Origin of the sequence: Candidatus Pelagibacter sp. HIMB1505 (assembly GCF_052047915.1) — a bacterium.
Classification (GTDB): Bacteria; Pseudomonadota; Alphaproteobacteria; order Pelagibacterales; family Pelagibacteraceae; genus Pelagibacter; species Pelagibacter communis_A.
In genome coordinates, this window is sequence record NZ_JBNAIR010000001.1 from 1 (window position 1) to 52,500 (window position 52,500).

The following is a 52,500-nucleotide window of genomic DNA, read 5'->3' on the forward strand; positions in this document are numbered from 1 at the left end:
ATGTTTTAATAACATTCACATTAATTTTTTTTTACTTAATACCATTTATTATTTCAAAAATTATAAGTATTGAGAAAATACTAAATTATAAAAATATACTAGCTTCCTTTTTGATTTTTATCATTTTAGCCGTCAATTTTGATTATCAATATAATTTAAGTGGAGGTGGGATTTTTTTTAAAATTTCTAATTATTTATTTGATAATAACTACTTTTTTTTTATCTTTTCATTAATTTCAATAATTTATATTTTGCCAATTTTAATTAGAAATAAATTAAATTTATTGATTTTTTTATTAATAATTATAAATAACCCTCAATATACAATGTATCATAAATACTTTGATCCATTTTTAATTATATCATTTTTCTCAATTTTCATACTAAAGAAAAATCTTGATTTAATTTTATCATTAAAAAATTTATTTTATATCTACTCTTTTTTTCTTTCATTTTTAATTTTGAGTGTTTACAAATAATTAACTAAATAAATTATGGAAGATATTACTCTTGTAATACCAGCAAAAAATGAAAAGGAGTCCTTACCCTCCGTGCTTGATGAGTTGAGCAAATATAATCTAAAAAAAATTGTAGTTCTTGAAAAATCAGATGTACAAACAATTGATGCAATAAAACATTATGATTTAAGAATTCTATTTCAAATTAAAAAAGGTTATGGAGCTGCTTTGATTGAGGGTATCGAAAGTGTTAAAACTAAATATTTTGTTATATTTAATGCAGACGGATCTTTTAACCCTAATGAGCTCAAATTGATGTTTGAAAAAGTAACAAATAATAATGCTGATTTGGTATTTGGAACTAGGTATGAAGTTGGATGTGGAAGCGATGATGATAATTTTATTACTTTAGTTGGAAATTTTATTTTTACAAAAATAGGTAAAATTTTTTTTAAATTAAATCTTACAGATATTTTATACACTTTTGTTTTGGGAAAAACAAAACTTGTAAATAATTTAAAAATTAAAAATTATGATTTTTCATACTGTATTGCTTTACCAATAATTGCTAAAAAAAATAATTTAAAGCTTTGTAATTCAAAATCTTTTGAACGTAAAAGAATAGGTGGCAAAAAAAAAGTTAATGCATTCAAAGATGGTATGCTCATACTTTTGTCAATGATTAAACTTTTTTTCAAAAATTAATCTTTGAAGTAACAAGTAAAAACCAAAATAGAATAATACATTCAAAATCAGAAGATTTATCTGGATATATGTTTGATTTAGATTTTTCGAAGCTACAAAAAATATAATTAAATTATATAAATTAATCGATAAACTTGAAAATATATTTGAATAGATATCTTTTAACTTAAGTTTTCTTTGGAAATAAATAAATAAATATTGGTGAAGATGTTTGTTGTCTGGTTCTAATGGATTATTATTGGTGATTAATTTTCTTATTATAGAAAATAGGGTTTCAAAGCATGGATACCACAATAATAATATTATAAAATAAGGTGTGACAAAGTTGTTAGAGTTATAAATATAAATTAAAATGTATCCGATAAAAAAACTTAAACTATAAGCTCCGTTATCTCCTAAAAATAATTGGTTTGTAAAATTTAAAAATAAAATAAATAAAAACAAAACAAGAAAGTATTGAATATTTTCTACTGATAATCCTAAACTCATTATTAAATTTGATTTATAAAGAACAACTAAAATTAAACTGAAATATCCAAGTAAAAGACCATTCAAACCATCAATAAAATTTGATCCATTTATTAAAATCATTAAACAGAAAACAGTGAAAAGATAACTTAAATAAGTGTTCTTAAAATTTTTATCAATAAAATCAATTCTTGATGGTAAAACCTCTAGTTTACTAATGAATACAAATAATGAAATTACAATTAATTGTAAAAAAAATCTTTTTTTCGCAGAAGATAAAATGTTTGAATCTGATAATAATCCAATTACAGATAAACAAAAAAATGTAGTCAAAAATAAAATAAAATCATTGTTGAAAATTAATGTAATAGGTAAAATTAAGAATATTCCCCCAGTAAGAGGTATAGATGTATTTGTTAATTTTTGATGATCAGATCCGTTATAACTTTGTAGATATTTTTTTTTTTTTATAAATAAATTTAAAAAAAAAATTATAACTACATAAATTAATACATCAAACATTAGCTTTACTTTTGTAAGATTTAACTAAAAAATTAATAGATAGTAAAAAAAGATAAAACAGAGATTTAATATGTCCATAATTTAAATAAAATCTATAAACTACATATCCATCTTTTAATTTTTGAAAATTAGATGAAGACAAAGAGTCTTCAAGACTTCTCCAATTCGTTAATGGCATGTCTAAACCATGTATTGGTATACCTTTTTTAATAATTTTTAACCATAAAATAAAATCCTCTTTTGTTTTGGTTTTAGAAAATTTTATATTTTTACTGATTATTGATTTTTTTATCATAACTGTTGATAGACCAACATCACAGGAAGTAACTAAATCTTTCAAATTAAAAAAATTTTTTGCCTTTCTAATTTGCGTTATTTCATTCTTCTTATTAAAAATATTGTAGGATGTATGTGAGACTAAATAATTATTTTTTTTCATAAAATTTAATTGATGTTTTAATTTATTTTTTTTCCAAACATCATCTGCATCAATGAAACATATATAATTACCCCTTGAAAATTTTAGCCCTTTATTTCTCGAAAGACCCGCACCTATATTTTTATTATTTTTAATTAGTTTAATTCTGGGGTCAATTTTAATTAAATTTTTTAAAAATTCCAAATCCTCTATAGAGGAATCATCATAGATGATTAGTATTTCAAACTTTCTGTAAGATTGATTTAAAATTGAAATTAAAGTCGATTTAATATATTTTCTTTTTTTATAATAAGGAATTATAATACTAATTAAATCCATTAATTGTAAAATTATACTAACATAAATTACTTATAATAAAAAAAAGATCTAAAATTAGGCCAGAAATATGTTTTTGCTTGATCCTTTATTAATTTTTCTAATATACTCATCTATGGAAATAATTTTTTTAAAATTACTATCATAAAAATCATATCCGTAGTACTTGATAATTTTTAAAAGATCATAAGCTGTATATCCGTATTCCTTATAAAGATAAGGTGCAAGCTCCATAACTATTTTTGGTTTGAATTTTTTTAAATAATTAACTCCACTCTCAAATACAAATAATTCATTTCCATCTACGTCACACTTAATAAGAGATTCCTTTATTTCATATTTTTCTGTAAGGTCATCTAACGAAAATATATTTGCATTTGTTGTAAATTTTTTAATACCTTTGTGCTGCGAATGTTTTTGATTATCAGTATTTAATTCCCAACTACTATAAACTTGGTTTGGTATCACATTTTTACTAGAAATAAATGCCTGGATAGGAATTATGTTTTTTTTTAAATCTGGATTTAATTCAATATTTTCTATTAATTTATCATATCCATATTTAGTAGGTTCAATTGCAAAAATCCTCGAAAATTTATGTTCATTTGCAAAATTAAGTGTGTGGCTTCCACAGTTTGCACCAATATCAATTATATCAATATTTTTTGTCTCATTTTTTAAAATATTTTTAACAATTTTTTGTATTGATGGTTCAAAACTTCCAAAAAGAAAAATGCTTAAGTCTATTGCTTCATTTAAATCAAGTTTCCAATTAATTTTTTTTCTTTTAGTAATTTTGGAAGAATTAGACAAAACATAAATAAGGATCTTAGATAAATACTTTGCAATAAGAATTTTAAAACTTGTTTTCATTGGATAAAATAATAATAATAATATTAATTAATGTTAAAAAACTTATCTAAAATTATTAAAAATAATCAAATTATTTTTATACTTTTAGTAATAAATTTTACAATATTTACTATCAGTTCCAATTTTCAAATCAATAAGTTTAAAGAAATTCCATCTGACTCAGAAAAATTACCAAAGCTTTTATCATCTCCAGTCGAAATAAATTTATGGAAAAAAGGCTATGACTTTAAAAACAAAAATTTACTTTCAAATATTCAAGATCATGAGTTTAGACATCATTTTTTACCACCAAAATTATTGGGATTATTTGGAAAATTATCTGGGCTAAAATTTTACGATAATAATAAAATAAATTTTGATGGTATATATTATTTTTTTTTATTTCAGACAATATTATATTATTTATCTATAATTTATTTTTATAAAACCTTAAAAAATCTAAAACTAAATAATTTTATAATCTATTCATCAATTATATTCCTTTTATTTGAACCAACAATAAATCAATATAAATATACAATTTTTGGTGAAACAATTTTTTTTACTATTTTAATATTTATTTTTTCTTTTTTAATTAATTTACCAAGAAAAAACCTCACCTATATATTTATCGGCTTATTATTTGGAATTTGTTATCTTCAAAGATCTGTTGCGATGTTTTTAATTATAGTCCCTATATTAATTCTAATATTTGAATTTAGATCCAATTCAATATCTAAGATTTTAAATTTAGGAATATCATTTAGTTTAATTTTGTTAATGTTAGGATATTTAAATTTCAATCGAGTGAATATATTTTATGTTCTACCAACCCAAACTATAGATAATCTCTATAATTACTTCCTACCAAGTGTAGAAATGAAAAGACTTAGTTTGAAATCAATTGAAGATGCAAAGCTAAAGTTAAAAAATGAAAAAATTAATTTTGCACAAGAAAAAATGCTCAATCTAGAAAAAGAAGTTGACAGAATAACTTTTTATCAATGGCAAAGAAATAAGGCTGTTAACACTTTATTAAATAATAAAATAATAACATTTCAGACTGCACTAAAATCCTCACTTCATTCAACTTTATTAAATCCAACAGAAATAATTTTTGGAAGAATAGTTGGATCGGGCTATTATAAAAGCGAATTACATCAAAAAACAATTAAATTTAGAATTCTTTATTCTTTAAGTATCTATATTTTGATTTTTTTTGGTTTCATTTATACAATTAAACATAAAATATATTTTCCGCATGTGCTTCTAATGGTATCTTTATATTTTTTTACTATCTCATCTTGGGTAGGTTATACAAGATATTTTGTTCCTTCATATTTATCTTTGAATTTATATTTTGGATACGGAACATATTATTTGTATTCTATTTTAGAAAAAAATAAATTTAGATGAAAAAAAATATAATTATTTTCATGCCGTCAATTGAAAAAGGTGGTGTAGAAAAAAATTTTTTTATTGTAAGTAATTTTTTATCTAAAAAATTCAATAAAATTTCTGTAATTTCTATTTCAAAAAAATATAAAGGTAAATTTAACAAATCGATAAATTTAATAAGCTTGAATTCAAATTGCTGGGATAAATGTAGTAGAAGAATAAAATTTTTGCTATCTTTATTTTTATTAATTAAAGAAATATTAAAAAATAGAAATACTTTAGTTTTTTCATTTCAAGCAAATATTTATACAATTTTTATATGTAAAATTTTTTCAATAAAAAATATTGTCAGATGTAATTCATCACCTACTGGATGGTCAAAAAATTTCTTTAAACAATTTCTTTATAAATTTTATCTTAATAAAGCAGATAAAGTTATGGTTAACAGTAAAGAATTTAAAAGAGAATTAAAAAAAAAGTTTAATGTGAATTCTATTTGTATTTATAATCCATTAGATACTAAAGAAATAATTAACAAATCTAAAATTTCATCAAGAAAAATTTTTAAAAATAAAAAACTTAAAATCTTAAATATTGGTAGATGCACTGAACAAAAAGACCAAATTACCTTTTTAAGATCTCTTACAAAGATTAAAAACAAAATTTCCTTTCATGCAGTGATTATTGGAGAAGGACTACTCAGGAAAAAATTAGAAAATTTTGTTTATGAAAATAATTTAAAAAACCATGTAACAATTGAAAATTTTAAAAGTAACCCCTATCCATTTATAAAACAATCTGATTTGTTTATACTTTCGTCCAAATATGAGGGTCTTCCAAATGTAATCTTAGAAGCAATTGTTTTAAAAAAATTTGTAATTTCTAGTGCCTGTCCGACAGGACCTAAAGAAATTTTGCTTAACGGAAAAGGTGGTTTCTTATTTAAAGTAGGAAACTATGAACAACTAACAAAAAAAATAATTTTTTTCAAAAATAATAAGTCTAAATGCAAATTAATGACTAAAAAATTATTTAAAAGTTTGAAAAGATTTGATTATAATAAAAATTTAAATAAATATTTTGATTTAGTAAACAAATACATTTAATTTTACTCAATAATTTCGGTCAATGTCTTATAATGTCTGAATTTAGTGTATTTTAAAGAAGATTTTTTTGCTTTTACTTTTTTTTTAAATTTATCCTTTTCATTTACAAAATCTATAAAACTTTTGAAAAGAGAATTTTTATTATTTGTTTTAAATAATATACCATTTCGACCATAATCTAAAAATTCTGATGGGCCATTAGGACAGTCGCTAGAAATTACAAATAAATTTGAAATTGCAGCCTCTACAATTACAAAACCAACCTCTTCCCACAAAGATGATAAAACAAATACATCGGATTTTTTCATATATTTATAGACATTTTTCACATGACCAAGTAAGTGAACTTTTGACTCGAGTTTATTAATTTTAATAAAATTTTGTAACTTATTTTTTTCTTCACCATCACCCAAAATAATCAAAATAAAATTGTCGTTTAAATTTGAAAATTTCATAAACTCTTGAATTAGATAAGTAAAATTTTTTTGCTTTGTTAATCTTCCCGCTGCTAAGATAATTTTTTTTTCTCCATCACTTGGTAATTTTATTCTTTGATTGTGAGTCTGAGATTGAAATTTAGTTATATCAATTATCGCATCTGGTAAAAAGAATACTTTTTTTTTATAAAAAACCTTGTTCTTTACTAAGCTGAGTTTCAATTCATTTGTGGGACATGTAATTTTATAAATTTTTTTAGAAACTAATTTCCAAAAAAAATTTCTCAAATAATTCAATTTCGGATATCCAGAAATTCTTAAAATTAATTTTGTTTTTAGATCAAAGAAATAAAATAAACACATTGGTAAAGATGTGATTAAATGGATTATTAAAACATCTGGTTTATATTTTTTAAGTAATCTCAATAAAGGCAAAAATGAAAATATAAAAATTATTAAATACGAAAGTCTGCTTTTTATTAATCCTGTTTTAGGTAGAAATTTATAATAATTAAAATTTAAATCTATTACTTCCACTGAACCTGATTTAAATTCATCTTTATAATCATTCCATTCTCCACAAGCATTAATAATTTTAACATCACTATTTTTATCAAATTTTGACAATGATAATGCTGAGTTCATAGTTGACTTTACTGTGCCTACAGGATTTAAACATGGTGACCAATAATAAATTTTTTTTTTCATTATTTAATACTTTACAATTATTAACTTAATTTATAAGTAATTTTTATCAAATGATATTAATAACTGGAAGTGCTGGATACATAGGATCGCATATATGTTGTTATCTGGATAAAAAAAAAATAAATTATATAGGCATAGATAATCTAAGCTATTCTTACTCCAAAAATATAACAAATAAAAAAAAATTTGCTAGAGTTGATATTTCAAACTTGAAAGAATTAAAAAAAATTATTTCAAAAAATAAAATTAAAACTGTAATACATGCTGCTGCTTTTTCTTACGTAGTAGAGGGAGAAATTTTAAAAAAAAAATATTATACTAATAACATAGTTAAGACAAAAAAATTTATAGATTGTTGTAAAAATAACAACATAGAAAATTTTATTTTTTTATCATCATCAAATGTATATAAAGAAAAAAAAAATAACTCTGCCTATAAAGAAAATAATTTTTTAAAACCTAAAAATTTCTATGGAAAAAACAAACTTATTATTGAGAAATATTTGAATAAAAAATTTAATAAAAAAATAATTTTAAGATTGTTCAATGTGATTGGTATATTTAATAAAAACTTTATTATTTTTAAATTTAAAAAAAATAATTATCAGAGGCTTATATTTAAATTAATACAAAATATTCAATTAAATAAATCTACAAATATAAATTTCTTTAAAATAAATAATAAAGTTGTTTATCCTGCTAGAGATTTTGTTGACGTGAAAGACGTTGTAAAAATAATTGAAAAAATGCTTTACATGATCCGTTCTAAAAAAAAAATTTCGGAAATAATTAATGTTGGAAGTGGAAAAAGTATACATATTAATAAAATCGTTAATTTACTTAACAAAGTTAGAAGCAATAGATGTAATATCAATCTTAAGGAAATATCAAAAAAAGAGCTTTTTTATACTAGATCAAATATTACCAAATTATCAAAAATAATTGGAAAAAAACCTAAGCTAAACCTAAATAGTATTATAAAATCACATTTCAAAAAATTATGAATAATTTCATAAGTACTTTTCAAAAAAAGTCACGCCATCATTTTAAATTATCTAAATTTATTTACCCTGAATTGATTAAATTAAATAATGATAACATTTTAGAATTTGGAGTGAGTGAGCAAGCAATGTCAACAGATTTGTTTTTGAATTATTCGAAAGACAAAGGTTGTAAGTTATTCTCAATAGATAATGTAGATTATTCCTATAAGTTTAAAGATAAAAATTGGAAATTCATCCATTCTAGAGATGACAACTATGATTTTGTAAAAAAAAATATTCCTAATTATTTTTCGCTTATATTACTTGATACTTTACATGAAGCAAAACATGTTCAAAAGATAATTTATAACTATTTTAATATGCTTGAACTAAATTGTTGTTTCTTCATTGATGATATAAGTTGGATACCATACGTTAAAGATAGTGATAAAAATCGATTTTATGGAGAAATAAATAATCTAGAAACATTCAATTTGCTTCTAGAAATTTATTACAATAATAGAGATAACATAGATATTGAATTTAGTTTTCAAGGAACTGGTATGTGCAAAATTACAAAAATTAAAAATGTTGCACTTAATAATCCTAGAAAAATACAAACAAGACAAAATACAATTAAAAATTTCATTAGAAAAATCATAAGGTAATTGCAATACATGAGGGAATTAATTATGTTTTTGCCTTCTGTAAATAAAGGTGGAAATGAAAAAAATTTTTTTTCTACTGCAAATCAATTAAATAAAAATAAAATTAAAATTCATGTAATCTCATGTGATATTAATGAAATTCAAAAAAATTTAAATTTTAAAAATCAGATTTATTCTAAAAATTATGAAAGATTGAATTTAAAAATAAAATATTTAATTTGTTTTTTTATACTTATTTTTAATAATAAAAAAAAATTCCCAATATTATCTTTTCAAGGTAATATCACGGCAATTGTAGCTGCAAAAATTATTGGTTGTAAAGTTTTTATTAGATTTAATTCATCGCCAGACAATTTTATTAATAATTACTTTCAAAAATTTTTTTTTAAATTTTTTTATAGCAAAGCTGATGGAATATTTGTTAATTCAAAAGAAATGAAACTTAGATTAAAAAAAATATTCGGATTAGATTCAAATATAGTTTATAACAATCTTAATGTAAAAAAAATAAAATTATTATCAAAAAAAAAAATAAAATTAGTTCGTTTTAAAAATTCTAATTTAAAAAAAATTATAATAGTAGGAAGGCTAGATAAAAATAAAAATCATAAATTTTTAGTTGAAACATTAAATAGAATATCAAAAAGGTTAAAATTTAACTTGTTAATTTTAGGATCAGGACCAGAAAAAAATAATTTGAAACAACTGATATATAGCTATGGTTTAAATGACAAAATAAAAATTATTAGCTATAAAAAAAATCCTTATCCATACATTAAAGCTTGTGATTTTTTGATCTTGTCATCATTTTATGAAGGATATCCAAATGTTTTAATTGAAGCCGGTTGTCTTAATAAATTAATAATAAGTTCGAGTTGTAAAACTGGCCCAAAAGAGATTATTAATAATAATAAAAATGGTTACTTATATGAAAGTAATAATTACAAAAGCTTATCAACCACTCTTGAAAAAGTTAACTCAAATAAAGAAAAAAATAAAAAAAAAATTATAAATTTAAATCGCTATATAACTAAGTTTCATAATATTGATAATTCAAAAAAATATTTAGATTTCATTTTTGTAAAATGAAATAAATTTTTTTGCTCTAAGTTTTGTGTTATTTTTTTTTGAAAAGTTTATAGAATTTAAAATTATATTTCTGTTGATATTTTGGTTTGAAAGAACTTGATGAAATTTTAACTTCCATGCAAAATTATTTAAATAATTTTTTACAAATACACAATTATAATTATTTCTTAATATTTCCTTTAAAACTTTTATTTCAGAGGAAATTATAATTTTACCAGCTGCCAAATAATCAAACATTTTAAGTGGTGAAGTATAATTAAATATATCCCCAACATCTCCAGCAACAGTAATTTTGTTAGTATAGGGTAATAAAAGAATATCCATCTCATTTATTTTTTGCTCTAATTTTTTTTGATCGATATAAGAATGAAAAAAAATATTTTTTTCAGAATATTTTTGTCTTAATTTGTGAACATCATTACCATCACCACCATAAATGAAAAAATTGAGATGTTTAAAAGCTCTTGATAAAAATAATATTTTTTCAATACCTCTAGATTTGTATATAGACCCAAAATAACCAACATTTTTAATTTTTTTTTTGATATTTAAATTTATATTTTTTAAATCTGAACTATTAGATAAAACATATATTTTATCAGGTTTTATATTGTAAGTTTTTATATAATGATCTTTCAAAGTTTGTGTAGTTGTAACAATTTTAATTACATATTTTGAATTGAAAATATTTAGATGTTTAAAAATTAATTTTACAAGTCTACCTTCAATACTCATATCATTATGAATTTCAATTATATGTTTTTTCTGCAAAATACATAAAAAAAAAGAGGCTATGAAAATTCTAGTAATATAAAAATTTGGTTTAAATTTAAATGACTTTAATATTGATATCATTGAGAACAAATAGTAATTCAATCCTACTGGAAAAGAAGTAAAATTTTTTAACCTAAAGATTTTAAAATTATTTTTAAGATTATAAAATTTTTTAATTGAAGTATTTTTCATTCCAGTATTGGGAAGAAATATAATTAAATTTGATAACATAGAAAATGCATCAGCCATTTTTGCAGTTTGCAAAGAACTAGCATTTTTTGATGGCATAGCTGATGGAAATATATAACAAATATTTAAATTTTTATTATCTTGGGTCATATAAATATTTATTTATTTCTTCTTGAAGAGAAATATTTCTATTTTGTTTTGGGACTAATTTGGCCATTCTACCAATTAAAGTAATACTATAATATTTATCTAAAACTTTATAATGAGATCTTCTTTTGTAATCATCTAATAAAATACAAGTTTTATTTAAAGATATTTTTTTTTTATATTTTAGTAATTTTAATAAAAATAAAACCCTGTATCTTCCATCAACAAGAATAAAATCAGGAAATTTTTTAAATTTAAAAAATTTTTCTATATACTTAATATAATTTATTGCTGTTTTTTTGTTTATAAAAATTGGGTAAGAAAAATCTCCGACAAAACCTAAATTAAAAAATTTTAAATTATTTTTTTTATGAATTTTACTTAGCATGAAGTTATAAAAACTCTTACTTGTTTCAATTGAAAAAAAAAATTTATTTTTTTTTTCAGCTAAAAGTGTTGAATTTCCTGACCCTATTTCAAAATAATAATTTGAAATTGAAATTTTTTTAAAAAAAAAATTATTAGCTTTTTTAGATCCAAAATTTATTAATCCATCAATTTCATAATTTTTAAAAATAATTCTTTTAAAATAATTTATATTTAATCTATTTAAATTCCTTATGATCATTTATTGATATTTTTTTTATATATATTTATGTCGTTCTTATTATCAAATTCAAACCACAATCCTCTTATTTTTACATAACTAAGTAAAAAACCAACATTTATTAAATTCATAAGTAAGCTAGTCATATCTAATTTTAAAAATTTTTTATTTTTATTTTTTATTTTTTTTTCATAAAACTTAATAAAAAAATTTACTACTTTCTTATTAAATTTAGTTGCACCAATGTACCTGCCATCAATATCATCTAATTTTTTTGTTTTTTTTCCAATATTTATTATTTTTTTTTGTTTAATCTTTAATGTTTCCAGATCATCTTCCATTCTATCTGTTAATTCCCATGCTTTCTTCCAATTAATATCTACAGCTGTAGTAATTTCATTTTTTGCTTTTATGATCTTGTGTATTATTTCATCAGAATACATAATGTCCCCATACAAAATCACAATATCATCATTAAAATTGTTTTTGAGACAATTATATAGTGAATAAACCATATTAGTTTTTTTAAAATTTCTTATTAAAGAATACTTATATTTTTTTTTTGTGTGCTTAAGAATTTTTTTATATTGATATCCTAAAGCTAAATATATTTGATTTTGCTTAATTTTATTTTTTTTCAATAATTTAAGCGTAATATCTATGAGAGCACTACCATTTATTTTAATCAAGCACTTTGGTTTATTGATGTTAATTCTTCTTCCAAATCCTGCACATAAAATTATTACTTTCATTTAATAAATTTTATTAAATTATTTATTTTTTTATAATTAGTCTCTCTTTCTGGATGCCACATAGTTCCATAAATTTTATATTTGTAATGTTTAAATTCCTCAATTGTATTGTCTGTTGCGAAGGCTATTATTTCTAAATTTGTTCCTAAACTTTTTTTATCGATTCCAAAATTATGGAAACTATTTACTTTTAAACTTTGTTTTTTTAAAAAATTATTTTTATTTTGATATTTTATCTCATGAAATGTACGCATATGATTTTTTACTTTTATTAATTTTCCACCAAAAAATAAATTTAGTACTTGCATCCCCCTACAGATTCCAAGTATTGGGAGTTTATTTCTAATTGAAAAATTAATTACATAATTTTCAATAGTATATCTATTTTTGATTATTTTATTTCTTGTATATATATCATTTCCTCCTTGTAATATTACTAGGTCAATTTTTTTTTTAAATTCTTTTAATATAGATTTGGTTGCAATTTGAGAGTTGGGAAGAATGATAAATTTAATTTTTTTTTTTTCAAAAAAATTAATCCAATAATAATCAACAAAATCACAATAATTTTTATGATGTTTTTTAATATTAGATGTTAAAGCAACAAGCATATCAATTTAAAACATTTATTTTATTAAATTTACAATTTAGATTCAATTCATTGCTCTGCTCAATTAATTTAAAATTAGCCTCACCTATTCCTATAGCGGCAGGTATATTTAATTCTTGGCATCTAATTGCCATATGAGAATTTACACCTCCATTTTTTGTAATTAGACCGGAGATATTCTTTGAAAAAATCCAGTCATAACCTGGGTCTGCGTTTTCAATTAAAACAATTTTATTGGTAATTTTTTTTTTTAGAATATTTTTTTTACCTAAATTTATAATTTTTCTACTAATATTTCTATTTGTAATAAAATTTGGTTTTACCTGTTGAATTGAGCAAATAAATAAATCATTAATTTCTGTAATTAAATAAGGTAACTGAATATTTTTATCATATGTTATATTTGATTTATCTTTTTTGAAAAATTTTTTTTTTGATGAAATTATTTCATTAATATCAAAATTTGATAATTGTTTTCTACTTAAATGATTTTTTCTACCATATAAATATATAATTTCCAATAAATCACTTAAAGTTCTGGTGAACATAAACTTTGAGTTTTCTCTTAATTTCATTGCTAGAATTGAATATTTTAAAAACTTAGTTGCTTGAACATCAAATTTATTTTTATCAAAAAATTTGTTTATTCTATTAATAGTTTTTTTTGATAAAATCTCATTAACTTCTAAGTTTAAAATTTTATTTAAATTTATAATTTCATATGAAGCTAATTTTGACTGATATCTTTTATTTTCGATGTCATATGTTCCTGCTCTCAAATGAAAAAATAAATTATCAAACTCTTTTTGTTTCAATTTCTTACTTTTTAATTTTTTTTCATATTCAGTATAGATTGATGTAATAGTATTTAATGAATTAAATACTTTATTATATTCTTTTTCAGAAATTATTTTATTTTCTAAAATACTATTTAATAATTTTTTTCCAATAAAAGCATGTCTAGCAAATTTCGAAAATGGAATAATTCCGTTCACTTTTAAGTAATTTATTGTGTTTTTTAATATTTGAGAATAATTTAAATTTTTTTTTGATTTGATATTATTAATTAATTCTACCCTATATTTTTCAAGTTTCTTAAGTTGGATGAAATAATCTAAAAAATTTTTTTCAAAATTATTTATTATTTTTGTAGTATGAATTTTAATTGACTGAAAATATATTTTTTTTTGTGAATTCGTTAGAAAAAAATATTGATCAAATATTTTTTTTTTTAATGAAAAATCAAAACATGAATCAGCAACTTCAAATTCAATTTTGTCATGAAAAATTGGATTTCTTTTCAATTTTCTACACCAAAAATTTACAACTTTTCTTGTAACACTAGGCTTTATTGTATTAGGGAGAAATGAAAAAAAACTTAATCTTGTGTCAATATATGGTCTGCTAGAAAAATTATACATCAATTTAGATCTTACTTTCTTATAACCCATTTCCTCTCTAGCTTTAGACCATGAATTATTAGTGATTAATTTTGAATATAATGAATAGGACAAATTACTTGGAAAATTACCAATCATTTCAACAGGATTCCAATCTGGCATTAAGCCAAAAATTGCTATATCTCCATATAATTTATTTTTAATTTTGATTTTTAAATATTGTTTTTTTAATTTTAATAATTCTAAATTAAATTTATTTTGATCTATAATTTTCCAGTTTTTTCTTGTTGATATATGTCTTACTTGTAAAATATTTACAATTTTTTTAGAATTGACTGCAAATTCTATATCAATTGGTAATTTATTAACTTTTTTTTCTATTTCTTTTATTGCGTCAACTAAAGGCTTAAACCTATTAGACTTAACTTTTTCCAAACTATCTTTATGAGCAAATAAAACTCTATATCCAGACTTACCTCCTGAAGTAACAGAGTTAGTTAAATTAGTCTCATTATCGTAATTAATTACATAGTAAGGGGTTCCATCATGTAGATTAAAGTTAGTTACTACCCCGCTTAATATTGAGTCATCAATATAATTTTGAACAAAAATTTTACTTTTATTTAGATTTTTTTTATCAAACTTACTGTATTGTAAAATTAGTTTTCTTACATATTTTTCAATTATAAATTTATTGTTATTAATATTAATGTAACTATCAAATTTACCTGCTAAGGAGCTATTTTTATTATCTTCCAAAGCAAAGGCAGATCTAATACAAATTTTGCTTTTTAAGTTATTGTTAATTTTTTTTATAATTTTTATTCTATGGCCGTTAAGCCAATCTTTAACAGTGAAACCTATAAAGTTAGGAACTATTGATTTTTTTAATTTAAATTTAATTAATATTTTTAAATTGTCAGATTTATTTTTAAACATTAAGCGTAATTAAAATATGAAATAAAGAAATTTATATATATAAATATATAATAAATACAGTTTATGCATAATAAAATTATTGTTATTGGCTCTGGAAATAGTGGATCAGGAGCAATATTTGATTATCTATCTGGTCAAGAACAAAATTTATCGTTTTTAAATGGTAAAGAATTTAGATTAATACATGATCCTGATGGATTGAATGATTTGCACATAAATAATTATAAAAATTTTTCAATTAATAACTCTGCTAGCTCATTTATGAGATTTCAAAATATTTTCACCAAATTTGCACTTAAGCAAAAATCAAATAAGAAATTAATAAAATTATTAAATATGTATTTGAGCAATGTGATCGAACTTAGATATAATGCTTTACCAGAATTCTATAAAAATAGATTAAACCTTAACGATAAACTTAATTTTTATATTAATAGAATAATTTTTAAAAAAAAAATTCATAAAATTAAATTATTAAATATGACATTGCCAATTAAAGAAGAAAAATTTATTAAGATAACTAAAATATTTATTAATAATATTATTAAAACAATTCACCCTAATATTAAAAAATATAAAAATGTAATCTTAAACCAAGGCGGAAACTATTGGAATTTGGATCAATCTACTAAATATTTTGACAATTATAAAATTATAATAGTAGATAGAGATCCAAGAAGTATTTACTGGAGTATGAAAAGAACTGGTGCATTTTCTTATCCAGGTCACGATGTTGATATATTTATTAAGTGGTATAAAAAAACTCAAAAAATTTTTGAAAATAATTTCAAAAAAAACAAAAAGATTTTAAAAATAAATTACGAAAGGTTTTTGAATAATTATAATAATCAAAAAAAAGTGATAAATAAGTTTATTGGTTTTAATACAAAAGTAGAGAGTAATTTTGATTATAAAAAATCATGCTTAAATTTATATAAAGCAAAATATAAACTTGGAAAAACAGAACTTAATAAAATAGAAAAAAATCTAAAAAATTATCTTAAGTGGTAATGTTAAATTTAAATTATATTGCAGATTTATCAGTTCCAAACAAATCAGCCTATGCTGTGCATGTACTTAAGATATGTGATAATTTTTCTAAAATTGGATATAATGTAAATATTTATCTGTATTCAAATAAAAAGAAAATTAATCGTAATCAAATTAAGTCAGATTTTAATTTAAAGGATAAACCTAATTTAAATTATTGTTTTGATAAAAAAGTTAAAAGAAATTTATTGAATAACTTAGTTTTTGCATTTTGGTGTAAGAAAAAAATTAAAAAAAATTCTTTAATAATCTCAAGGTCAATTATTTCGGCTCTAATTTTAATTATTTTTAATTTCAAAGTTATTTTAGAAATTCACCATGAAATGTCAGGACTCACAAAAATAATTTATAATGTTTTATCAAAATTGAAATTAACAAAAAATTTAAGATTTATATTTATACACAAATATCTTCAAAAAAAATTTAATATACCAAGAAAAAAAAGTATCATTTTAGACGATGGTGTAGATCTTGATGATTTCTTAATAGATGTAAATCCTAAAAAAAACTGTGTGTATACTGGAAGTTTTGCAAAAGGAAAAGGTATTGAATTAATATCCAAAATTGCAATCAGAAATCCATCTTTAAAAATTTATGCATATGGAAACTTAGATACATTAGAAAATAAAGAAAAATATTTATCAATTAAAAATTTAATTTTCCTTGATTATGTAAAATATTATAAAATACCAAAAATACTAAAACAGAGTTTAATATTATTAATGCCTTATCAAAAAAAAATTGGAATACTGGCAAAAAATATTTATGTAGAAAAATATATATCACCACTTAAACTTTTTGAATATTTGGCATCTTCAAATATAATTATTGCATCTAAATTACCTGTGTATTCACATATACTGAAGAATAAATTTAATTGTATACTTTGTAATCATGACTCTACTTCGGAATGGAGTAATAATATTAAGAATATAATTAAATCACCAATGAAATACTCTAAAATAAGAAAAAATGCTTTTTTAACCGCAAAACAATTTACATGGTCTGTAAGGGCTAAAAAAATAATTCAATTTTCTCAAAAACAAAGTTTGATATGAGAGTTATAATTTTATTTTATAATATTCTTTATACCATTTAATGAATTTTTTAATTCCAATTTCTGGATTAGTCTTTGGATTATAGCCCAACTTTTTAAAATTGTTAACGTGCGAAAGAGTTTCTTGAATATCTCCCTTTTGCAAAGGTAAATATTTTTTTATTGCTTTTATTTTCAATTCCTTTTCAATAATTTTAATATATTTCATCAATTCAGTTTGCTTTCCACTTCCAATATTTAAAATTCTAAATTTAGATATACCATGATCAGGAGTCAAATTAACTTTAGTTTTTAATTTTTTTTTAAAAATTTTTTTTGAGAAAGTTGCCAAAACAAGACCATTAATTATGTCATCTATATAAGTAAAGTCTCTTACATGTTTTCCAAAATTAAATATTTCTATTGGTTTCTTCTGAATGATATTTTTAACAAATTTAAATAATGCCATATCAGGTCTGCCCCATGGGCCATATACTGTAAAAAATCTTAAACCTACAGTCTCAATTCCATACAACGAGCTATAAGCATGAGCGATAAGTTCATTAGATCTTTTGGTTGCAGCATAAAATTGAATGGGATGATCTGCTGTATGACTTTCTTTAAAAGGAATTTCTATATTGTTTCCATAAACACTGCTAGTACTAGCGAATACTAATCTCTTAACATTAAATTCTTTGCAAACTTCAATTAAGTTAAAAAAACCTATGATATTACTATTTAAGTATTCTCGGGGTTTTTTTAAAGAGTATCTCACGCCTGCTTGTGCTGCAAGATTAATAACCAATTTAATTTTTTTTTTAAGAAAAATAGAATTAAGTTCCCTTTTGTTTTTTAAGTCTTTTTTATAAAAAACAAATTTTTCTCTGTAATGTTTTTTTAGATATTTAATTCTATCATTTTTAAGTTTTTGATCATAAAAATTATTTAAATTATCTATGCCTATTATATTATTATTTTTTTTTAATAATTTTTCTGCTGTGTGAAATCCAATAAATCCAGCAACACCTGTAATAAGAATATTCATTATAATCTGAAAAAAGTAAGTTTTTTACTAAATATAGATTTTAAATCAAATATTTTACCATCTAAGGTTAAATGCTTGCTTATTTTTTTAATTCCCATTTTTTTAAAATAGTTATGAGCTAATGCAATGACTATAATATCAAATTTCCCAATTATTTTTCTACTAAAAAATTTAGATTTAAATTTTTTATTATTTATCAAATTATTTGAATAATAAGGGTCAAATACTTTAAAATTTATTTTGTTTAGATATAATTTTTCCATAATATCAAAAACTTTTGAATTCCTAAAATCAGGACAATTTTCTTTAAAGGTAGCTCCTAATATTAACACTTTTGATTTGTTAAGTTTTTTTTTTGAATTAATTAATTCTTTTTTAATATTGTTAAATACATATGTAGGGATATAATTATTTACCTTTCTGCCCGCTAGAGTTAAATGTGAAGTTAATCCTAAAATTTTTGCTTTATAGGATAAATAGTAAGGATCAACACCTATACAGTGGCCACCAACTAAACCTGGATAATATTTATTAAAATTCCATTTGGTGGCGGCAGCTTTAAGCACCTCATTAGTGTCTATTTTAATTTTATTAAAAAGAATAGAAAGCTCATTTATAAAGGCTATATTTATATCTCTTTGAGTATTCTCAATTACTTTTGCTGCCTCTGCTACTTTTATACTTGGGGCTAAATGAGTGCCTGCTGGAATAATTTTTTTATAAATATTATCCACAAACCTTGAAATTTTTGAATTTGATCCGCTAGTAACTTTAACAATTTTATTTATTTTATAATTTGTTTTGCCAGGATTAATCCTTTCAGGGCTATATCCTAAAAAAAAATCTTTGTTTAATTTAAAATTAGAATATTTTTCTAAAATCGGGCCACAATAATCTTCTGTGCATCCAGGGTAAACAGTGGATTCAAAAATTATAACAGAATTTTTCTTCATCACACTTGCTACTAATTTGCATGCTTTATTTAAAGGATTTAAATCTGGTGAATTATTTTTTTTTACTGGGGTAGGAACTGCTACAACATAGACATTGTAATTTTTACAATCAAAAATATTAGATGTAAATTTAATTCTTTTAAAAATTTTATTAATTTTTATTTCTTGTGTAAGATCTCTTCCTCTCTTTAATTGATTAATTCTAGTTTTATTAATATCAAATCCAGTTACCCTAAATTTTTTTGACAGAGCAATAGTTAATGGTAAACCAACATAACCTAGACCTACCACGCAGATATTTAATTTTTTATTCTTTGTCAATTTAATTTATTTTTAAAAACATGAATTTAATTTATTTTGCATATAAATATATGTAATCAAAATAAAATCTATGATAATATATAATTGAATGTTTGGAAAATTATTCTTCTACTTAAATCAGAATTTAGGAAAAGTTTTTTTTGGGAACCCAAATAGCTTATACTACAATATTTTTAGCAAGTACCATCAAAATTTAATATCAAAAACAGATAGATGTGATGATCAGGTCAAAAAATATGTGAATGATGGTTATTTTAGAACAAATGTAAACTCACATGAACTTTGTAATGATATTACTAAAAGTTTATATAAGCAGAAAATAGATTATAATAGATCTCAGTTTCAATTCGAAATTGATGATGACCTGAAACATAAAATTAGAAGTCATATAAATATTGAATTCAAGGATACTTTAAATAAAATTGAAAATTTCTATAATTCAAAAGTAGCTGTAGCAAAAGTAAGGATTGCTAGGAATTTTCATATTAATAATATAGGGGACGAGGTTTATAGCAATAACTACCATGTTGATCACTATATTTACAATCATTTTAAATTATTTATTAATTTAATGGATGTAGATATATGCCATGGTCCGCTTCATTTGTACTCAAAAAATAGTACAAAAAAGTTTTTAAAAAAAAACAAATACAAAAGTCGATCTAACTATAATAATGAGGAATTAGAAAATGATTTAGTCACAAATACTGGAAAAAAAGGTCAATCAATGATTGTGAATACCACACAATGTCTACATAAAGCAGGTTTTGTAGAAAAGGGTTTTTATAGAGACATCCTCTTTGTGACTTTTATTACAATCCCTGAAAAAGTTTCTACTGATAATTTTTTTTACTACGAAAAATTTTTTAAAAATACTATATGGAATACATATGATACCAGTGAAATATTAAAAATCGCAAAACCAAAATCACTAAAAAAAACTATATCGCTTTTTTTTAAATATTATAAAAATAGAATTAATTAATTTGAATTAAATTAACTTTTCTTTCCACGTGTTTGGAGTAATTTCTGTCTGAATTTCAAGAGGTAAATTATATTTGAATTCTCTAGTTCCATTTTTTCTAATGTATTCAGCTGTCATCTTTATTGCAGTTTCAAGTTTTGTAGTTGTTTTGTAATTTAAAATTTCTCTAGCTTTATCTGCACTACACAATGCATTCTTAACTTCTCTTGGTCTATCCTTTACGTGAATTGGCTCAAGATTACATCCGGTTTCATTAGCTACCAATTTTGCAAGATGATTAATTGTACAACTCTCTTCATCAGGTCCAATATTAACTACTTGATTATTAATTTTATTATCTAGGGCTAATTTTTCTAGACAACTTATACAATCATCAACATAACTAAAGCATCTTTTTTGTTCTCCATCACCATAAATGATAGCAGGCTTATTTTGCAAATTTCTATTTAAAAAAATTGATAAAACATTTCTGTACGGATCATCATATTTTTGATTTGGACCAATTATATTATGTGGAACTGCAATATTCCATTCCATCTTATGGGTTTCAGCTAATAATTTAAGTGTATCTTCTGCAGCTACTTTCGCTATTCCGTATGGATCTTCTGGCTTAGTTAACATAGACTCTTTGAAGGGTGTTTTTTGGGATCCGTATCTTGCCATTGAAGAACAAAAAACAAACCTTTTAACTTTATTAACAATTGCGGCTGTAATTACAGAAACACTTGCTTGATAAATATTCTTGGTAATAAAATTTGGTGAAAACACTGATAAGCCCTCGTGAGCAGTCGCTGCACAATGATATACTATATCAATTCCTTTTAAGTTCTTTAACATGCTCTCAAAATCACAACAATCATTTTCATGAAATTTAATATTTTTTGGTAAATTTATTTTTTCACCTAAAACTAAGTTATCATTGCCTACGACTTGATGACCTAATAAAATCATTTTTTTTGCTAAATGACTCCCCAAAAAACCAGCTACACCTGTAATATAGATTTTCATAAAAAATTATTTATTGTATTATCTATTTTTTATTTAATTGAAAAGAAATTTTTTACTAACTTATATGATTAACAACCAACAAAAAGCATTAATTCTTTGTAATGAAACAAGCGGTGCAGAAAGAATTATAAGATATTTTTATTTCTGTGAATTTGTATGGAAGTTTAGTGAGGTGAAAATTTCAGATAAATTTGATGAAAATTACTCAAAACTAATAATTATTGACAGAAATTTTATTAAAAATTTTGAAATTAAAAATAATTACAAAAATTTCAAATTTTTAATTTGTCTCTGGAATGGAATGTTTGATTTTGAACAAGAAGAAATTCAATTATTTGCCAAACAACTTGAAAATTTGAAAATTGAATTTAATTTTTTTTTAATTGGCTATAATCCAAATTATGAAAAAAATAATATATTCTTATATCCTGGTAATGAAATTTTGAAAAATGACAAAGTAATAATCAAAAGTAAATTAAAGTATAAAATAATGTATAAATACTCAAACATTTATTATTTAATTAGATCTTTTAAACATCCTTTTAAATTTTTTATTAATATTTTCCAAAAAAAGATAATTTTTGTTGGTGGTGGTTTATTAACTGATAATTATATCAATAAATTAATGAGATCGAATTATCACAATAAAGTTAATAAAGTTCTTAAACGATTTTTTATTTTTTCAAAAAAAAGTAATTTAAAAGATAACTTACTTTTTATAAAAGAATTGATAAATACAGAGGAATTTTCAAATTTAATGTCACACGAAAAACTTTTTTTAATTCACAGAATTTATAGACATATTTTATTTTCTTTGTTAAATGAGTTTAAAAATTTCAAATTTTATTTAAGAGAATATAAATTGGGAATTGTCAGATCAGATTTGTTTAGAAAAAATTATTTTTTAGATTTAGGTTCAACTGTTGGTTTGGGATTATATGATAGAACTATACAATTATATAAACATCATAAAAATAAAACTATTAAATTAGAATTTTTTAATAAAGATTTAAATTACGAGGAATCAATTGTAAAATTTGAAAAAAAAGCAAAATCACTTTATTTTTATAAAGATAAAAATATATCTGCAGAAAAATTAAAAACTTTGGTTTTAAATGACTAAAATGTTAATTAGTTAAATTTTATTAAAAACAATTATCACAAAGTTTTAGATTGGGATAGGAAACCCTTGACGTTTGGGAAAAAAAATCAAAAGTAAGTTCATATTTTTCAATAAACAAATATAGCTTTAGAGGAAAAAGAATTTATAAAAAAGATACTTTAATTTTTTTTTCACATAGTTCCTCAAAATTTTCTGACAATTTTTTTTGATCTATAAGCAATACATGATCATTCTCTGTAATTTCATTCGGGTTATTAATAAAATAGATATTTTTAAAATTAAACACATGACCACAGTATGCAAATAAGTTTCTACTCTATTTTTGGGCCCTTAAACCTGAACGTTTTCTATATTCAAAAAAAAATTTTCATATAAAAAATTTTTTATTTTTTCTATTTTGAATCTTAATTTTATAATTGACTATTTTTATCAGAAAATACTTTGCTATCAATCTAAGTATTTTTATTTTATATAAAAAACTGAAACTTTTTCTTAAATTACGAACTGTTCTTTGATTACCATGCCTAAGGTCTTCCACTCCTAAAATTTTTTTATTATTGGATATATCTTCATTAGTCAAACATTTTGAAGTATCAATTTTAAAACAAACTGCGCTTTCAAAAAATTCTATAGAATATACATATTTATTAATTGAATTTTTTAATTTTCCAATGTTCGGATATCTGTAATTAATATCATCAATTTTTTTTTTTGTATAATTTATAAACGAATATTTGTTTGGATTTGCAAATTTATTCATGTAACTTGTAAACGTATCCTCTATAACAAGCATCCCACCATCATTTATATTTTTAACGGTGTTTTCTACTGTAATTATTTGTTGAGTATTTGTATGACCCCCATCATCTAAAACAATATCTACCTTGCCAACTTTTTCAAAAAAATTTTTCCAAAAAATATTGTCTGCTTGATCACCTATAAATATTTCAACACCATATTTTTCTAATTCATTTGCTTTTATATTAATGTCTATACCAATTATTCTTGACTTATTTGAAAAAAATTTCTTCCACATTAGAAGTGACCCACCATCTTTAGTCCCAATTTCAACAAAAGTAATTTTTTTATCCCTATAACGTTTGAATAAATTTTCATAGATAGGGAAATAATTTTTATATTTTGATGAATTAAGTTCTTGGGAATGAAATAAATCTAACAATGACATTGCAAAATAATATTTATTTAATTATAAGAAATTCGATAAAAATGCAATTATATTCAATTTTTTTTAATTTGTAATAAAAATAGTATCTATAGTTTATAATTCTTAATATTAAAAATAATATTCAAAAGATATCTTGAAAGTTTATGTCTCATCAGTTTTTTTAAAAAAACCTTTAAGGTTACTTAACTATTGTAAAAAAATATTTTATCAAAAGTATTGATAGATTATAACAGATCTGCATACTTTAATAAAAATGGATCATATTTTATACTCTTTTGATAAGGACATAAAAGCATGTGTTTCTCAGAATATTTTTAATGAAAATTGGAAAAAATGTATTCCTGGTAATGAAATACTAGCAGTGAAGTTTGATTTTATTATACCACCTTGGTTTCTTAGGATTAATCAAAGTTATGAACTTAAAAGGGTTTCCGTATCTAAATTTGTTTTAGGATCAGAATATACTAATTTAGCACATAATTAAGATGGAATATGATCTATAAAAACAACAATTTAAAAGTTAAATAAATAATATGCTAACAAATTTAATATTATTTTTTATTATTATAGAAATTATAATTTATTTTTTGTTTATTAATTTTAAAAAAAATTTTCAATGGTTGATTGGAAATGAGGATTTAAATCCAAAATTTTCAAAACAAAGATATTCTAATTTTATTAAAAATAGTTATCATGAGGTTTTGGGTTGGGACAGAAAACCATCTACATCTGGAAAAGAAAAATCTCAAAGAAATTCATATTTTGTAATTAACAAATATGGCTTTAGAGGGGAAAGAAGTTTCAAAAAAGATACTATCGCTGTTTTTGGAGATTCATTTGCTTTTTGCAGATATGTGAATGACAACGAAACATGGGAAGAGCTTTTGTCACAAAAAATTAAATCGAATGTTTTAAATTTTGGTGTTGGTAATTACGGGATAGATCAAGCATATATTAAATATAAGATTATCAAAAATAAAATAAAAACTAAACATATAATATTTTGTGTTGTTCCGGAGACAATTGCTAGAATTCATTCTCACTGGAAGCATTACAGAGAGTTTGGAAATATTTTTGGTTTTAAGCCTCTTATAAATTTTAAAAATAACAAGATGAAAATAATTAATATACCTAAAATAAAAATACAGAAAAATAATGTTAAAAATCAACTAAAATTTAATCAAAAATTAATTAATCACTTTCAAAACCATGATATATTTTACGAGAAAAAATTTAAGAGTAACATTTTAAAATTTCCATATTTTTTTTATTTTGTAAAAAATTTTAATATAAACGCACCTATATTTTTTTTTTTAATTTTACATTCATTGACAAAAAAATTTAACGAAAAAAATACTAAATTTTATGATTATGCAAAAAAAGTACTGCTTAAAAAAAATATCATCGACTCACATAATTTGTATGAAAATTACAATTACTGTAAAAATTTGACAAAAATATTTCAAAACATAGAATTATTTTGCAAAAAAAAAAGATTGGAATTTAGTATAGTTATTATTCCTCAGTATTTAGATATAAAATTAAATAAAACAAATAATAAATATATCAATTTTTATAAAAATTTAGGTAATAAAAATATCTTTGAAATAACTAATGATATAATAAAAAAAAAAAATTGGGAAAGTTATTATTTTAATGACAAATATGGTGGTCATCTTAATTCAAAAGGAAATAGATTAGTATCCAAAATCATTTTGAATAAAATAAAAAATAAATATTAGTAAAAATATGAATAAAAATAAAATTTTGTGGATATCTGGTATTTCAGGTGTTGGGAAAACAACAATTGCTCAGGTTCTAAAAAAAAAATTAAAAGACTATATTTGGATAGATGGAGATAAATTTAGAAAAATGTTTAACAATGATATTGGTTATACACTGGTAGAAAGAAATAAAAATGCTGAAAGAATTATCAATTTTGTAAGCTTTTTAAATAAAGAAAAGAAAAATATTTTAATTTCTGCGAATCTTACATCTCTAAAATATAAAAAAAAAGTAAAAAGAAAATTTAAAAACCTTGTTCATATTAATATTGTTTCAACTATGAACGTTTTAAAAAATCGTGATAATAAAAAGATTTATAAAAAAAAATTAAATGTGGTGGGTAAGGATATAAAGCATGTTAAATATGAGAAATATGACCTTGAAATATTAAACAATGGTTCTTTAAAAAGTTTTTTAAAAAACCAGAAAAAAATACTTAAATTACTGAATAAGTAATTTAGTCATTGGAAATAAAATCTAATGCTTCCTCAGAATTAATAATTTTAAAATTTTTCTTATATTGTAAATAATCATCAAATCCTTGTGATAGTAGTTCTGGCATTTTTTTATATTCAAATTCATCTTGCAGTTTTAAAATGCCTACACCATGGTCGATATTACAAATTTTAAAATCCATATTCTTAGAATTAAATAATTCAACAGCAACTTTCCAAACGTCACCTGTCCAAGCGGTGTGTCTATGTTCTGCACTTTGCTCAAATTCTGATCTTGGCAACAAGTCATGTAACATAATAATTCCACCTTTTTTGAGTTGTTTGATTGAGTTAATGCAATCTTTTTGACATTGAGTGTATGTATGAAGTCCATCAATAAATATGACATCAAACTGTATTTCATTATTTTTTTCAAAAAATTCATCTGATGTCATTTTAAAATTACCACCATTAAACGGATCGACACCAAATTTATTTTTCATTTTTAAAGGTATAGAATTAAAAAGAGTTTCTGTGCCAGTACCTATCTCTAAATAATTACAATTTTTATATTTAGAGATTGCCTTATTTACAAAGGCAATTCTTGAATAAAAATTTTTCTCAAATTTAAATTTGTGGGTTATTTTGCTCTTGTAAAATAGAATATTTAAATATTTTTTAACATTCTGTTTATAAAAAATAGGTGGAATAAAGTAAGTAAATTTCATTAACAATGGATAAATGTTAAATTATATATAGATTATAAATAAAAAATCAAATTAAATTACATTTCTAATAAAGTGAAAAATAAAATAAGATTTAATAAAACTGTTTACCTCTATTGTCCTGATCATAGAACTTACAATTACTTTCTTCATGCTGATTACGTATTTGGAATAAATAAACTAATTCTAATTAAAAACTTGGATATTATTAATGATGAAAATTGTCAGATTTTATTAGATCAAAATTACTTAGAAGATTTTTTATCATATCAATTTAAAAGTTATAAGAAAGAAATTTACGTAATACTCTGGAATGATTTATTTGACAAAAAAATTCACGAAGAAACTATACAGAAGATAAATGAAAAATTTGAATATTTAAATATTTTTTTTCAATCAAATTTTTATCCAGAATATAAAAATTATTTTTTTTTAAATGATTATAATATTTACAATAAAAAAACTTTAAAAAAAATATCTGGAGCAAAATTTCGAGCCAAAATGAAATATTTTTTTCCAATATTTTACTCTATTTATAATTTTTTAAAATATTTCACATATGCAAAAAATTTGATTTTAGGTAAAAAACTGGTGTTTGTTGGAAGAGCTGATGAGGAGGATATTTTAAATGCTTTTAAAAAATATTATAATGTTAAATTTAAATATATTAAAAACCTAATAAATAATTATGAAAATTATAGTTCAAAAGAAAAAATAGATTATTTTTTTTTGATATTTAATGAAGAAAAATTTAAAAATTTAGAATTTCAAAAAAAGTATTATTTAGCAAATGTAGTTATAAGATTTATATTTATTAATCACCTTAAAAAATTTAATTTTTTTTATCATAAAAAAAATTCTAAATTACCATTAGATTTATTATTTTCTAATGTTTATAAAAATATATGTATGATAGATTTAGGATCAAAAGTTGGAAATTCAGAAATTTATACAAGAAGTTTACTAATTAATAAATTTTATAAAAAATCTAAATTGAAAGTTAGCTTTTTCTTAAATGATTTAAATTATAATAAAGATGTTTTGTTCAACGAGAGAACCATTATAATAAAGAAATATCTCTATGATTTAATTAATTTCATTGAATTTGATTGTTCTTTTGAAAATCTTAAAATGGAAATTTTAAAATTAAACAAACTACTAAAATAGTTCTAATTTACTCTACTTAATTCAACTATTTGATCACAATTTGTTAGATCTTCCAGTAAATGTGAGATAACAATGATTGTTTTAAATTTTCTAATATTATTTATCTCATTTAATATTGTACTCTTTGTCATCTTATCTAACGAATTAAATGACTCGTCAAATATTAAAATTTGAGGATCTTTATACAAAGCTCTGGCAATACTAATTCTCTGTTTTTCACCACCAGAAATTTTATATCCAAATTCACCTACTTTTGAGTCTATTCCATTTTCCAACTGTTCAATAAAAGGATCTAAACCAGATTTATTTATTGCATCATATAATTTTTCTATATTTATTTTGTCTTTATTTTTTTCAAATGTAATATTTGTATAAACGGTATCGTTAAATAAATTCACTGTTTGTGATACATATCCAAATAAATTTTTCCATTTCGCACTGTTTAAATCTGCATATTTATCATTGATTTTTATATTTCCAGAATCAGCCTTTAATAATCCTGTAAGTAAATCAATCAATGTAGATTTGCCACATCCAGAAGGACCAACAATCCCCAGATAAGATCCTTTTTTAATTTCAAAGTTAAAATTTTCAAAAATATATTTATTATCAGTTGAATATCTAAAATAAATTTTCTCTAAATTAATCTTATTAAATTCATAAACACCAATAAAATTTGAATTGTTATCTTGATTTTTATTTTCTACTAAATTTGTCTTTAACTCATCAATTATTTCATAATTTGATTTCTGATATTGATTAATTTTTTGTGCAGATGAAATTAGACGACTTATAGATGGGATCATTCTAATTAAAATTATAGCCAAAAGAGCAGTCTTTGGCAAAATTTCATCAAATGATTCTCCCATGGTTAAAAATTTAATATTAATAAATGACAAAACTCCAAAAATAAAAATTAGTTCAAAAAATGCTCTAGGGTAGCTTCGAATAATATATGCTTTTCTTTGAAATTCCTGAAATAATTTTTCCTCTAAGTAAAAAAACTTAATAAAATAATTCTCTTTTTGAAACAATTTTATTTCTTTAATCATATTAAATGATTGTATTAATTTTTTTAAAGATTCACCCTCGTGTTCAAAAGAAAATTTTCCATATTTTATAAGTAATCTTTTAAAAAAAAGAAAATAAATAACAGTTAATGCTATTAATGATAATGATGAATAAAAAACTAATACAGGATTTATAGAAGACAAAAATAAAAATAATACTACAAATAAACACGAGTCATTAATAAAAAGCATAGAACTTCTCAAAGTCTGCATTACAGTACTTGTTGAAGTATTTATATTTCTAACTAATTTTGCAGAATCTTTATTAACATGAAAAGTATAGCTTTTATATAGATATGAAGTAAGAAGATGTTTTTTTAGCCTAACCTTAACATTCCTCTCAAATGTTTGAGTCCAATGAACTAGAAAAATTAAAAAAGTATTTTTTATTATGAAAACTATAACAATTAAAAAAGATACAAGTAAAATTTGATTTTCGAAATTTATATATTTTTCCAGATAGCTTAACGAAAATAAATCATTGTCTAAGAGATTTTCATTTTTTCCGAAAAGTCCTAGAATAAGTGGATATAATGAACCAATACTAATTGCCTCTAAAAAAACTTGTAAAAATGTGAAAAATAAAAAAATTATAGATTTTGTTTTTTCTTTTTTTGACAATATCGTCCAAAGAATTTTAAAATTATTTAATAAATTATGTTTTTTTGACATTTATTTTTTAAAGATATATACCCAAAAATGATTATTAACCAAATTTTTATAGACATTTTAAGATAAGTTTTTTAACTAATTAACAATCTGACCTCAAATTAATGAAAAAGGCAATTTACTTAATAATAGAAATGCAAAAACGAGAATTAGATGCAAAAATATTATTGGGAATGAAGGCTGTCAGTAAAGGATATGAAGTTGCAATTTGTAAAAAAAGTAGATTGTATGAGAAGATACATCTTATCAAACCAGGAATTTTTTTTTTAAAAAGTTTTGGAAAAAATTATGAAAAAATTTTAGATAAGATTAATTTATATGGTCACAAAATTACCGGAATCGATGAAGAGGGGCTTCAAATTTTTGATAATTCTTGGATTGTTGGAAAAAGATTTTCAAAAAAGATTCTAAGTTATATTAAATTAATATTTTCATGGGGATTAGAAAGTAAATCAATATATGAGACTTTTTTTAAAAAAAAGAAAAAAGATTTGAAAATTATTTCAACTGGTCATCCAAAAATGGAATTGTTGAATAAAAATATATTAAAATATTATAATGGGGATGTAAATAAAATCAAAAAAAATTTTGGAAACTTCATTTTAGTAGCCACACAATTTCCAAGATTTAACACTGATGGTGTTAATATTTTTAAAAAATCCTACACATTTAAAAACACATTTAAAAATATAAAATCACATCATAAAAGATTAAATAAAAAATGTAATTATCAGCAAGAACGAAATTTTTATGAATTTAATAACATGTACAGTTATTTAAGCAAAGAATTTCCAAAAAAAAATATTTTAATAAGAGTACACCCTGCAGAAAATCACGATACTTATAAAAGAATAATTAAAGATAGTTATTCAAATATTAAGGTTTTAAAATCTGATGATAATATTATTCCTTATATTATAGCATCAGATGTATTAATTGGATGTAACTGCACCACTTCAATTGAATCATTTTTAATAAATAAAACAAGTATTAATTATATTCCATATAAGGATTCTCAATTTGAGTTCACTCTTACAAATTTGGTTTCCATAAATGTAAGAAATTTGAAAATACTAAAAAAAATTTTAAAAAATAAAATCTATAAAAAAAAAAATATAATTCCTAAAACTAATTTAAATAAAGCAAAGAAAATACTTGGCAATTTAATTGATAAAAATTGTTCAGATAATATAATTAAAAATATTAAATTAATTAATGTAAATTCTACAAATCAAGATAATAAAAGACAAAATATAATAAACTATATTTATTTTTGGTTGTTGGTTAAATTAAAAAATTTATACTATTTTTTATTTTTAAGAAGTTCAATAAATTATAGAATTCAGGTAAATAAAAGAAAAAGTTTAAATAGAATGGTAATACAAAAAAAAGTAGATAATTTTTCAAAAGTATTGTTTGGGGGTAAAAAGTTTATTGTTAAAGAAAAATACTACGGTTTGTTTTATATAGAAAGTTTATAATTTAAATAAAAATAAGTATTAAATGTTTAAAATTGGAAAATTATTAGTTTCTAAAAACTCCAAACCAATTATTATTGCTGAGGTTGGTCAATCTCACTTGGGAAGTTTTAAAAAAGCAAAAACAATTGTGAAAAAAATATCTAAAACTGGAGTAGATATAATCAAATTTCAAACACATCTAGCAAAATTTGAGTCTACTTTAAATGAACCGTTTAGGATAAAAAATGAAAACTTTAAAAATAGAATTCAATATTGGCAAAAAATGGAATTTTCTATTAAGGAATGGAAATTGATTAAAAAAGAGTGTGAAAAAAATAAATTAATATTTTTAAGTTCACCCTTTTCAAATGAAGCGGTAGAAATACTCCAAAAATTAAATGTTAAAGCTTGGAAAATTGGATCCGGAGAATTTTTTTCAAATGATATGATCGATAAAATTATAAAAACTAAGAAACCCATAATAATTAGTACAGGACTTTCTAAATTAAACGAAATAGGAATAATGACAGCAAAATTAAAAAAAAATAAATCAAAATTTGTTTTAATGCAATGTACTAGTCAATATCCATTAAAACTAAAAGAGGTCGGAATAAATATTTTAGATACTTATAAAAAAAAATATAAATGTTTTTTTGGTTTATCTGATCACACAGGTTCTATTTATCCATCAATCTATGCTATGTGTAAGGGGGCATCAATTGTAGAAGTGCATGTGGGTGACAAAAATGAAGACAAAAATCCTGACAGTTCATCTTCAATAAGTTTTGAGGAATTAAAGCAATTATGTAAAGCAAGAAATGAGATTCACATCATGAAAAGCTCTAGTGTCAATAAAAAGATTTTGCCAAAAAAATTAGTAAAAATAAAATCAATATTTACAAAAAGCTGTACAGTTAAAAATTTTATGAGAAAAGGACAGATAATTAAAAAATCAGATATAATTTTTAAAAAACCTGGAACCGGTATACCTGAAAAAAAAATAAATCAAATTATTGGTAAAAAATTGATCAAAGATGTTTTTTCTCATAATTTGCTAAAACTTACTGATTTAGAGAAGTGAAGAAAAAAATTATTATTGCTGTAGTTATTAATAATAGGGCCAATTATGCAAGGATAAGATCTTTTTTAATTGAGTCAAAAAAAAGTAAAAAAGTAAAAATTGAATTAATTCTTGCTGCATCTGCTTTAGTTGAAAAATTTGGTGAACTAGAAAAAATAATTAGAGAGGACAATTTAACTATTTCGAAAAAATTATTTACAATTGTTGAAGGTGATAGACCTATAGCTATGGCAAAATCAACTGCAATTGAAATAAGTGAGCTTGCAAATGTATTTGAAAATTCAAAACCTGATTATGTATTTGCTATAGCTGATAGATTTGAAACTTTGTCAGTTGCTATAGCTTCAAGCTATATGAATATACCCTTAATACATCTACAGGGTGGAGAGATAACTGGATCTATAGATGAAAGTGTGAGGCATGCAATTTCAAAATTTGCAAACATTCATTTCCCCTCAACAGATTTAGCTAAAAAAAACCTCATAAGAATGGGAGAAGACCCTAAAACAATATTTAATTTTGGATGTCCATCTATAGACCTAGCAAAAAAAATCAAAAATAAAAAAATTAAATTACATAAAATCTTGAGTAAATATAATTTCTCAAATCAAGACAACTTTAATTTGAAGAATATTCATAAATATATTGTTGTTGTTCAGCATTCTGTAACAACTGAGTATGAAAATACAAAAAACGACGTTATTGAAACTATAAAAGCAATATCTAAATTGAATATGAATTGTGTTTGGCTTTGGCCAAATGTAGATTCTGGTTCTGATATAATTTCAAAACAACTTAGAATTTACAGAGAACGAAAGCTGTTAAATAAAGTTCTTTTTATAAAGAATATTAAACCTGAGGATTTTTTAAATCTAATCCAAAATTGTCAATGTATAGTAGGGAATTCAAGTGTAGGAATAAGAGAAGCGTCATATTTGGGTGTGCCAACTGTTAATATAGGTTCAAGACAAAATGGAAGAGAGAAAGCTAAAAATGTTTTAAATGCTAAACACAATAATTATGACATAATTAATAAAATTAAAATTCAGTTAAAAAAAGCTTATTATAAAAGTTCATCATTGTATGGAAAAGGTAATGCTGGAAAAAAAATTTTAAATAAAATATTAAATTATAAAATTAAAAATACACAAAAAAAACTTAATTATGACAATTAAAAAATTGAAATTACATGATAAAACATTAAAAGAAGAAGTTTTCTTTACAAAAACAAAATGGCCACATTTTGATATTTTATTCAAAGATATTAACAAATTTTCAAAAAATAAAAGTTTAAAAAACATCTTATCACTTGAAAGAGGCTCGTTATACGGAAACATAAGTATTTTAGCACCGTATTTTAAAAAAAAAAATTTTATTTCAGTTGACTGTAGTGAAAAAAAAATTTTATCAAGAGGATCATATAATAAAAAATTTGTAGATAATAATAATATTATTAAAATTCCAGTAACTTCACAAAAAAATTATAAAAACTTAAATTTAAAAAAAAATTTTTATGATTTAATTGTCATACCAAACTTAATGCATCATATTTACGATCATAAACATTTAATTAAATCTTGTAAGAAATATCTTAAAAAGAATGGGTTAATTTATGTTTTTGAGCCTACACTAAGAGAAATACATCAATTACCAGAGGATTATTATCGATTTACACCCTATGGAATGAAGCAGTTATTAAATGATCTTAATTTTAGATCTATTAATTTTAAACTATCTGGTGGTCCTTTTACTGCAGCGGCTTATTGCCTTGATCAAGCCTCGCAATTTTTACCCAAACAAAGAAGACAAAATTTTAAAAAAGAATTTAAACTAAATAAAATAAATTTTTTTCAAAAATTAGATAAAAAACACAGACAAAACTTATTCAGGAAATATACAATTTTCCCAATGAGTTTTTCTATAACTGCAAAAAAATAAATTGTATAAAAAAAAAAAAATTCTTCTAGTTGTTCTGGCAAGATCTGGGAGTGTGGGTATTAAAAATAAAAATATTAGAAAAATTAAAAATGTACCTCTAGTTGGAAGAGTTGGAGACATAGCTAATAAAATTAAATTTTTTGATAAAAAAATTGTATCAACAGATAGTACAAAAATAGGAAAAATAGCTTTAAGGTATGGTTTAGAATTTAATTTTTTAAGACCAAAAAAAATTTCAGGACCTAAAATAGGTGACTTAGAGGTCTTAAAACATGCATTAAAAAAGAGTGAAAAAAAAAATAATAAATTCGATATTGTAGTTTCAATGCCTCCTACCTCACCACTGAGAAAAATTAACGATGTAAAAAATTGTATTAGAAAAATTATCGATGAAAAACTAGATGCTGTTTGGACAATTTCAAAAACTGATACAAAATATCATCCACTAAAAGCACTAGAAATATCAAAAAAAAGATTAAAATATTATTCGAAATATGGAAATAAAATTAAATATCGTCAACAACTTAAAAACACATATTTCAGAAACGGAGCTTGTTATGCATTTTCTAGAAAAGCTATTTTAGAAAAATCAATATTACCAAAAAAAAGTGGTTATGTTATAAGTCTATCTGATCAGATTTCTATTGATACTTACTCAGATCTTATTTTAGTAAAAAAAGTATTTAAAAATTAAATTTTTAATTAAATTTGTCGAAAATTTCTTTCATCTTTAGGTTTGGATTACAAAATTTCTTAAAATAGAAAATATTTAATAATTTCCAATAGTTATCTCGATCTAAAGGTAGGAATAATTTTACTTTTTTTATCAATTTTTTAAACTCTATTTTTCTTGAATTACTTAAATAATCAAAGCTCTCATTCGGAAATCCAGAGAAACCTTGTTTTTTAAAAACTAGCTTTTTTTCAAAATTCTTAACAAATACACGTTTTAAAATATGTTTAAGTGCAAAATTATTTTTATACTTTTTATTAATTTTATACTTAATAGGTAAATTTATAACTTCTTTTATTACACTTTTATTTATAAAAAGATTTCTTACTTCGACTGAATTTTCACCAGCTAATAAATGCCAACTTATATTATGAACTCCTACTGCCTGGACAAAATAATCTGTAAAAAGACTCGCTTGTATTTTGGCCTCTCGAATATTCATAAATAATTTATATTTTTTAAAAGCTTTTAACCATAATTTGTCTGATTGAATTTTATAATCAGTATTGATATTTTTTGAATATTTTCCTGAATAGCTTGAGTATGGTGATAAGTTGATTTTGTCTTGATTCCAATCTGTTTCTTTATAAAGTTTATATCCACCAAATAATTCATCAACACCTCCTGCGTTAAAAACAATTTTACATTTTTTTCTTTTAACAAATTCAAAACATTTATTAATTCCAACTAAATCATGTGTAAGAAAAGGTAAATTAAGAGATTGATATACTTTTTTTAAATCTAAAGAATATTTTTTTTTATTTAAGTTAATTTTATAAATTTTTGATGATAAATATTTATTAAATAAATTTATTTTATTAGATATAGGGTCTTTTTTTTCATGATCAACAAATAATAAACCTTTTAAATTATTTGAGTTATCAAGCAATTTAGATTGTAGGCTGCTATCTATTCCTCCACTAAATAACGAAAAAAAATTTTTATTTGGTAACATTTTATTTTTTGATTGAATTATAATATTCTCAAAATAATCAGTAATATCTTTAATATTTAAATTATTAAATTTTTTATACTTTTTTTCACTAATCCAATTAACTGGATCATCATACGTATTTGATGTTACTTTATTTTTTATTATATTATATGAATATGATTTACCTGGTAGCAAGTATTCAATATTTTGATACACCGTTTTGTTATAAAGAATAAAATGTCTTGTATCAAAGTACTCAGTAAACTTATTAGTATCTATGTGAAGATTCTTTAGAAATTCTACTATGGCATTAATATTTGAGGAACATATAAAATAATTATCATCATTGTATAAAAATAATTTTCTTTCACCCTGGACATCTGTAGCAAAATATATATTTTTTGTTTTACTATCAAAAACACAGTATGCAAACATACCGTCTAAGAATTTTGGTATTTTATTATGTTTGTAATGTTGAAATAAATTAATAAGAACTTCCGTATCATTAGTAAATTTTTTTTTTGTACTAGTTTTTTTTTTTAATTTTTCATAATTATAAATTTCACCATTATAAGCAATTTTAAATTGTTTATTTGAAGATTGATATAGTTCACTTCCGGACTTCTTTTTTCCTACTATAGATAAAATACTATTCCCTATAAATAATTTTTTTTTTAAAAAAAATTGTTTTAAATATTTATCAGGACCTCTATTTTTAATTGCATCAAATGCAGATTTACAATCTTTTTTATTTAATTTATTTTTCTTTGAATATATTAAAATAATTCCACACATAGAACTATATTCATTTTTGCAAAATATAAAGCAAACTTGTAGAAACTTTATATTTTTCTAAGTTATCATTTGTCATATTAATTAACCTTTCACCGAAAATTTTGTCATATGATTTTACTCTTTTTCTTGTCTTAAAATATTTTATTAGATGATTAAAATCATATTCTTGTAATCCTGTTTTTAAAAAAATTTTTAATTTAAGCTTTTTAAATAAAAAGTCTGCACTTTTTTCAGTAAAGTAAAAATTATGTGATAACCTATAATCATATTTCAAAAAATCTTTATCTAAGAGAAATTTATAAATATTATTAAAGTTTGGAATTCTAAATATTAAAAAACCTTTATTTTCTAATTTACTTTTAAGTAATTTAACAAAACTTAGAACATCATACTTATGTTCAATCTCACCTAGAGACAAAATAATGTCAAACTTTATTTTATCTTTTTTTAGCTCACGATAAGAGCTATAAAATAAGTGCTTTTTATTTACGTGTTCTCTGTAAATTTCACTATCAAATCCAGCTGTAATTTTTGAATTTTTTTTTAAATTATCTAGGTTGGTGGCTGCACCACAATTACTTTCGAGAATTTTTTTATTTTTAAAACTTAGGTATTTTTTGATTTTATCTAATTTTAATTTTTCTCTAGGTTTATTAAAGCTATTATATTTACTAATGCTATTAGATCCGTCAAATAACTTTCTAAATATCTTATTATCCTGCAAAGATTTTCTTCTTTTTTCCAAGAAAACTAAGTCACAATTGTCACATTGATATATTTTATTTTTATTTTTTGTCCAAGTATTTTTCCCAGACCTTAATTTATCATTCCATATCAAAAAAGTATTTTTTTTTTTACAGAGATAACATATCATTATTGTAAATTAGGATTAAATTGATTTAATTTTATCTTATTATTAAAAAGCATAATAATATATTTGATTAATATTTACAATTAAATTAACCTCGGAATAAAAAATTCTCATTTTATAATGGAACATAATAAAGTCTTTGTATCAACTGGATATTACAAAAATCAAAAGTCAATTAAAACAATTAAAAGATTTTTAAAAAATAAAATAAAAAATATAGAATTATCTGGTGGTAAATTCATGACACGAAGAGATTTAATATATTTGGAAAAATTAGGAAAAAGTAAAAATTTAAGGGTTCATAACTATTATCCTCCACCAAAAGAAAAATTTGTAATTAATTTGGCTAGTCAAAATAAATCAATTATAAAAAAAAGTTTAAATCAGTTAAAAAAAAGTATTACTTTATCAAAAAAACTTAATAGTAAATTTTTCTCTTTTCATGGAGGTTTTAGAATTGACCCACAACCTAGAAAACTTGGCAAACAATTTGATAAATATGAGATCTTAAGTAAAAAAAAAGCTGAAACCATTTTTCTAAAAAATATTAAAATCCTGAATAAGTTTGCAAAGAAAAAAAAAGTTAAAATATTGATAGAAAATAATGTTATTAATAAAAAAAATTTAAAAGTTTTTGGAGAAAATCCCTTATTATTAACAAATCCAATTGATATTCTAAGATTTTTTAAAAAAACACCTAAAGAAGTTGGACTTCTTTTGGATTTAGGACATTTAAAAGTAAGTGCAAAAACTGAAAAATTTAACTTAAGATCTGCTTTAAAAAAATTAAACAATATTATTGAAGGCTATCATTTAAGTGAAAATAATAGTTTGGAAGATCAAAATAAATCCTTTGATAAAAATGTATGGTTTTTAAATTATTTGAAGAAAAACTTAGAATATTATACACTTGAAATTTATACAGACGATCTAAATAAAATTAAAAAAACTGAAAAGATTGTAGAAAAATATCTAGAAAATTAAATTATTTTTTATGAAAAAAAAAATTCATATAATTATATTGGGAGGAAGTGGTTTAATTGGATCAAAATTGATAAATAAATTTTTAAAAAAAAATAAGAAAATATTAAACTTAGATATAAAAAATATTAATATTAAATCAAGAAATTATAATTATGAAAAGTTTGATATGACTTCAAAAGTTTTAGAAAATAATATTAAATCAATTTTAACAAAATATACTGTTCCTGAAATTTACATAGATTGCAGTTATATTGATAGAAATTCTTTCAAAGATGTTAATTTTAAAAATCTAAAAAAATCAAAACTTAATATTGTTTTAAACGATTGGCTTTCTTCTAGTGTTACAATATGTTCATATATATTGTCTAAGATGAAAGCGATTAAAAAAAGCTCAAGTGTTATTTTAACTAGCTCAATTTACGGTGTGGTTGCGCAGGATCCTAATGTATACAAAAAAACAAGAATAAACGAAAACATAGGTTACTCACTTGTTAAAGCTGGTATAAATAATTTTGTTAAAAATGCTGCTACTCAGTATGGAAATTACAATATAAGAGTTAACTCAATATGTCCTGGAGGTATTTTAAGTAAAAATGACAAAAATTTCAAAAATAAAAATTTCAAACGAAACTATTTAAAAAAAGTTCCAATTAAAAGATTCAGTAATCCTGATGAAATTGCAAATATATACGAATTTTTAAGTTCTGAAAAAAGCTCATATATAACCGGTATTAATCTAGTTGCTGACGGAGGATATACACTTACTTAATTAATTTATAATTTAAAATTAAATTGCAAATATAATTTATTTCTTTATCTTTTAAATTTACAGAGCTTGGTAAAGTAATTATTGAGTTAGAAATTTGTTTTGAGTTTTTATAATTAATTTTTTTACTTTTAGAGTTTTTATAAATATCCATTAAATGAGCACTATAAAAGCCAGTTCTTACTTCTACACCTTTTTGATTTAAGTAATAAACTAAATCATCTCTTAATTTTTTAGCATCCTTAAGTTTGGGATTTATTTTCATATATGACAACCAATGAGAATTAATATAATATTTTTTCGGAGAGGGGAAAATTAAATATTTTATTATTTTCAACTTGGACTCATATTTTCTTTGAATGGAAATTTTTTTTTTAATAAAAGAATTTGCATTTTCTAATTGAGCGCATCCGATGGCAGCTTGCATATTTGTTAATCTAAAATTAAATCCTATTTCATCATGCCAATATTTTTTTTGTTGATTCATTCCATGATCTCTTAATTTTTTTGCCAATTCATATTTTTTTTTATCTCTAAAAATAATCATACCTCCTTCACCTGTAGAAATAGTTTTATTTCCAAAAAAACTAAAGGTTCCAAAATCTCCAAAATTTCCAGCATGTTTATTTTTATATCTTGTTCCAAAGGCCTCTGCACAATCTTCGATGACAGAAATTTTTCTTTTTTTACAAAAACTTAAAACTTTTTCTAAATCAGGTGAATTACCATATAAGTGGACAATAATTATTGCTCTTGTATTTTTATTTGTAATTTTTTTTATTGAATCGTAGGAAATACAAAGTGTATCTGGATCAATATCTGCTAAAACTGCTTTACATTTTGAATGTATAATTGAATTAATTGGAGAGACAAAAGTATAATCTGGTACAATTATCTCATCTCCTTGTTTCAACTTTAAAGTTGATATAGCTAATTGAAGTGCAGTTGTACCACTACTTGTTGATAAACAATAATTGTTATTTACAAAAGAGGAAAATTTTTTTTCAAACATGTTTACGTATTTACCTCTTGATGAGATCCAGCCTGATTTAATAGTATCTGAAATATATTTTAATTCGTTACCTTTTAATAAAGGTTCCGATTGTGGTATTTGCCTAATTCTTTTTTCATTAGCATAGTCAATAACATGACCTTTCTTATTTAAAATTGGTACAATTCCATATTTGGAAATTTTATTTTGAAGGTCCAAAAAATCATAATTTTCTTGGACATAAATAAATTTTTTCGATTTTACATATTTTACTTTGTCAGATAGCTCAAGACTTTTTAAAAGTGATCTTCTTATGTCTCCATCACTAATTACATTTTTTAATTTATTATTTTTTACTAAAAAGCAGACTTTGAGTCCTGAAAGATTAATTTTTTTTAAAGCATTCCTAATAGTTTCATTATGATCAACTAATAGATTTTTTATATTTGAATTTGACATTTTTTTAATTACAAAAATGCTTCATTTTAACTTTTTGTTGTTTCTTAACTTTATTTTTTAAAGTTTTGTTAACAATTTTTCTATAATCTGATACTTTTAGCCCTGTAAAAGGTCTTAAAGAAATCAAATCATTTCTTTTTATTTTTTTCCCTGCCTGGAAATTATCATTATAATAAAGGCCTTTTTTTGAAATTTTTAACATTTCTTTTTCCTCTTGCTGAATTTTTTTTTCTTTTGAACCAAGCATTCTTTCTGTTTTTCTTATCTGGGTAACAAAATTTTCAAAATCATTTAAGTTTAAAGATGCTTTGTGATCAGGACCAATTAATTGATTGTTTAAAGTTATGTGTTTTTCAATTATTTTAGCTCCTTTTGCAATGGCAAGAGAAGAGCTCAGATGTTCCTTAGAATGGTCAGAAAAACCTATTCTACAACCAAATTTTTCTAATTTTTCTAAACAATTTAAATTTAATGAATGATCAGAGCAAGGATAATTTGATACACAATGCAATAAAGAAATATGATTTGAATTTTTTTTTTTATACAATTTTAATGTATTTGAAATATCTTTTATATTTGACATTCCAGTTGATATAATAATTTTTTTTTTTGTTTTGGCTAAATATTCATGTAAAAAAAAATCAGTTAAATCTGCAGATGCTACTTTTATTGTTTTAACATTTATATCAACTAAAAATTTTGCACTTTCTACATCGTAGGGGGTAGATATAAATTCAACATTTTTTTTTTCACAATATTTTTTAAGCTCAAAATGATCTTCTTCAGAAAGTTCAAGTTTTTTTAACATCTGATAATGACTTTCTTTATCTAGCTTATTTTTTTTCTGATAATTAACCTTTGGGGTAGCTTTTAGAGCTAATTTTTCGGCTTTAAATGTTTGAAATTTGACTGCATCTATTTTTTGCTTTGAACAAAAATTGATAATTTTTTTTGATATATTTATATCATTGTTATGATTAACCCCTATTTCAGCAATTATAAAAGTTTTGTTTGAATTCATATTATTTTTTTTTTATTTTCTTTGCTGGTACACCAAAATACAAAGAATTTTGATTACAATTTTTGTTAACAAATGATCCGCCTCCTATAATTGTATTTTTTTTAATATTTATATTTTCCTTAATATTTGATCCAATTCCTAAATGACAAAAGCTTTCAACATTTACATTGCCAGCTGTATTAACGCCAGGTCCTGTACTAACAAAATCACCAAACTTATTATCGTGATCTATTGATGAATTAGTATTTATTAAACAATGATTTCCAATCACAGAGTTAATGTTAATTGTTACTCCTGGCATAACTAAAGAACCTTCTCCAATTATTACTGACGGATGAATATTTGTTTTGTTAGATATTATTTTGAGCCATCTCAAATTAATAGACTTTAATTTAAGTGTTTTTATAATTTTTTTTCTTATTAGGTTTGATCCAATTCCAATAAAACCAAAAGTATTTTTATTAATTTTTTTTTTTAATTCTCCGTATTTTTTAATTATTACTAACTCTTTTTTATTATAAGTTATAGTCTTATTTTTGTTATCTTTGTCATTAAAAAAAAATATTTCTTTGAAGTGGTAATTATCTATTTGACTTAATACCAACTTAGATTGAGGACCAGTACCAAATATAATTATCTTTCTCATTTATTTACTTGCAATAGCAATTATCGTATCAGATCTATTATTTTTGTACAAAAAATTTTGATAATTATTTTTTGTATGAGAGCTAGTTTTAAATAATGGTTTCATATTTCCATTAGGAAGATTATCAATAAACCATTTAATATGATTATCTAGATTATATCTTTGATAATTAAAAGTTTTTATTTTTTTAAAATTAGCACTCAATAAAAATTTTTTAAGTGATTGATGATTGTGCAAAATTAAATGTTCGCTCCAAAAAGTAAAATTTCTAAAAGACTGAAGACTTTTTATTGATAGCAGAATATCGTTGCATGTTGGAACTTCTATAATTATTTTTCCATTTTTATTTAAAAGAGACTTTAAGAACTTCAATTCATTAATTTGGTCTGGCATATGCTCAAGAACATGAAATAAAAAAATTAAATCGTATTTTTTTGTTTTTAATTTTTCTTTATTTGAAATTAATTTTATTTTCGGGATATTTTTTGAAATATAATTTTGACATATATTCATAGTTTCATAACCAGCAACACTATGACAATATTTTGAAGCCAATTTTAAAAAACCACCCCAGCCACAACCATAATCCAAAATAGATTTATTTATTATATATTTTTTAAATTGAAAAATACGTCGATAATCATCTTCATGAAAATTTTTATAATTATTTTTATTTAGATAATCTTTATGAGGTTTGTTTGTATAATGAGATTTTTTAATTATATTCTTTTCTAAAAATATAATTCCACTTTTTTTATCTTTAATAACTCTTACCTTACTATCTCTAGTTTTGTTATTTATAATTAATAAATTTTTTTTTTTAATTAGTTCTAATTTGACTAATTGTTTATAAATTGGATTAGTTATATTTAACTTCATATATTCAAAATTAACTATATTATATCTTTATAATTTTCAAATTAATATGCCCAATACATAAATGATAATAAGTTTTAATTTATTTTTTTTATATTAGAAATTTTTGGATATATAATAAAATAATAAAAAAATTTAAAAAACTTATGTCTCTAATAACAATTATATTATTTTAACCTATGCCTCTTTTTTTTACACAACAAAAAAAAATACTCTATATTCACATTCCCAAAAATGGTGGATTAGCAATTACAGGAGCTTTAGCAAAACATGGTTATAGTTATTTAGGTCAAAAATATCCTGAAAATAACGGTAAAGTATCCCCTGCTCATTTAACATCTGAGGAAATCAATACAATTTTAAAACATAACAATATAAATGTTGATTTTGAATTTACCGTAGTAAGAAATCCATATACAAAACTTGAAAGCGAATACTTCTATCAATTTGGGTCAATCTTTAAAATTAGTGAATGGAATATAAAAACATTTTATAAATTTAAAATGTTTTCAGGTTTTAATAATTTTATTAAAAAAGAATTAAATATTGCCAATAATAATTTAGAGTACAAGCTAAATCACTTTAAACCACAAGTAAAATTTTTAACAAATAAGACAAAAGTATATAAATACGAAAATAAATTTAAAGATCTAAAAAATGATTTGCAAGATTATGGAATAAATTTTGAAATTGGTGAAAAACAATACACTAGAGGAAGATTGTCAAAAATATTTAAAATAAAATGGGAGAAAAGCACTATTCAAATGGTAAACGAATTTTATAAGGATGATTTTGAAACATTTGGATATGAAAAAAAATAAATTATTTTCACTCATCAAACCACATATTTCTTTTCAGAAATTAATTTTTTAATTTATTATTACTAATATCTCTTTTTAATAAAAATAAATTTTTATCAATTTCAATAACTTTAATTTCATGCGTTAATTTAATTTTTTTTTGTAAAATTAATACTGTTTTTTTTATTTCTTTAAAAGATATACCGTCAAATTTTTTTATTTTATAATCCTTTGAAAGTAAAAAATTTGAATTTGTTTTTTGAGCTAAACTTGATAAAAATTCATTTTTTAAAATAATATTTTTAAAATTAGATAAAATTCCTTTTGAATAACTTTCGTCTTTCTTTGAAAAAATAGATTTAATATCTTTCACAGCTATATTTTGAATTTTATTTGAGTATTTTTTTTTAAAAAATTTTATAAAATTATCACTAAAACTATATTTACTGCTATTGTATATTAATGATGATGATACTCTAGAATTTTTCATTTTTTTTAATTTCTTACTTAAGTGAAGATTGATAAATTTTGCACATCTTTCATAATTATTAAAATTATACCCTAATGATTTAAATAGACTAATGTTTCTAGTTTCTAAAGCTCGTTCATCTTTTACAAAAAAAATGATTTTTTTTTTTAATATTGCTGCCTCTAAAGAGGAAGTGCAACCATAATGAATGTATAAATCACTAGCAATTATCCACGGAGTAATTGTGTCCTCAAAAACTATATGTAAATTTTTTGGTGAACCCAGAAACCTATTTTTTATTTTTTTTAGCGACTGTCTTGGATGCGGTCTGAAAACAAAATTATAATTAGGATTCTTTTTTGATAACTCAATTAATAATTTTATAAAGGAATTATAATTTTCTTCCTCAATTAATCTTTTTTTTTTATATTCAAATTTAATTTTATCGTTAGTTTTTTTTAAAAATTGTTCTATTTGAAAATTATCAGTTTTTTTATCTCCCATTACCTGATCGGTAATAAAACTAGAGGGAATAAAAATTAAATTTTTATATTTTTTTTTAATTCTACTTACGTTGTTTTCAAAAAAGGAGATATTTTTACTTTTTAATAAATCAAATTTAGGGTGACCAAAAATTAAAAATTTATTTTTGTCTTTAATTTTTTTCTTAATAATTCCAAAATCTTTTTTTCCCCATACAAAATATTCATCTACATTTTCTAAAATTTTTTTATGAATTCTTGGAAGAAGTTCCTGTGTTCCTATATTGATCAATGGAGCTTCTTCATCAAGTAAACCAAGATAATTATTTGAAAATTTTTCTTTTTCAAATTTAAAAAGACTTACGGGTCCCCCCTTAGATATTAAATAAAAATTTTTAGTGTTTTTAAATAACCTATAAACTTGATTTTTTTCTCCAATTAATACATCTTGATTTAACTCTTCAGCTAATTTAACTCCAAAAAAAATTTTACTTAGAAACTCTCTAACTTTAATTTCGATTGGCAAACCAATAGTCATTTCAAATTCTTTTTATTAAATAATAATTTAGCAAATTCAAAATCTAAACTATCATCTATATCAATAGATCTTTGTTTTGGAATTTTCGTAGTTATAACCTTGCCATCAAAAATATTTTTCGCTTTTAAAATAAATTTACTTTTAAAAATATAAACTACTGTAGTCATATCATATACTTTTGGAGCGTCTTGACGTCTGAAATATTTCTTTTTATTTATTAGGACTTTTGCAAATCCGTCTTTATTAATGCTTACAACATTAAAATATGGGTTTCTATTTGGTTCTGTTATAGAAATTAACACATCGGCATTTTTTTCTTTTTTCATTTTTTGAATTGCTAAAATTATATCATTTTCATTCCTAAGGGGTGCTGTAGGGGATAATAAAACAAAATATTCTGGCATCTCATTTTTTTTACATAAAAATTTCAAAAAATGCTTCCACACATCTAATTCTTTAGCCGTATCAGTAGATAATTTTTTTGGTCTTTTAAAAGGTACAATTATCTTATTTTTTTTTGCAATAGTAATTATATGTTCTGAGTCAGTTGACACAAAAACTTTATTTAAATACTTTATTTTTTTTGCAATTTTAAATGTCCAATAAATTAAAGGTTTTCCATGAAAATTTTTTATATTCTTATTCTTTATTCCTTTGGAGCCCTGTCTTGCACAGATCAAACAATAAAATAAATTTTTTTTAACGTTAATTTTTTTCATTAAGGACTATGGTTTTTTTATCAAAAACTTATTTTCTATGAATAAATATTTTAATCCTGATTTTTTAAAGGTATGAAAAACATCCTCAATAAGTGAAGATATTGGAAAACCATGCAAGTTTAAACTCGTATTTAATAGTGCGGGTATGCCTGTCAGTTTATGGAAAGAATTTATTAAATTATAATAATTTAGATTATGCTCTTTTTTAAGGAACTGAGGTCTTACCGTGTTATCGTAAGGATGAGTTCCTGCTTTTATTAAATCTAAATTTTTTTTAATAGTATCAAAACCTATTGTCATAAAACTGCAATCTATGTTTTTTTTATTCTGTATAAATTTATTCTTTTCTTTATCCAAGATCGTTAATGCGAATGGCATCCAAAAATCCCTATTTTTAATCATTTCATTTATTTGCTTTACACTACTAGGTTTAGAGGGATCAGCTATAATACTCCTGTTTCCAAGTGCCCTAGCTCCAAATTCCTCCCTACCTTGAGCAATAGCTACTATTTCTCCCTGAGATAATATTTTTGCTATATACGAATTTTTAACATTTCTAATTAATTTATAATTTGAGTTTAGATTTAAAAAATTTCTTATTTTTTTTTCAATTTTCTCTAAAGAATGATCTAAATTTTGTCCCAGATAAATATTTTTCATTGGTTTTGATTTATTATTACTAATCGCATAACAAGCTCCAATGGATAATGATTCATCTGTACCTGAAGGTGCCACATATAATTTGTTAACAAAATCTTGTTTGTGTAAGAACATATTCATCTTAATATTCATTGATACTCCACCACTTATTGCAAAATTTTTAATTTTGTATTTTGAATTTATCTGCTTTAAAAGTTTAGAGCTTATATTTTCCAAAAACATTTGCAATCCACCTGCAATATTATCAAATCTGTAAATTTCTAATTTTTTAATTAGATATTGATATAAATTTTTTGGTCTATATTTATTTATAATTTTACAATTTTTTACTTTAAGTAAATCTTTAAAGACATCTTCATATACCTTTTGACTATAATTTTTTTTTGCATAAGGTGCCAACCCCATAACTTTAAATTCATGTTCGTTTGGTTTCATTGATAAAATTAAAGTTACAAGTTTATAAATTCTTGCTAAATCACATTCTGATGATTTATTTACATTTCTTAATATCTTATTTTTATCAGGAAACCACAAAGTTTGATTATAATAATCGCCCCAACTATCAATAGTTAAAACTGCTAATTTTGAATGTTCAAAATTAATTGCATGATAAGCATAATTAGCATGACAAAAATGGTGATCTAGAAAAACAACTTTTTTAATTTTTCCTTTTCCTTGATTGATTAATTCTTTTTTAAATATATTTTTTAAATTTTCATTTTTTTCTAAAAATTTGTCATCATATCTATCTAATACTGTTTTTAATTTATATTTTTTTTTTTTAATTTCTTTTAATTTTTTAAAAAATGAATTGACAGATTTTCCCTGAATTTTTTTGTCGTAGTAATCATCTCCATAATATTTTTTAAACTCTTCAATTGAAAAAAAGTTTTGCAAAGGATATTTGGTCATGTAACCAACATAATATTTGGAACTAAACGCAGCAACATCAACACTTAGGTTATTTTTCTTAACAAACTGAAAACAAGCATCGATAGATTGCTTAGGGTATCCTTCGTAGTTTTTTAACTTAGTAAATCTTTCCTCTTGGAACGTAAATTTAATTTCACCATTAACCATTAGAGCTGCGCTAGCTCCATGACCAACATTTATTCCTAGTATTACCATAATTTATTTAGTTTTTTATTTTTTAATTTTTAATTTTTTATAAAAATTAATCATCACTAATTTGTAAAAAGTTATTTCACAATAATATCTAGACCTCTTCATCATCAATATCAATTGAATATTTTTTAATCTTAGCTACTCACACCTTTCCATTAAAAATTTTTAAAAACTTCAAAATAAAAGTTAGATTTTAAATAAAAAATTAATTTTTTTTATTCTCATTGTTTAAGAGACTAATTTTATATTATTTTTAAGTAAATTTGCTTTAACGATTTTAAGACTATCTCCAAGAAAATTAAGTAGATTTGCTGTGGCAATAGCCTCAACTTTATTTGTGCTCTTAAATCCTTCAATGAAATGTTTGTAGTTCCCCAAACCACCAGTTATTATGTATTTATAATTGAACTTATTAATGATTTCTATAAGCCCTTTATCAATTCCTGTACCTGTCCCATCTCTATCTATTGAATTAAGATATATTTCAGCAAAATCTAACTTTGAAATTTTTTTTAAATATTCCTCCAGAGTTAAATTAGTATTTTTTAACCCATTATTAATATAAACGAAATAATCATTCGATTTATATTTCACATCTATAGAGATAATAACTGAAGACGATCCATAATTATAAGCAATTTTTTTAATAATTGTTGAATTATTGATTGCTGTAGAATTAATAATTATTTTATCTGCTCCATTTTCAAAATAATATCTTGCGTAGTTAAATGAACAAATTCCACCTCCTAAAGCAATTGGAACAAAAACATTATCAGTAATTAATTTTGAGTCATTAATAAATTTTGTTTTATTTTTTTTTTTGGAAATATCCAAAATTATAAGCTCATCTATAAAGTTAGAAATATAGCTAAAATTATAATTTTTATTAATCCACTTTGCATTACCAATTTTTTGTCGTCTAAAATTCCTGCTCTGTATATAATGTCCATTATCATATAGAAGTGTAAATATTATTCTTTTTTTTAACATTTATATTTAATAAAATTTTGTAAAATTTTAATACCATTCATTTTACTTTTTTCAGGATGAAACTGAACTCCCATAACATTTTTTTTTTCATATGATGAAACAAAATAGTATTGATACTTTGTGAACCCATAACATTTGGTTTCTTTCTTTGGTTTTGCACTAAAACCATGTAAAAAATAAAAATCAGAATTTTGATCAATGCCTACAAATAATTTTGAATTATCAGGATGTTTAACTTGATTAAATCCAATGTGAAAATCAAGCATGCTCACTTTATTTTTAAAAGATGTATAATTTAGATTATTAATATTTAGTCCATCGTCTTTACCAAATTCTAAACTACTAGAGCCAAGTAGTTGCATACCCAAGCATATACCTAAAATATTTTTACCCTCTTCTACTTGATTAAAGATAAAATCATCTAGTCCTGTATGTTTAATATTTTTCATAGCAGTTCCAAATGCTCCTACGCCTGGTAAAATATATCTTTCACATTTTTCCAATTTAGAATGGTTTGAAGAAATGATATAATTTGTATCTAAAAAATTTAAAGCTTTTTTAATAGAATAAAGATTTCCCATCTTTATATCAATCACACCAATTTTTTTTTTCACTAAATGTATTTAAATTTTTGTTTCCAATAATTGTTATATTTTTTTAAGACTGTTTTATTAGCAAATTTATCAAAAACCATTTGGAAATCTTGCTTTTGAATTCCAAAATACTTTAGGTAATCTTTCAAATAAATCTTCGGAAAGATGTGGTCATATAATTTTACCAAGTTTATAGCCTGGTCTCTTGACATTGCTCCTCGCCTAATTTCTATACATGCATCTTGTGAGGCTCTACCAAATCCATATTTAAGAAACATAAAATATGTGTGAAGAGGATACAGTTTTTGGTCATTTTGAGCAAAATTTGTAAAAGTTGATGGGTTAGATTTAAAGTTTTCTTGCATGTCAAATTTTTTTTTTGCAAGTAAGTAATTTTTATAAGGATCCCAATTATCAAAATATGAGTAATGACAAAGTTTAACTTTTTTAGATAGATTCACTTCGTAAAAGAACTTGTTATCTCCATCAAGTTTGATTTCTTTGAAAACCTTTCTATGTACATCTGACAAATAAATATTTTCAACGTATTTATTATCATACAAAAATTTATTTTGTGTATCTGTTGTGCCGCCATACTCAACTTCACCATCTTCACCATACATTACTAAATCAATTTTAAGTTTATCTGCCAAATTGAAAATTGATGTGTGAATTGCTGTTAACCATCCATAATAAGGTTGACCAAATTTAAGAAGTCCTAATTTATTGATTTTTTGCATTGTAATAGGGTCTGGATCTAAACTCATTAAATTATACCCTTTATTAATGAAATTTTTTAAATTTGCTTTTCCTATTTTTGTTTGCAATGGAGGATTGACCGTAACAAATAATGGATTTAACTTATATTTATGTTTTAAGTTATATGAAACAAAACAACTATCCTTGCCGCCACTTACTGGCACTATAATATCAAAATTATTTTTTTTTGATTTAATTTGTTTTGCTAATTGAATAAATTCATTTTCTCTTTTTTTCCAATTTAATTTTCTTTTCTTTTCTTTCCATACACAAGCATTACAATTTCCATTATTGTCAAACGTAATTCTTGGTCGAGTTGAAAGCATTAAACATGATTTACATATTTTAAGTTCAAATCTACTTTTGTGGATCATAAATATTATTATATTAGTTTTTTCAAAATATTAATTGATTTCAAATTTATAAATATCAAAATAAATTGAATTTTTAAAGAGACTTAATTAATTCATATTTTTGATCCATTTTTTTTATATCCACTCCCAAATTTGAAAAGTTTAAATCTATTTCTTTATGAGGAAGCATTTTTTGATAAAATAAAATGATTTTCTCCTCTATTCTTCCTCCATCACTTAACTTTTTGATAACAGGAAAAATTTGACCGATAACAGAATTTCCTAATCTTTCTAACTTTAATTTTAATTTAAATCCATAAAAGTTGTATCCTTTTTTAGTTATTTTTTTCTTGTATTTTTTTTTTAAAATTTCAATTTTATTTTCACTTAGTTTAAAAATTTTTTTTACAAAATTAAAATTATGTAAATCTTCATATTTTACGACATTTACGTTTTTGAAATTTTTTTTGTATAAATCAATTATTTTATTTAAATCAAATTCAGTAATAAGAAATGAATTTTTTAAATTCTCATCTTTTTTACCTACAAAAAATTCATTAGGATGTCTAATTGAGCATTTTGAAAAAACAGATCTTAACCAGTTAGAAGGTTTCCTGATAGTTAAAATAATATTAATATTTTTGTCAAAAATTTTACAATTTTTTATATAACCTTCTTGATAAGTTGATGGACATCAAGGAATGCTTTTAGGAGGCCAAGGAATATCCCTCTCATTATCATTATATTTATCACTATTTAAAGTTTGTGATTTAATTTCACCTAACAAGGTTTCGTCAGATAAAATTAATTCTTCACCTATTTTTAAATTATCAATTAAAGATTTAAAAAGAATTCTTCTATCTGAAACTGATTTTAAATTTTTTCTTATGACAGAAGACTTAATGCTAAAAAATTTACAGTTTTTTTTAAAGCTTGATATTAAAGGAAAAATTTGTGTTTGTAATGTTGTTGTGCTAGTTCTACCAAAACCGATATGTAAATATACATTACTTTTTTTATTGGTTTCAAGCATATCAAGAATTTATACTTTAAAATATCAAGCATTTATACTTTAAATCAGGCGATCTGTTTAAATAATATGGTTTAAATTTTTTTATTAATAATTAATTAATAAGTTGGGACTTTAAAAATTTTTTTCAGTGCATAAATCAAGCCAATTGAGCTATTAGTACTGGTCAGCTGCACGCATTACTGCGCTTCCACATCCAGCCTATCAACGTGGTGGTCTACCACGGCTCTATAGGAAGAACTAGTTTTGAGGTGAGTTTCCCGCTTAGATGCTTTCAGCAGTTATCTCGTCCATACTTAGCTAC

The 52,500-nt window shown here is 22.2% G+C and carries 50 protein-coding genes and 1 rRNA gene (1 of these 51 only partly in view); 22 read left to right on the forward strand and 29 right to left on the reverse strand.

What is annotated here, in order from left to right; genetic code table 11:
- Positions 1 to 494: 494 nt before the first annotated feature.
- Complete coding sequence (locus tag ACTTAU_RS00005; RefSeq protein ID WP_438304391.1) at positions 495 to 1,163, forward strand: glycosyltransferase family 2 protein; 669 nt, start codon at positions 495 to 497, stop codon at positions 1,161 to 1,163.
- On the opposite strand, the gene ACTTAU_RS00010 is transcribed toward ACTTAU_RS00005, so the two are convergent.
- Genes ACTTAU_RS00010 through ACTTAU_RS00020 form a run of 3 tightly spaced genes read right to left on the reverse strand, consistent with a single transcriptional unit; the run spans position 1,134 to position 3,780 of the window.
- Positions 1,134 to 2,153, reverse strand: coding sequence for a hypothetical protein (locus tag ACTTAU_RS00010; RefSeq protein ID WP_438304392.1), 1,020 nt, complete (start codon positions 2,151 to 2,153; stop codon positions 1,134 to 1,136). The two genes, ACTTAU_RS00005 and ACTTAU_RS00010, sit on opposite strands and share 30 nt — an antisense overlap.
- Positions 2,146 to 2,910: a glycosyltransferase family 2 protein gene (locus ACTTAU_RS00015; RefSeq protein WP_438304395.1), complete on the reverse strand. Its 765-nt coding sequence runs from the start codon at positions 2,908 to 2,910 to the stop codon at positions 2,146 to 2,148. The genes ACTTAU_RS00010 and ACTTAU_RS00015 overlap by 8 nt, the downstream gene beginning before the upstream one ends.
- A gap of 54 nt (positions 2,911 to 2,964) precedes the next feature.
- Positions 2,965 to 3,780 (reverse strand): FkbM family methyltransferase, encoded by an 816-nt coding sequence (locus ACTTAU_RS00020; protein ID WP_438304397.1) that lies wholly within the window; start codon positions 3,778 to 3,780, stop codon positions 2,965 to 2,967.
- 30 nt (positions 3,781 to 3,810) lie between these two features.
- Here ACTTAU_RS00020 and ACTTAU_RS00025 point away from each other — a divergent pair, with 30 nt between their 5' ends.
- Positions 3,811 to 5,175 carry a hypothetical protein gene (locus tag ACTTAU_RS00025; protein ID WP_438304398.1) on the forward strand — a complete coding sequence of 455 codons (1,365 nt, stop codon included), beginning with the start codon at positions 3,811 to 3,813 and terminating at the stop codon, positions 5,173 to 5,175.
- A complete protein-coding gene (locus tag ACTTAU_RS00030) occupies positions 5,172 to 6,263 on the forward strand; it encodes a glycosyltransferase (RefSeq protein WP_438304399.1) in 1,092 nt (363 codons plus the stop codon). The genes ACTTAU_RS00025 and ACTTAU_RS00030 overlap by 4 nt, the downstream gene beginning before the upstream one ends.
- 2 nt (positions 6,264 to 6,265) lie before the next feature.
- Here the strand turns inward: ACTTAU_RS00030 and ACTTAU_RS00035 are convergent, their stop codons facing one another.
- The gene (locus ACTTAU_RS00035) at positions 6,266 to 7,408 is read right to left on the reverse strand and encodes a glycosyltransferase (RefSeq protein ID WP_438304401.1); all 1,143 of its coding nucleotides are present in this window, start codon (positions 7,406 to 7,408) and stop codon (positions 6,266 to 6,268) included.
- A gap of 50 nt (positions 7,409 to 7,458) precedes the next feature.
- Between ACTTAU_RS00035 and ACTTAU_RS00040 the strand changes: the two genes are divergently transcribed.
- Genes ACTTAU_RS00040 through ACTTAU_RS00050 form a run of 3 tightly spaced genes read left to right on the forward strand, consistent with a single transcriptional unit; the run spans position 7,459 to position 10,148 of the window.
- A complete protein-coding gene (locus tag ACTTAU_RS00040; protein WP_438304403.1) occupies positions 7,459 to 8,412 on the forward strand; it encodes an NAD-dependent epimerase/dehydratase family protein in 954 nt (317 codons plus the stop codon).
- On the forward strand, positions 8,409 to 9,059 hold the full coding sequence (locus ACTTAU_RS00045; protein WP_438304405.1) for a hypothetical protein: 651 nt from the start codon (positions 8,409 to 8,411) through the stop codon (positions 9,057 to 9,059). The genes ACTTAU_RS00040 and ACTTAU_RS00045 overlap by 4 nt, the downstream gene beginning before the upstream one ends.
- Positions 9,060 to 9,068: 9 nt before the next feature.
- Positions 9,069 to 10,148: a glycosyltransferase gene (locus tag ACTTAU_RS00050; RefSeq protein WP_438304407.1), complete on the forward strand. Its 1,080-nt coding sequence runs from the start codon at positions 9,069 to 9,071 to the stop codon at positions 10,146 to 10,148.
- Here ACTTAU_RS00050 and ACTTAU_RS00055 read toward each other — a convergent pair.
- From ACTTAU_RS00055 to ACTTAU_RS00075, 5 genes are read right to left on the reverse strand one after another with little or no spacing between them, the layout of a single operon-like run.
- Positions 10,125 to 11,261 carry a glycosyltransferase gene (locus tag ACTTAU_RS00055; RefSeq protein WP_438304409.1) on the reverse strand — a complete coding sequence of 379 codons (1,137 nt, stop codon included), beginning with the start codon at positions 11,259 to 11,261 and terminating at the stop codon, positions 10,125 to 10,127. The genes ACTTAU_RS00050 and ACTTAU_RS00055 overlap by 24 nt on opposite strands.
- Positions 11,248 to 11,886 carry a hypothetical protein gene (locus ACTTAU_RS00060; RefSeq protein WP_438304410.1) on the reverse strand — a complete coding sequence of 213 codons (639 nt, stop codon included), beginning with the start codon at positions 11,884 to 11,886 and terminating at the stop codon, positions 11,248 to 11,250. The genes ACTTAU_RS00055 and ACTTAU_RS00060 overlap by 14 nt, the downstream gene beginning before the upstream one ends.
- Complete coding sequence (locus ACTTAU_RS00065) at positions 11,883 to 12,617, reverse strand: NTP transferase domain-containing protein (RefSeq protein ID WP_438304412.1); 735 nt, start codon at positions 12,615 to 12,617, stop codon at positions 11,883 to 11,885. The genes ACTTAU_RS00060 and ACTTAU_RS00065 overlap by 4 nt, the downstream gene beginning before the upstream one ends.
- Entirely contained in the window at positions 12,614 to 13,228 is a 615-nt protein-coding gene (locus ACTTAU_RS00070; protein ID WP_438304415.1) for a gamma-glutamyl-gamma-aminobutyrate hydrolase family protein, read from the reverse strand. The genes ACTTAU_RS00065 and ACTTAU_RS00070 overlap by 4 nt, the downstream gene beginning before the upstream one ends.
- A 1-nt stretch (position 13,229) precedes the next feature.
- Positions 13,230 to 15,566: a PEP-utilizing enzyme gene (locus tag ACTTAU_RS00075; protein WP_438304417.1), complete on the reverse strand. Its 2,337-nt coding sequence runs from the start codon at positions 15,564 to 15,566 to the stop codon at positions 13,230 to 13,232.
- A 63-nt stretch (positions 15,567 to 15,629) separates the two neighbouring features.
- Here ACTTAU_RS00075 and ACTTAU_RS00080 point away from each other — a divergent pair, with 63 nt between their 5' ends.
- Complete coding sequence (locus ACTTAU_RS00080) at positions 15,630 to 16,577, forward strand: hypothetical protein (RefSeq protein ID WP_438304419.1); 948 nt, start codon at positions 15,630 to 15,632, stop codon at positions 16,575 to 16,577.
- Positions 16,577 to 17,674 (forward strand): glycosyltransferase, encoded by a 1,098-nt coding sequence (locus tag ACTTAU_RS00085; protein WP_438304421.1) that lies wholly within the window; start codon positions 16,577 to 16,579, stop codon positions 17,672 to 17,674. The genes ACTTAU_RS00080 and ACTTAU_RS00085 overlap by 1 nt, the downstream gene beginning before the upstream one ends.
- 3 nt (positions 17,675 to 17,677) lie before the next feature.
- Here the strand turns inward: ACTTAU_RS00085 and ACTTAU_RS00090 are convergent, their stop codons facing one another.
- Positions 17,678 to 18,697, reverse strand: a complete 1,020-nt coding sequence (locus ACTTAU_RS00090; RefSeq protein ID WP_438304424.1) for an NAD-dependent epimerase/dehydratase family protein — start codon at positions 18,695 to 18,697, stop codon at positions 17,678 to 17,680.
- Positions 18,697 to 19,977, reverse strand: coding sequence for a nucleotide sugar dehydrogenase (locus ACTTAU_RS00095; RefSeq protein WP_438306236.1), 1,281 nt, complete (start codon positions 19,975 to 19,977; stop codon positions 18,697 to 18,699). The genes ACTTAU_RS00090 and ACTTAU_RS00095 overlap by 1 nt, the downstream gene beginning before the upstream one ends.
- Positions 19,978 to 20,059: 82 nt before the next feature.
- Here ACTTAU_RS00095 and ACTTAU_RS00100 point away from each other — a divergent pair, with 82 nt between their 5' ends.
- On the forward strand, positions 20,060 to 20,956 hold the full coding sequence (locus ACTTAU_RS00100; RefSeq protein WP_438304426.1) for a hypothetical protein: 897 nt from the start codon (positions 20,060 to 20,062) through the stop codon (positions 20,954 to 20,956).
- Positions 20,957 to 20,962: 6 nt separating this feature from the next.
- Here ACTTAU_RS00100 and ACTTAU_RS00105 read toward each other — a convergent pair whose 3' ends face one another.
- Positions 20,963 to 21,964 carry an NAD-dependent epimerase/dehydratase family protein gene (locus ACTTAU_RS00105; protein WP_438304428.1) on the reverse strand — a complete coding sequence of 334 codons (1,002 nt, stop codon included), beginning with the start codon at positions 21,962 to 21,964 and terminating at the stop codon, positions 20,963 to 20,965.
- 64 nt (positions 21,965 to 22,028) lie between these two features.
- On the opposite strand from ACTTAU_RS00105, the gene ACTTAU_RS00110 reads away from it, so the two are divergent.
- Positions 22,029 to 23,087: a hypothetical protein gene (locus tag ACTTAU_RS00110; protein ID WP_438304429.1), complete on the forward strand. Its 1,059-nt coding sequence runs from the start codon at positions 22,029 to 22,031 to the stop codon at positions 23,085 to 23,087.
- Positions 23,088 to 23,454: 367 nt separating this feature from the next.
- Here ACTTAU_RS00110 and ACTTAU_RS00115 read toward each other — a convergent pair whose 3' ends face one another.
- Complete coding sequence (locus ACTTAU_RS00115) at positions 23,455 to 24,273, reverse strand: hypothetical protein (protein WP_438304431.1); 819 nt, start codon at positions 24,271 to 24,273, stop codon at positions 23,455 to 23,457.
- A gap of 253 nt (positions 24,274 to 24,526) precedes the next feature.
- Between ACTTAU_RS00115 and ACTTAU_RS00120 the strand changes: the two genes are divergently transcribed.
- The 3 genes from ACTTAU_RS00120 to ACTTAU_RS00130 are packed head-to-tail and all read left to right on the forward strand — an operon-like array spanning position 24,527 to position 26,514.
- On the forward strand, positions 24,527 to 24,757 hold the full coding sequence (locus ACTTAU_RS00120) for a hypothetical protein (RefSeq protein ID WP_438304434.1): 231 nt from the start codon (positions 24,527 to 24,529) through the stop codon (positions 24,755 to 24,757).
- A 49-nt stretch (positions 24,758 to 24,806) separates the two neighbouring features.
- Positions 24,807 to 26,015 carry a hypothetical protein gene (locus ACTTAU_RS00125; RefSeq protein WP_438304436.1) on the forward strand — a complete coding sequence of 403 codons (1,209 nt, stop codon included), beginning with the start codon at positions 24,807 to 24,809 and terminating at the stop codon, positions 26,013 to 26,015.
- A gap of 7 nt (positions 26,016 to 26,022) precedes the next feature.
- Positions 26,023 to 26,514 carry an adenylyl-sulfate kinase gene (locus ACTTAU_RS00130; protein ID WP_438304437.1) on the forward strand — a complete coding sequence of 164 codons (492 nt, stop codon included), beginning with the start codon at positions 26,023 to 26,025 and terminating at the stop codon, positions 26,512 to 26,514.
- Between the two features lies 1 nt (position 26,515).
- Here the strand turns inward: ACTTAU_RS00130 and ACTTAU_RS00135 are convergent, their stop codons facing one another.
- Positions 26,516 to 27,220 (reverse strand): class I SAM-dependent methyltransferase, encoded by a 705-nt coding sequence (locus tag ACTTAU_RS00135; protein ID WP_438304439.1) that lies wholly within the window; start codon positions 27,218 to 27,220, stop codon positions 26,516 to 26,518.
- Positions 27,221 to 27,292: 72 nt separating this feature from the next.
- Here ACTTAU_RS00135 and ACTTAU_RS00140 point away from each other — a divergent pair, with 72 nt between their 5' ends.
- Positions 27,293 to 28,384 (forward strand): hypothetical protein, encoded by a 1,092-nt coding sequence (locus ACTTAU_RS00140; protein ID WP_438304440.1) that lies wholly within the window; start codon positions 27,293 to 27,295, stop codon positions 28,382 to 28,384.
- Between the two features lie 2 nt (positions 28,385 to 28,386).
- Here ACTTAU_RS00140 and ACTTAU_RS00145 read toward each other — a convergent pair whose 3' ends face one another.
- On the reverse strand, positions 28,387 to 30,126 hold the full coding sequence (locus tag ACTTAU_RS00145) for an ABC transporter ATP-binding protein (RefSeq protein ID WP_438304442.1): 1,740 nt from the start codon (positions 30,124 to 30,126) through the stop codon (positions 28,387 to 28,389).
- 101 nt (positions 30,127 to 30,227) lie between these two features.
- Between ACTTAU_RS00145 and ACTTAU_RS00150 the strand changes: the two genes are divergently transcribed.
- Genes ACTTAU_RS00150 through ACTTAU_RS00170 form a run of 5 tightly spaced genes read left to right on the forward strand, consistent with a single transcriptional unit; the run spans position 30,228 to position 35,296 of the window.
- Complete coding sequence (locus tag ACTTAU_RS00150) at positions 30,228 to 31,604, forward strand: surface carbohydrate biosynthesis protein (RefSeq protein WP_438304444.1); 1,377 nt, start codon at positions 30,228 to 30,230, stop codon at positions 31,602 to 31,604.
- A 22-nt stretch (positions 31,605 to 31,626) separates the two neighbouring features.
- On the forward strand, positions 31,627 to 32,664 hold the full coding sequence (locus ACTTAU_RS00155) for an N-acetylneuraminate synthase family protein (protein ID WP_438304445.1): 1,038 nt from the start codon (positions 31,627 to 31,629) through the stop codon (positions 32,662 to 32,664).
- A complete protein-coding gene (gene neuC, locus ACTTAU_RS00160) occupies positions 32,661 to 33,839 on the forward strand; it encodes a UDP-N-acetylglucosamine 2-epimerase (RefSeq protein ID WP_438304446.1) in 1,179 nt (392 codons plus the stop codon). Before ACTTAU_RS00155 ends, neuC begins: the two co-directional genes overlap by 4 nt.
- Positions 33,829 to 34,602, forward strand: coding sequence for a methyltransferase domain-containing protein (locus tag ACTTAU_RS00165; RefSeq protein WP_438304448.1), 774 nt, complete (start codon positions 33,829 to 33,831; stop codon positions 34,600 to 34,602). The genes neuC and ACTTAU_RS00165 overlap by 11 nt, the downstream gene beginning before the upstream one ends.
- Position 34,603: 1 nt before the next feature.
- Positions 34,604 to 35,296 carry a cytidylyltransferase domain-containing protein gene (locus tag ACTTAU_RS00170; protein ID WP_438304449.1) on the forward strand — a complete coding sequence of 231 codons (693 nt, stop codon included), beginning with the start codon at positions 34,604 to 34,606 and terminating at the stop codon, positions 35,294 to 35,296.
- Positions 35,297 to 35,300: 4 nt separating this feature from the next.
- On the opposite strand, the gene ACTTAU_RS00175 is transcribed toward ACTTAU_RS00170, so the two are convergent.
- Together ACTTAU_RS00175 and ACTTAU_RS00180 are read right to left on the reverse strand one after the other, a co-directional pair.
- Positions 35,301 to 37,064, reverse strand: a complete 1,764-nt coding sequence (locus tag ACTTAU_RS00175) for an asparagine synthase-related protein (RefSeq protein WP_438304451.1) — start codon at positions 37,062 to 37,064, stop codon at positions 35,301 to 35,303.
- A 10-nt stretch (positions 37,065 to 37,074) separates the two neighbouring features.
- The gene (locus tag ACTTAU_RS00180) at positions 37,075 to 37,938 is read right to left on the reverse strand and encodes a methyltransferase domain-containing protein (RefSeq protein WP_438304452.1); all 864 of its coding nucleotides are present in this window, start codon (positions 37,936 to 37,938) and stop codon (positions 37,075 to 37,077) included.
- Between the two features lie 117 nt (positions 37,939 to 38,055).
- Here ACTTAU_RS00180 and ACTTAU_RS00185 point away from each other — a divergent pair, with 117 nt between their 5' ends.
- On the forward strand, positions 38,056 to 38,919 hold the full coding sequence (locus tag ACTTAU_RS00185; protein WP_438304453.1) for a TIM barrel protein: 864 nt from the start codon (positions 38,056 to 38,058) through the stop codon (positions 38,917 to 38,919).
- A 10-nt stretch (positions 38,920 to 38,929) separates the two neighbouring features.
- Positions 38,930 to 39,688 carry an SDR family oxidoreductase gene (locus tag ACTTAU_RS00190; protein WP_438304454.1) on the forward strand — a complete coding sequence of 253 codons (759 nt, stop codon included), beginning with the start codon at positions 38,930 to 38,932 and terminating at the stop codon, positions 39,686 to 39,688.
- On the opposite strand, the gene ACTTAU_RS00195 is transcribed toward ACTTAU_RS00190, so the two are convergent.
- The 4 genes from ACTTAU_RS00195 to ACTTAU_RS00210 are packed head-to-tail and all read right to left on the reverse strand — an operon-like array spanning position 39,681 to position 43,681.
- A complete protein-coding gene (locus tag ACTTAU_RS00195; RefSeq protein WP_438304456.1) occupies positions 39,681 to 41,135 on the reverse strand; it encodes an aminotransferase class V-fold PLP-dependent enzyme in 1,455 nt (484 codons plus the stop codon). The two genes, ACTTAU_RS00190 and ACTTAU_RS00195, sit on opposite strands and share 8 nt — an antisense overlap.
- A 4-nt stretch (positions 41,136 to 41,139) precedes the next feature.
- On the reverse strand, positions 41,140 to 42,156 hold the full coding sequence (locus ACTTAU_RS00200; protein ID WP_438304458.1) for an N-acetylneuraminate synthase family protein: 1,017 nt from the start codon (positions 42,154 to 42,156) through the stop codon (positions 41,140 to 41,142).
- 1 nt (position 42,157) lies between these two features.
- On the reverse strand, positions 42,158 to 42,802 hold the full coding sequence (locus ACTTAU_RS00205; RefSeq protein ID WP_438304459.1) for a NeuD/PglB/VioB family sugar acetyltransferase: 645 nt from the start codon (positions 42,800 to 42,802) through the stop codon (positions 42,158 to 42,160).
- Entirely contained in the window at positions 42,803 to 43,681 is an 879-nt protein-coding gene (locus tag ACTTAU_RS00210; RefSeq protein ID WP_438304461.1) for a class I SAM-dependent methyltransferase, read from the reverse strand.
- Between the two features lie 176 nt (positions 43,682 to 43,857).
- Here ACTTAU_RS00210 and ACTTAU_RS00215 point away from each other — a divergent pair, with 176 nt between their 5' ends.
- The gene (locus ACTTAU_RS00215; RefSeq protein ID WP_438304463.1) at positions 43,858 to 44,499 is read left to right on the forward strand and encodes a sulfotransferase family 2 domain-containing protein; all 642 of its coding nucleotides are present in this window, start codon (positions 43,858 to 43,860) and stop codon (positions 44,497 to 44,499) included.
- A gap of 40 nt (positions 44,500 to 44,539) precedes the next feature.
- On the opposite strand, the gene ACTTAU_RS00220 is transcribed toward ACTTAU_RS00215, so the two are convergent.
- The 8 genes from ACTTAU_RS00220 to ACTTAU_RS00255 all read right to left on the reverse strand — a co-directional run.
- Positions 44,540 to 45,967, reverse strand: a complete 1,428-nt coding sequence (locus tag ACTTAU_RS00220) for a surface carbohydrate biosynthesis protein (protein WP_438304465.1) — start codon at positions 45,965 to 45,967, stop codon at positions 44,540 to 44,542.
- Positions 45,964 to 46,686 (reverse strand): cytidylyltransferase domain-containing protein, encoded by a 723-nt coding sequence (locus tag ACTTAU_RS00225; protein ID WP_438304467.1) that lies wholly within the window; start codon positions 46,684 to 46,686, stop codon positions 45,964 to 45,966. Before ACTTAU_RS00225 ends, ACTTAU_RS00220 begins: the two co-directional genes overlap by 4 nt.
- Positions 46,687 to 46,692: 6 nt before the next feature.
- Positions 46,693 to 48,474: a carbamoyltransferase C-terminal domain-containing protein gene (locus ACTTAU_RS00230; protein WP_438304469.1), complete on the reverse strand. Its 1,782-nt coding sequence runs from the start codon at positions 48,472 to 48,474 to the stop codon at positions 46,693 to 46,695.
- Positions 48,475 to 48,699: 225 nt separating this feature from the next.
- Positions 48,700 to 49,461 carry a HisA/HisF-related TIM barrel protein gene (locus ACTTAU_RS00235; protein ID WP_438304471.1) on the reverse strand — a complete coding sequence of 254 codons (762 nt, stop codon included), beginning with the start codon at positions 49,459 to 49,461 and terminating at the stop codon, positions 48,700 to 48,702.
- Positions 49,455 to 50,075 carry an imidazole glycerol phosphate synthase subunit HisH gene (gene hisH, locus ACTTAU_RS00240; RefSeq protein ID WP_438304473.1) on the reverse strand — a complete coding sequence of 207 codons (621 nt, stop codon included), beginning with the start codon at positions 50,073 to 50,075 and terminating at the stop codon, positions 49,455 to 49,457. Before hisH ends, ACTTAU_RS00235 begins: the two co-directional genes overlap by 7 nt.
- The gene (locus tag ACTTAU_RS00245) at positions 50,075 to 51,187 is read right to left on the reverse strand and encodes an N-acetyl sugar amidotransferase (RefSeq protein ID WP_438304476.1); all 1,113 of its coding nucleotides are present in this window, start codon (positions 51,185 to 51,187) and stop codon (positions 50,075 to 50,077) included. Before ACTTAU_RS00245 ends, hisH begins: the two co-directional genes overlap by 1 nt.
- 673 nt (positions 51,188 to 51,860) lie before the next feature.
- Complete coding sequence (locus tag ACTTAU_RS00250; protein WP_438304478.1) at positions 51,861 to 52,199, reverse strand: hypothetical protein; 339 nt, start codon at positions 52,197 to 52,199, stop codon at positions 51,861 to 51,863.
- Between the two features lie 132 nt (positions 52,200 to 52,331).
- Positions 52,332 to 52,500: ribosomal RNA gene (locus tag ACTTAU_RS00255) — 23S ribosomal RNA — on the reverse strand; it runs 2,584 nt beyond the window's last position.

Excerpts from the sequence above, each read along its gene's own strand:
- ACTTAU_RS00020 (WP_438304397.1), bottom strand. The coding sequence starts at position 3,780 with ATGAAAACAAGTTTTAAAATTCTTATTGCAAAGTATTTATCTAAGATC.
- ACTTAU_RS00045 (WP_438304405.1), top strand. The coding sequence starts at position 8,409 with ATGAATAATTTCATAAGTACTTTTCAAAAAAAGTCACGCCATCATTTT.
- ACTTAU_RS00205 (WP_438304459.1), bottom strand. The coding sequence starts at position 42,802 with ATGAGAAAGATAATTATATTTGGTACTGGTCCTCAATCTAAGTTGGTA.
- ACTTAU_RS00150 (WP_438304444.1), top strand. The coding sequence starts at position 30,228 with ATGAAAAAGGCAATTTACTTAATAATAGAAATGCAAAAACGAGAATTA.
- ACTTAU_RS00180 (WP_438304452.1), bottom strand. The coding sequence starts at position 37,938 with ATGATATGTTATCTCTGTAAAAAAAAAAATACTTTTTTGATATGGAAT.
- ACTTAU_RS00190 (WP_438304454.1), top strand. The coding sequence starts at position 38,930 with ATGAAAAAAAAAATTCATATAATTATATTGGGAGGAAGTGGTTTAATT.
- ACTTAU_RS00185 (WP_438304453.1), top strand. The coding sequence starts at position 38,056 with ATGGAACATAATAAAGTCTTTGTATCAACTGGATATTACAAAAATCAA.
- ACTTAU_RS00110 (WP_438304429.1), top strand. The coding sequence starts at position 22,029 with ATGATTAACAACCAACAAAAAGCATTAATTCTTTGTAATGAAACAAGC.
- ACTTAU_RS00090 (WP_438304424.1), bottom strand. The coding sequence starts at position 18,697 with ATGAATATTCTTATTACAGGTGTTGCTGGATTTATTGGATTTCACACA.
- ACTTAU_RS00155 (WP_438304445.1), top strand. The coding sequence starts at position 31,627 with ATGTTTAAAATTGGAAAATTATTAGTTTCTAAAAACTCCAAACCAATT.
- ACTTAU_RS00230 (WP_438304469.1), bottom strand. The coding sequence starts at position 48,474 with ATGGTAATACTAGGAATAAATGTTGGTCATGGAGCTAGCGCAGCTCTA.
- ACTTAU_RS00005 (WP_438304391.1), top strand. The coding sequence starts at position 495 with ATGGAAGATATTACTCTTGTAATACCAGCAAAAAATGAAAAGGAGTCC.
- ACTTAU_RS00165 (WP_438304448.1), top strand. The coding sequence starts at position 33,829 with ATGACAATTAAAAAATTGAAATTACATGATAAAACATTAAAAGAAGAA.
- ACTTAU_RS00135 (WP_438304439.1), bottom strand. The coding sequence starts at position 27,220 with ATGAAATTTACTTACTTTATTCCACCTATTTTTTATAAACAGAATGTT.
- ACTTAU_RS00085 (WP_438304421.1), top strand. The coding sequence starts at position 16,577 with ATGTTAAATTTAAATTATATTGCAGATTTATCAGTTCCAAACAAATCA.
- ACTTAU_RS00080 (WP_438304419.1), top strand. The coding sequence starts at position 15,630 with ATGCATAATAAAATTATTGTTATTGGCTCTGGAAATAGTGGATCAGGA.
- ACTTAU_RS00060 (WP_438304410.1), bottom strand. The coding sequence starts at position 11,886 with ATGATCATAAGGAATTTAAATAGATTAAATATAAATTATTTTAAAAGA.
- ACTTAU_RS00105 (WP_438304428.1), bottom strand. The coding sequence starts at position 21,964 with ATGAAAATCTATATTACAGGTGTAGCTGGTTTTTTGGGGAGTCATTTA.
- ACTTAU_RS00250 (WP_438304478.1), bottom strand. The coding sequence starts at position 52,199 with ATGCTTGAAACCAATAAAAAAAGTAATGTATATTTACATATCGGTTTT.
- ACTTAU_RS00145 (WP_438304442.1), bottom strand. The coding sequence starts at position 30,126 with ATGTCAAAAAAACATAATTTATTAAATAATTTTAAAATTCTTTGGACG.
- ACTTAU_RS00130 (WP_438304437.1), top strand. The coding sequence starts at position 26,023 with ATGAATAAAAATAAAATTTTGTGGATATCTGGTATTTCAGGTGTTGGG.
- ACTTAU_RS00035 (WP_438304401.1), bottom strand. The coding sequence starts at position 7,408 with ATGAAAAAAAAAATTTATTATTGGTCACCATGTTTAAATCCTGTAGGC.
- ACTTAU_RS00220 (WP_438304465.1), bottom strand. The coding sequence starts at position 45,967 with ATGACTATTGGTTTGCCAATCGAAATTAAAGTTAGAGAGTTTCTAAGT.
- ACTTAU_RS00075 (WP_438304417.1), bottom strand. The coding sequence starts at position 15,566 with ATGTTTAAAAATAAATCTGACAATTTAAAAATATTAATTAAATTTAAA.
- ACTTAU_RS00070 (WP_438304415.1), bottom strand. The coding sequence starts at position 13,228 with ATGCTTGTTGCTTTAACATCTAATATTAAAAAACATCATAAAAATTAT.
- ACTTAU_RS00065 (WP_438304412.1), bottom strand. The coding sequence starts at position 12,617 with ATGAAAGTAATAATTTTATGTGCAGGATTTGGAAGAAGAATTAACATC.
- ACTTAU_RS00125 (WP_438304436.1), top strand. The coding sequence starts at position 24,807 with ATGCTAACAAATTTAATATTATTTTTTATTATTATAGAAATTATAATT.
- ACTTAU_RS00245 (WP_438304476.1), bottom strand. The coding sequence starts at position 51,187 with ATGATCCACAAAAGTAGATTTGAACTTAAAATATGTAAATCATGTTTA.
- ACTTAU_RS00215 (WP_438304463.1), top strand. The coding sequence starts at position 43,858 with ATGCCTCTTTTTTTTACACAACAAAAAAAAATACTCTATATTCACATT.
- ACTTAU_RS00175 (WP_438304451.1), bottom strand. The coding sequence starts at position 37,064 with ATGTGTGGAATTATTTTAATATATTCAAAGAAAAATAAATTAAATAAA.
- ACTTAU_RS00010 (WP_438304392.1), bottom strand. The coding sequence starts at position 2,153 with ATGTTTGATGTATTAATTTATGTAGTTATAATTTTTTTTTTAAATTTA.
- ACTTAU_RS00025 (WP_438304398.1), top strand. The coding sequence starts at position 3,811 with ATGTTAAAAAACTTATCTAAAATTATTAAAAATAATCAAATTATTTTT.
- ACTTAU_RS00115 (WP_438304431.1), bottom strand. The coding sequence starts at position 24,273 with ATGTCATTGTTAGATTTATTTCATTCCCAAGAACTTAATTCATCAAAA.
- ACTTAU_RS00055 (WP_438304409.1), bottom strand. The coding sequence starts at position 11,261 with ATGACCCAAGATAATAAAAATTTAAATATTTGTTATATATTTCCATCA.
- ACTTAU_RS00195 (WP_438304456.1), bottom strand. The coding sequence starts at position 41,135 with ATGTCAAATTCAAATATAAAAAATCTATTAGTTGATCATAATGAAACT.
- ACTTAU_RS00040 (WP_438304403.1), top strand. The coding sequence starts at position 7,459 with ATGATATTAATAACTGGAAGTGCTGGATACATAGGATCGCATATATGT.
- ACTTAU_RS00030 (WP_438304399.1), top strand. The coding sequence starts at position 5,172 with ATGAAAAAAAATATAATTATTTTCATGCCGTCAATTGAAAAAGGTGGT.
- ACTTAU_RS00235 (WP_438304471.1), bottom strand. The coding sequence starts at position 49,461 with ATGTTAAAAAAAAGAATAATATTTACACTTCTATATGATAATGGACAT.
- ACTTAU_RS00210 (WP_438304461.1), bottom strand. The coding sequence starts at position 43,681 with ATGAAGTTAAATATAACTAATCCAATTTATAAACAATTAGTCAAATTA.
- ACTTAU_RS00100 (WP_438304426.1), top strand. The coding sequence starts at position 20,060 with ATGTTTGGAAAATTATTCTTCTACTTAAATCAGAATTTAGGAAAAGTT.
- ACTTAU_RS00200 (WP_438304458.1), bottom strand. The coding sequence starts at position 42,156 with ATGAATTCAAACAAAACTTTTATAATTGCTGAAATAGGGGTTAATCAT.
- ACTTAU_RS00120 (WP_438304434.1), top strand. The coding sequence starts at position 24,527 with ATGGATCATATTTTATACTCTTTTGATAAGGACATAAAAGCATGTGTT.
- ACTTAU_RS00050 (WP_438304407.1), top strand. The coding sequence starts at position 9,069 with ATGAGGGAATTAATTATGTTTTTGCCTTCTGTAAATAAAGGTGGAAAT.
- ACTTAU_RS00225 (WP_438304467.1), bottom strand. The coding sequence starts at position 46,686 with ATGAAAAAAATTAACGTTAAAAAAAATTTATTTTATTGTTTGATCTGT.
- ACTTAU_RS00015 (WP_438304395.1), bottom strand. The coding sequence starts at position 2,910 with ATGGATTTAATTAGTATTATAATTCCTTATTATAAAAAAAGAAAATAT.